Here is a 57671-nt window from a genome sequence, read left to right on the forward strand (position 1 = left end):
CGCCAAACGCCGGTCTCAATTCGTCGAACCAGGTCGCCTGCGGATCGAATCGCGCATAGAAGGTGCGCAACACCCATTGCGGATTGCGGGCCTGGAGGAACTGCAGCACAAAGACCTTTTCCCCGGCCACGGTCTCGATGCCGTTGATCAATACCTTGCCGTAGAAGGTGCTCATGGACGGCCCGCGCACCGTGCGTGCCAGCCCGGACACCGTGCGATAGGCCGCCTGGAAAATCTCGAACGCCCGCGCCAGTGGCATCGCGAAGTAATGGCTGGGTCCCGTATCACGCTCGACGAACATGTAATAAGGCACGGCCCCCAGCCGCACGCCTTCGGTCCAGAGCGCCGCCCAATCTGCAGGGTTCTCATTGATGTGCCGGATCACAGGCGCCTGCATGCGCAGGGTGGCCCCGGTGGAGCGAATGCGTTCGATGGCCTGGCGGGCGATGTCCTGGCGGATTTCCACCGGGTGGTTGTAATGCCCCATGATCGACAGGTTTTTCCCCGCCGCGACGATCCGTTTGAACAGCTCGAGCAGCTCGGGCGCATCTTTGTCGCTGACAAAGCGTTGCGGCCAATAAGCCACGGACTTGGTGCCGATGCGGATACTTTTCAGATTGGGCAATGCCAGCAACGGCTCGATGTAACCGGCCAGCGAGCGGGTATTCATGATCATCGGATCGCCGCCGGTGATCAGCACATCGGTGACCTCGGGGTGCACCCGCAAGTAACTCACCAGCTCCTGGGATTCACGCGCATTGAACTTGAGCTCTTCCTCGCCGATGAACTGCGCCCAGCGGAAACAGAAGGTGCAGTAAGCGTGGCACGTCTGACCGGCACCGGGGAAAAACAGCACGGTCTCGCGGTACTTGTGCTGAATGCCCGGCAGGACTTTGCCGTCGAGGGTCACGCCATTGTGCGTCAGCTGCCCGGCCGGATGAGGGTTCATGCGCTGCCAGATCGCTTCGATCCTGCGCTTGATGGCGCCGGCATCATCCCGTTCGATCAGTTGCTTGAGCGAGGCATACTCGTCCGCCAGCAACATGTCTTTGTGAGGAAAGGTCATGCGAAAAATCGGATCGTCGGGAATGTTGTTCCAGTCGATCAGCGTGCCCAAGACGTATTCATTGGTGCGAAACGGCATGACCCTGGCGACCACGGTCATGGCCTCCTGCAATGCTGGCGTCAGTTTCTGCCAGTACGGCGTCTCGCGGATGGTGCGTGAGTTATAGGGTTTGTATCTTTCCTGCTCCGACAGTCCCTGCATGGCAGCGCTCCTGATGATTGCCTGGCGGTGGCCCTGGATATTTCAGAGTGCGATGGCCGGCGCTGCGCGCTCCATGTCCATCCACGCCCGAACACTGTCGCGATCCCACTGGCGGCGCACATACGCCGCGAGTCGCGCAGGCACCTGATCGCCATTGGCAAGCAGGCGGTTGAGCATGATTGCCAGGTCGGTGTCGGCGATGCTCCAGTCGCCGAACAGATGATCAGCGCCCTCTTCCAGCAACCGGTCAGCCACGAAGAACAATCTGCCGACAGCGGCCAGGGCCTCGTCGGACAGCGGGTTATCTTTTTTGCCGAAGTAGATGAGGTCCGCCGGGCGCTCCTTGCGAATCACCAGCAGATCGCTGCGCAGCCAGGCCTGGAGTTGACGAGCGCGGGCGCGCTGCTTGATGTCTCGCGGGAAGAGTGTTTGATGCCCCGGTGCCACTTCCTCCAGGTATTCGGCAATGGCCGAAGATTCCGACAGGGCAAAACCTTCGTGAACCAGGGTGGGAATCTTGCAGGTCAGCGACACATCACGATAACTCGCTTGATAGTTATCACGCGCCTTTAAATCAAGTGTGACAAGTTCAAATGAAAGTTGTTTTTCTTTTAGCGCCACACATGCCGACATTGCAAAAGCACTGACAAAATCTGCGCCAACATACAATTTAAACCTGGTACTTTCCATAGAACGCTCCCTTGCATTAACCGCATTAATCCGTTGCCTTGGAAGCGATCCTAGTTAGTTGATCGGGCGCTGAACAGATACAGAAATTATCTGTTTGCATCGATACAGACAGTGGAAAAACGCAGCTCGCCAGGAGGGTTAGGGAGGTGGGTCGCAGAAACGAAAAAGGGAGTCAGCGAACGCGGACTCCCTGGTGTACAGCGGGGAAAAATAACGGCGGGCGAGTGATCAGGCCATGGCTGAACCGCAGAGCAGCTCCATTTGCGGCATGTTGCTCATGTTCAGCATGGCCAGCGGTTCGGTGGCGCTGGTGTTGACGAAACCGTGCCGGGTCCAGGCCGGCACCAGCAACACGTCGCCGGGGCTGACGCTGACTTCATCGGCATCTCCCAAGGTCAACGCGCCGCTGCCGGACTGGATGATGAACAGGTGCCACCAGGCATGTACGTGGCCGTTCAGCGCCGTGCCGGGTTTCAACCATTGCATGGACACCGCCATGCCTGGCGTCAACTTGCAACCTTCGATAGTTTTTTCATGGGCCAGCGCGACAATATCGACCTCGCTGGTCTCGAGACGCTGGCGAACGTCTGCAAGTTCACCCGCCGTCCATACCCGAGCACTGAGCGGCCGCGGGTGCAAACTCTGGCGAAAGTCCTTATATGAAAAAAACGCACCTTGAACGTTATTCATCCGTGAGTTCCAACTTATTGGGTCGACTTGAATGGCCGAACCTTAGGCCAACCATTCAGCGCTGTAAAGCCGCATGCCCCATATTTATAACACCGAGGGTCTCAGCGCCGCGATCATGTCCACTTCTACCGCGGCATTTTTTGGCAATTGATAAACACCCACGGTCGTTCGAGTATGTTTACCGGCATCCCCCAGGACATGGCTGAATACATCCGACGCACCGTTGGCCACTTCGCTCAGGTCTACAAAATCCGCGGTGGATTTCACATAGACCGTTATCCGTATCAGCGACTTGATTTTATCCAGCGAACCGATGGCGTCGACGATCAGCGCCAGTCCGCGCATCGCGCTGATACTGGCGGCCGATTGAGCGTCCGTCAGGCTGAGTTCCAGCCCGACTCTGCCGGGATACTGCATTTCTCCGTTCATGCGCGGCACCAGGCCACTGACATACAGCTCGTCATGATGCCGAACCAGCGGCGCATAATGCCCACCGGCGGTATTCTCGCCATAGATGTCGTAGCCGAGTTCTTTTGCCAGGGCGATGAAACGTTCATCACAGCTCATGTGCTCAATCATTGACCCAACCCTCATAACCAATAATGCGAAAAACATTGATGTCGACGGCTTAGCCCACCGCTCTCGACGGTGCAGCCAGACAAGTGATCTCGACGCGCGACTCGATCGCCTCTGCCAGACGCAACAGGTTGGCGCTGAGCTGCCCGTAGTCCTCGCTGAACAACACGATGTGGCCGATAAACGAGGTGTTGTCTTTCACCAGTGCCGTGACCGAGTCACTGAGGCGCATGGTGTACACCGCTTCCACCAGCTCGATGTCGAGTTCCCGGGCCAGGGCCTCGATGTCCGGCACGTAGCGCAACAGGCCGCCGGCCGGTGCTCGCAGCAGACGAATACCGCAATAGCCCCGGGCGACGGGCTCGTGATGGTCGATCTTGCCCTCTACCGCCCATCTGACCCAGCGCTCCCAGGGATCGAAGTCGACGAACGCCAGGCGCGCCAGGTCCCAGATATGCATGCCGCCGGGGCGCATATTGGTTTCCACCGCCGAGGTCAGGCCGTCGCTGCGCAGGAAAACTTCGTTGTGATAGGCACCGTTATCCAGCGAAACCAGGCCGGACATGTGCTGGCCGGCTGACGCCAGGCGCGCCTGCACCTCAGTCGTCAACGGGGCCGGCACCACTTGCTGGATTTCCGCGCGATAGGCGCCTTCGGTGGTGGTTTTCTCAGTGATCCAGGTGCTGCCGGCCACGTAGTCCCAGCTGTATTCCCGAGCGTTCTGGATCAACTCTTCGAGGACGATGCCGCCTTCGCGATACGGCTTGAGTGCCTGCCACGCCTCGTCGCATTCAGACGGATGACGGATGACCCGGCAGCCTCTGCTCGCGCCTTCGCAGGCGGGTTTGATAAAGGCTCTGCCGCCCAGCTCGACCACCCGCTGGCGCAGCTCGCCGAGGCTCTCGATTCGGGCGGAAAACAGCGCACGGTAATGCTCCGGCGCAGTGCTCGCCGCCGCTTCCAGCTTGCGAAAAATCTGTTTGTCCAGCCCCGCCCGTGCCTCGCCCGGAGTGATGCCAGGCAAGCCGTAGTGGGTCGCCAGCGCCGCGCCGAGCAGCACGCCACGGTCGGAAAAGGGCAACACCCCGATCAGTTTCCAGCGGTCGGCACCCAGGCAACCCGCCACCAGTTCCAGGGAGTCCGCCACATCTTCCGGCGCCAGGGACGTGCAGCACACGTGATCCGCCACCTGATCGTCATCGGGCTGAATCTGCTCGACCAGCAAAATCAACCGGGCGTTATAGAGTTTTTTGCAGAGGTCGCGCAGCTTCTGGATATCGTGAACCCGATTGCCGTTGTACCCGACCACTACCACGCAAGACGTCGTATTCATGAAGCACCCGACCTGTGAAGAAACGTACGCAAACGTCGATGACTCAGTCGTGCAGCGACGCGTTGGATTTGCGGTTGAGCCAGTACCAGGCCAGAATCCCGCCCGCGCCGATGGCGGCCAGCACCAGGGCGTTGTACGGCGCTGGCACGACCCGCATGATCAGCACCGTCAGCCCGGCGCCGACGCCCAGGGACACTTCCTTGACGAACATGTTGTTCTGCTTGACCGAGAAGTAATCGAGGTAGCTGAACGCACATTCGGCGATGGACAGCAGCGCCACCCAGATCAGCGCGCCGACCAGGGTTTCGACATGGAAGGCGGCCGGAGACGAGAGCACCGCAAAGCCGCCGATGATGATCCCGATCACCGCGATCACCTTGAAGCGCCCGGTGCGCTCGATCAGCTTCATCACCGGCACCTGGGCGAACACCACCACTGCGCTGTTGAGGATCAGCATCAGGCCATACCAGGCCGGCAATTCACCGGTCTCGAGCAGGATCGCCTGGGGCAGGATCGAGAACACGCCGAACAGCTTGATCCCCATGATGATGCCGGCAATCACCCATGGCAGTTTGTTGCGCCAGCCACTGCCATCGTGGGTAGCTGGCTGGGCAATGACCGGTTGGGTGGTGAAGGTGGCGCCCATGGCGATCGGCAGGCACAGCAGGACGAAACTCGCAGCGCCAAGGAAAAACATCGTCGGGGTCAGCAGCGGCGAAAGCAGGATCAGCCCCGCCACCAGGCTGCCCATGTTCATGGCGACCCGGTTGTAGGCTGCACCTTCCTTGGTCTGGGCCGCTTCGCTCTTGATCAGGTACCCGGCGATGGCGATGCCATAGGCAAACAGCGCCGCGGCGAACATCACCATGCCCTGGTTGCTGGTAACCGCCAGCAACACCAGCCCGAGGGCGGCGCACAACAGGGTGACGCTCAGGGAGCGCCGGCCGAGCACCAGCAATGTCAGAGGCAAGAGCAACAACAAGGCCCGGTAACCGAGGGCGAGAATGCTGTTGGTGGCGGTGTCGAGCCACACGTTGGCCTTGCCCAGCACGGCAAACAGCGACACGGCGGTGATGATCCTGATCGTGAACAGGCGGATGTTGATCACCGGTTTGGCGACGGCGACCGTTGTTTGAACACTCATGCAACACCTCTGAGCCAAGCGATTGCGGGACCGCAGGCGCCGACAACCAGGAAAGTCTGTAAGGTGATGGTAGAGAGGAAGGCTTGTTCTGATCAGAGCAAGTTCGTATAGAATCAAACGAACTTTACTGTCGGAGAGACCAGTAAAATGCAGGTTCAACGCGCAGTCATCGCCGCCATCGAATTCCAGCCCGGCGCGCCGCTGGTGCAGCAGATCGTCGATCAGTTGACCGTTGCGATCAGCCAGGGCGGGCTGCCCCACGGCTCCAGGCTGCCGCCGATTCGCGAACTCTCCGATTTGATGAACGTCGGCAAGTCCACGGTGGTCGATGCCCTGGACCGCCTGCGGGCCAAGGGACTGGTGGTGTCACGCCAGGGTTCGGGACATTTCGTGCACCGTTCCAGCCTCCCGATCCAGACCGATGCCGGCCCGGACCTGCAACCTCAAGACACCCTCAGCGTGGTCCGCCGCGCGGTGTTGCTGGACAATGGCGCGCTGCGCCCTGGCGCCGGTTTCCTGCCGTCCTCGTGGCTGCCGGCTGACGAGCTGCTTAAAGCCGTGCGCGGCACCCTGCGCGCAACTTCCCTGCGCATGGGCGAATACGGCGTTGCCGGCGGTTACCTGCCGCTGCGCGAGGCGTTGCGGGTGAAGCTGTCGACCCACGGCATCGAAGTGCCGGTGGACCAGATCATCACCACGGCCAACACCGTGCAGGCCATCGACATGCTGATGCGCCTGCTGGTCAAACCCGGCGACACCGTGCTGCTCGACGACCCCTGTTACTTCACCATGCACACCAACCTGGCCTTGCATGGTGCCAAGGTCATCACCATCCCCCGGGATTGTGACGGCATGGACCTGGAGGCCTTCGAGCAGTTGCTGATCGCCCATCGTCCCGTTCTCTACATGGCCAACAGCACCCTGCACAACCCGACCGGACACTCGTTCTCCCCCGCGCAGGTTTATCGCTTGCTGGAGTTGAGCCACCGTTATGGTTTCCACATCCTCGAAGACGACTTGTATTGCGACATGCAGCAGCGCATGACGCCACGCCTGGCCGCGGGCGGGCTGGACAACGTCAGTTACGTGTCCGGTTTCTCCAAGACCCTGACGGCCAACAGCCGGGTCAGCTATGCGGTGCTTTCGCCGCAGCTGGCCGCACGGATGATCACCCTGAAAATGACCTGCGGTGGCATGACGTCGGAACTGGCGGAACAGATTATCTGCACGATGCTCAGCGATGGCAGTTATGCCAAACACACCCGGCGCACGGTGGACCGGCTTTACGAGTCGAGCAGTCGGGTGACGCGCTGGCTGCTGGAAGCCGGTTGCTCGGTGTCATCGCTGCCCCATGAAGGGTTGTTCATCTGGACGCGATTGCCCGAAGGGCATCATGCCGAAACCCTGGCGAGGAAAGGCCTGGACATCGACCTGGTGCTGGCGCCGGGCACCCTGCTCAGCAAAGCGCCGGATGCCAGTCACTTTCTGCGTTTCAACGTTGCTCACAGCGATAACGTCCAGGTGCGGGAGCGGTTCTTCCGGTTGCTGGACACACAAAATAAATAACTGCCCGATATCAGTCCTGTGGGAGCGAGACCGGCTTGCCGGCGAAGGCGGCGTATCAGGCAACATCAATGCTGGCTGTAACGGCCTCTTCGCGAGCAAGCTCGCTCCCACAAGGATTGCGGTGATCGCACTGTCGACCGACAGGATCAGACCAAAGCCCTCTAATCGCTCAACGATAACTAGAGCTTTTCTCCACCAGCCAGCCCCAAAAGGCAGTCTAAATCCTGGTCTTCGACTCGATATTGCGAACTGGCTTCGAGAACTGGCGTGTTCTCCACACTACTGCTTCGCAATTTGATCGTTCCTTGGCGCTGAGCAGTCATCTCATCAACACCCTGCATCAACGCTGCAAACAAGTCGCGCTTTGTCATGAGCTACCTCGTGGTTGCGCGCTGCTCAGCCTCGTAATGCCGAGTCTGGAAAGGCATGAGGGTTTGAACCCTCAGACCAAGGCCTTCGCTTAACCCCCAGGACACGGCGAGCTCATCACAGCGTCCGCGAAGCGGTGCGACGGCTTGTGGCGTCATCCCTTGCCTGAAAGTCGAATGCGCAAAAAGCTCGAGCACATTGAGTGTTTCCGATACGCGCAGATCAGAAACGCAGGCAAAGCGAGTAAATCGTTCGAGCAGATAACCTGCGCGTCTAACCTCCACTTCATCGGAGTGGCAGCTCAGAAATGCTGTTACTTCGCTTGCAAGGTTCGAGTTCGAGTACCAAACAGCTTTGGCGGCGCTCACAAGCGCAGCTTCATCTGCCTGATTTAAAGGGTTTTTGACCAGTGTGTCCAAGGCGGTTGAGAGGACGTGGCCGCTAAGGGGCTTCGTCATCTGAGCTCTCCAGATAGTCATGCAAAATATGGGTGAGAACCGAGGTTGGCGGCTCTTTATTGCCAACATATACATCAATCGCCTGCAATGCCAGTCGATGGAACTCGGTGCTCAGTATGAAGCCGCTCCTGAGAAGCGCCATGATATCGTCGATGTCCTGATCGGTAGCTCTACCCAGTTTAGAGATCGCAATGTCGATCGGTGCGGCAACGTGAACATGCAAAGGAGATTCGAGCGGGAATTCTGTAAGGGGAAGGCTCCGCTCCCAGTAATCCTCATGAATTGGACCAAAGCTCGTGTTGTATTGAAGGTCATAGTTTAGCTCCATCAATCGACCGGATCGCTCATCGACAAATTGCTCAGGTATTTCCGCGAGCATGGTTTGTAGGTGAAGAGCTTGCGGGACATTCGCCTCATACACCTCGGCATCAACGTCTGTGGAAACACGATGATTTGTATAAAGGTGAACCGCACAGCCACCAAACACGATAATTTTGACCGCCCCTGGTTCTGCGCTCTCAAGCATCAACTCCGCTTCCACGGATTTGAACATCGAAATCAATGCCTGCCCCAACGCCTTGCTGGTATTAACGCTGGGGGTGATTGCCTCCGGCACGTCCATTATCGAACCTCTAATACTTTTGGGCGTAACGCGGTGTCAAATAATTTCCGCCGCTGAGTTGCTAACGTCCCGAGGTTAGAGAGGTGATTTCTGACCGACAACCTGAAAGCTTCGTGGGAAATTTCTGCTGTTTACCTGACCAATTATTGTTGTCTGTCAGACCGCCATCGCGAGCAAGCTTGCTCCTACAGAGGTTCAGCGTCGTACTCGGAATGCGGCGGCTGAACCCGATCTGCTGTAGGAGCAAGCTTGCTCGCGAAGGCGGCAACACGGTCCACCAGAAAATCCCCAATAAAAAACCCCGCACTTCTCTCGAAGGCGGGGTTTTTCGTTACGGCATCCAGACCTTAAGGCGCGTAAGTCAGCAACAACTCACTCGGCACCTGGAAATCCAGCGACATCATCACGCTCAACGCGGTAATGGTGAAGATCGAGAACACGAACAGCTTGCGTGCCCAGACCGTGTCATCCACTGCCTTGTAGCCGGTCCAGGCCATGTACAGCCAGTACATGCCCATGGCTGCGGCGACGGCGAGGTAGCTCATGCCGGCGTAGCCGCTGAAGGTCAGCATCAAGGTCGCCACGAGGAAGGCCAGGATGTAGAGCAGGATGTGCTTCTTGGCCACTTCAATCCCGCGCTTCACTGGCAGCACCGGGATCGATGCGGCCAGGTAATCGTTGAAGCGGAAGATCGCAATGGCGTAGGAATGCGGCATCTGCCACAGGCTGAACATCACCAGCAGCGTCAGTGCGGCCATGTCAAAGCTGTTGGTCACAGCGACGTAGCCAATCACCGGCGGCATCGCCCCCGACAGACTGCCCACCAGCGTGCCGTGAACCGACTTGCGCTTGAGGTACAGGCTGTAGAAGCCGACGTAGATGACGAAGCCGATCACCGCGAACAAGGCGGCCAACGGGTTGGCCACCTTGTACAACAGGGCAACGCCGAAAACACCCAGGACGGTCGCAAAGGCCAGGGCCAGTTTCAGGGAGATCAAGCCCTGGACCAGCACCCGGTTCTTGGTGCGTTCCATCTTCAGGTCGATGTCGCGGTCGATGCAGTTGTTGAACACGCAACCGGAAGCCACTACCAGGGACGTGCCGATCATCGCAGCCAGGAAGATGGCCAGATCGACATGCCCTTTGGAGGCCAGGAAAAATCCGCCTGCCACTGAAAGCACGTTACCGAAAATGATCCCCGGTTTGGTGATTTGGATAAAGTGCTTCAAGGACATCCGGACTTACCTCAGTGCGCCATCATGTTGGTGTGGATGCTGAACATGATCCACAGCGACAGGCCTACCAGCAGGACGATTACCAATGCTGCGAAAACAAACGCGATCACGTTGTTACGCTGGGCGGCGGAGCGGTCCAGGTGGAGGAAGTACACCAGGTGCACCAGCACCTGGATGACTGCGAAGGCCAGTACGATCCACAGGGTCATGGCTTTTGGCAGCGACGGGTACATCACCAGGCCGAAAGGAATGACGGTCAGGATCACCGACAGGATGAAACCGATGGCGTAGGACTTGACGCTGCCATGGTTCGCATCGTGGGCATCGTGAGAATGAGCGTTAGCCATTTACATAGTCCCCATCAGATAAACAACGGTGAATACGCAGATCCACACCACGTCCAGGAAGTGCCAGAACAGGCTCAGGCAGCTCAGACGGGTCTTGTTGGTCGCCGTCAGGCCGTTTTTCTGCACCTGATACATCATGATCGCCATCCAGATCAGACCGCTGGTCACGTGCAGACCGTGGGTGCCGACCAGGGTGAAGAACCCGGACAGGAAGCCGGAACGGCTAGGGCCGTAGCCTTCGGAAATCAGTACGTGGAACTCGTTGATCTCCATGCCGATGAAGCCGGCACCGAACAGGAAGGTCATGCCCAGCCAGCCCAGCACCTGGCTCTTCTTGCCCTTGAACAACGCCAGCATGGCGAAGCCGTAGGTGATCGAACTGAACAACAGCAGAGCGGTTTCGCCCAGCACGTAAGGCAGTTCAAAAATGTCGGCGCCCGACGGGCCGCCCGCTACGTTGTTAACCAGTACCGCGTACACCGCGAAGATCGACGCAAACAGAATGCAGTCGGTCATCAGGTAGAGCCAGAAACCGAATACGGTCATCTCGCCCGAGTCGTGGTGATGGTCATCGTGCCCATGTCCATCGACATGGGTGTGTCCAGCATTGGTCACTAAGTTCGACATGGTTTAAGCCTGTTCCAACGAGGTTTCAACACGGGTGGCGGTGGCTGGGACTTTCCCGGCCGCTACCAGACGTTTGTGCTGCTCGGCTTCGATGCGCTCGATCACGTCGACCGGCACCATATAGCCCTGGTCGTCACGTGCAGCGTGGATCACGAAGTAGATCACGGTGCCGGCGAGGCCGAAGATGGCCAGCCACCAGATGTGCCAGATCATCGCGAAACCGAACACGGTCAACAGTGCGCCCATGACCACACCGGTCGCGGTGTTGTTGGGCATGTGGATCGGCTCGTACTTGGCCGGAGCCTTGTATGCGGTGCCGTCTTCCTTGGCTTCGGTGAACGGGTCGATGACGTCGGCTTTTGGCAGCACGGCAAAGTTGTAGAACGGTGGTGGCGACGAGGTCGACCATTCCAGGGTATGGGCATTCCACGGGTCACCGTGTTCGCACATGTTTTCCGGCTTGTTACGGTCACGCACACTGACGTACAGCTGGATCAGCTGGCAGGCGATGCCGACAGCGATCATCACCGCACCGAACATGGCGACGTACAGGTACGGCACCCACTCAGGGTTGGTGGTGGCGTTCAGGCGACGGGTCATGCCCATGAAGCCCAGGACATAGAGCGGCATGAACGCGACGAAGAAGCCGGTGATCCAGAACCAGAATGCCGCCTTGCCCCAACCTTCGTGCAGCTTGAAGCCGAACGCTTTCGGGAAGTAGAACGCGAAGCCTGCGATGTAGCCGAATACCGCGCCGCCGATGATCACGTTGTGGAAGTGCGCGATCACGAACAGGCTGTTGTGCAGGACGAAGTCAGCACCCGGGATGGCCAGCAGTACGCCGGTCATGCCGCCGATGGCGAAGGTCACCATGAAGCCCAGGGTCCAGAGCACCTGGCTGGTGAAACGCAGACGGCCCTGGTAAATGGTGAACAGCCAGTTGAATAGCTTCACCCCCGTCGGGATCGAAATCAGCATCGTCGCCAGACCGAAGAAGGCGTTGACGCTGGCACCCGAACCCATGGTGAAGAAGTGGTGCAGCCAGACCATGAAGCCCAGGATCGAGATTGCGCCCGAGGCGTAGACCATCGAGTGGTGGCCGAACAGTTTCTTACCGGTGAAGGTCGAGATGACTTCCGAGAAAATCCCGAACGCCGGCAGGATCAGGATGTACACCTCAGGGTGACCCCAAGCCCAGAACAGGTTGACGTACATCATTGGATTGCCACCAAGTTCATTGGTGAAAATGTGGAAATCCATGTAACGGTCAAGTGTCAGCAGTGCCAGGGTAGCGGTCAGGATCGGGAACGAAGCCACGATCAGGACGTTGGCCCAGGTGCAGGTCCAGGTGAAGATCGGCATGTCCATCAGTTTCATGCCAGGGGTACGCATTTTCAGCACGGTGGCCAGGAAGTTGACCCCCGTCAGCGTCGTACCCAACCCGGATAGCTGGAGCGCCCAGATGTAGTAATCCATCCCCACGCCCGGACTGTATTGCAGGCCCGACAGCGGCGGATAGGCAACCCAGCCGGTCTTGGCGAATTCGCCGACGCCCAGGGACAGGTTGATCAGCACTACGCCCGATACCAGCAGCCAGAAGCTCAGGGAGTTCAGGAACGGGTACGCAACGTCACGCGCGCCGATCTGCAGCGGCACTGCCAGGTTCATCAGGCCGGTGAAGAATGGCATCGCCATGAAGATGATCATGATCACACCGTGAGCGGTGAAGATCTGGTCATAGTGTTCAGGTGGCAGGTAGCCAGGCGAACCCTCGGTGGCCATGGCCAACTGGGTCCGCATCATGATGGCGTCGGCAAAACCGCGCAGCAGCATGACCATGGCAACGATGATGTACATCACGCCGATTTTCTTGTGGTCGACCGACGTCAGCCACTCGGTCCACAGGTAGGTCCACTTCTTGAAGTAGGTGAGTGCAGCGAACAGCGCCAGACCACCGAGTGCGATCATGGCGATGGTTATCATCACGATCGGTTCGTGGAACGGGACCGCTTCCCAACTTAATTTACCAAACATCGTTTACTCCTCTGCCCCGGCAGCTGAATGCGAACTCATGTCCATCCCTTCCATATGGGCCACTTCTTTCTCTTTCTTCTCGTGGTGCATCGGCTTGCCCGGATTCATGCCTTCGTACTTGTCGACGATGATCTGGAACAGGTTCGGCGTGACCGAGGAGTAGAGCTCGACTGGGTTGTTCTGGCTTGGTTTGGAAAGGGCTTCGTATTCAGCTTTTTCCAGCTGTTTAGGTGCCTTTTTGACTTCGCTTACCCAGGCGTCGAAATTTTCCTGAGAAGTTGAGATCGCTTTGAATTTCATGCCGGTGAAACCTGCGCCGCTGTAGTTGGCAGAGATGCCTTCCATTTCAGCGTCACGGTTGGCAATCAGGTGCAACTTGGTCTGCATACCGGCCATCGCGTAGATCTGGCCGCCCAGGCCAGGGATGAAGAACGAGTTCATCACCGAGTCCGACGTCACCTTGAAGTTGACCGGGGTATTCGTCGGGAACACGATCTTGTTGACGGTGGCGATGCCTTGCTCCGGATAGATGAACACCCACTTCCAGTCCAGCGCGACCACTTCGATGGTGATCGGCTTGACGTCGGATTCCAGCGGCTTGTAAGGGTCCAGAGCGTGGGTCGACACGTAGGTGACGTAACCCAGAGCAATGATGATCAGCACTGGAACAGCCCACACCGCGATTTCGATCTTGGTGGAGTGCGACCACTTCGGCGTGTACACGGCGTCAGTGTTGGTCGCGCGGTATTTCCAGGCGAACAGGAAGGTCATGACGATGACCGGGACCACGACCAACAGCATCAGCAACGTTGCGGTGATGATCAGGTTGCGCTGCTCCAGGCCAACCTGGCCCGTTGGATTGAGCAAGGTCATGTTGCAGCCTGACAGCAGCAACGTGCCGATCAGCGGCAATAAGCCTAGTAGTCTGGGGTACCTGTTTTTACTCATCTCACGACCTCTAAAGCAGCTTGCGCAATGCAGTTGGGTTTTGATCGCCAACACTTCACCCTGCCAAGGGTTGGCATTTTTCTTGGATTGAATAAGGGCTGCCCGTCGCGCGTCAGACGCTGTTCGACAAATCCTGGGACAGCGGTGAGTTCTTATTCGAATTCGTGGTCAAAGGCCTTGTTACAGACCAATTCCATTTGGTGCGGATAGTGGAAGGCACCGACACCTGGGAGTCGCATGAAGCCATCCAGCCTCTCGACGCCCTATTCCTGCTCGTGCACCTGTGTAAGGGTGAGCAGTGCCGGGAATTCAGTGCGGGCGATTGTAGTGACGTAGCGATTCATAAACCATGTCTCATCCCGAAATAATTTTTATCCATTTCAGCAACAATCATTCACGAATTTCGCAAAAGTCCGGCATGTTATCGAAATTAATTCTCAACAAAAACACCAAAAATAGTAGGTCTACCGCGCTCAGTTCAGACAGCATCGAAGGCTCTACGTCCTCCTTCGACCCGGCCCTAACCCCTATGCGACAAGGGCTCCGGCAATTCGCCAAGCCCTGTTAAAACTGCCTGTTCGGGCGTTTCAAGGTCGCAGCCGCCTGCTGTTGAAAAACTGGCTTTTTGTTGCGTAGACTGGCGCGAATTCACGGTCTCGAAATGCCCTGCGACACTTGCGCTGTGACAACATGTCGCACACATGCCGCCCCCCGACTTGTCGCGCATCAAGGTCTTTTTACCTGCCCTCTGCCATGCAAAACGCCCCGGCGCTCTCAACGAGGACCGGGGCGTTTTTTGCTTTTACGCAGAATGCGCAGTACGGGCTTAGCGCAACCCTCTGCGGTTACGCGACGTGAGCAGCGGCACAAGAATGACCACCAGTACAAAGGCGACCAGCGCCCATTGAGCCAGGGACAGGCCGAGAATCGGCGGGTACGGCGTCGAGCAGAAGCCATCGACCTGGAAGCCCAGCGGGAAGAGCTTCGCCAGCGGCAAACCGTCGACAATCGGTTGCAGCACATCGATGCCACAGCTGACGGTCGGATAGAACTGGGTGTAGACGTGATGCCCGGCCACCCCGACGCCTGCCAGGGCGCAGATCACCACCAGGGTTTCGAACACCGTGATGCTGCGGCGGGTGCTCATGGCCGCGCCGATGAAGGCGAAGATCGCAATCAGCAGCAAGGCGTAGCGTTGCAGGATGCACAGCGGGCACGGCGCCTCGCCCAGGACGATTTGCATGTACAGCGCGCCGCCGATCAGCGCCAGGCAGATGGCGCCCAGTAACACCAGATAGCGCCGTTCCCGGCTCAACCGCATTGTTTCCTCGCTCATTGCGTTTCCCTTCTGAATATCGATTGCCCAAAGTCTACACGCTGGCCCCGACCTTTGAGAGCCTGGCGCGCACGGGTGGGTATCGGGGAATAGACGACAGGCCGGTTAAGAAGGGATTAAATTTCGGCGATTGGGTTGGATTTTGACCAGGCCGATGGCGTCTGCGTCGGAACGCCGCACCCCTGTAGGAGCTGGCTTGCCAGCGAAAGCGGTCTATCAGTCACCACTTCTATTGACTGTGCCGCCGTCTTCGCCAGCAAGCCGGCTCCTACACGGAATCCGCGTCGTTCACCCACTTCGCGTTCACTGAAGATCCCCTGTAGGAGCTGGCTTGCCAGCGAAGGCATTCGATCAGTCGCCGTAGATATCAGACTTGAAGTACTTCTCGGAAATCTTCTGGTATTCGCCACTGGCGCGAATCCCGTCGATGGCCGTGTTCAGCTGGGTGACCAGCTCGGTGTTGCCCTTGCGCACCGCAATCCCGGCGCCCTCACCCACGTATTTCGGATCCTTGAGCTCCGGCCCGACAAACGCATAGCCCTGGCCACGGGGCATCGTCAGGAAGTCATTCAGCGGAATGGTGTCGGCAAAAATCGCGTCGAGGCGACCGGCCGCCAGGTCCATGTAGATCTCTTCGTTGTTGCTGTAACGCTTGACGTTGACGCCTTTGGGTTCAAACACCTCGGTGGCGTAACGATCGGTGGTGGTTGCACGTTGCACGCCGATTGTCTTGCCTTTAAGGCTGGCGTACTGGTCATCCACCACCGCGCCTTCCTTCATCACCAGCCGCGATGAGGTGAAGTAGTACTTGTGGGTGAAATCCACTGACTTCTTGCGGTCTTCGTTGATGGTCATGGACGACAGCGCCATGTCGATTTTCTTCACCTTCAGGGAGGGAATCAGACCGTCGAACTCACCTTCGACCCACTGGCACTTGACCTGCATCTGCGCGCACAGGGCATTGCCGATGTCGTAGTCGAAACCGACGATCTTGCCGTCCGAGCTTTTCGAGGCGAAGGGTGGGTAGGCCGCCTCGATACCGATGCGCAGGGTTTTCTCGGCGGCGAACAACGTGCTGCACGCCAACAGGCTCAGGGCCAGACCGGTGATGAGGGGGAATTTCTTCATGTTCGTTCTCTCGCGGGTTGTTGTTGGTTTGGCAAGACAGAAGAAAGAGCTGAAACGGGGGAGAAGCCTTTTTTGTACTTATAAATCCATACTGGACTTTTATGTATAAGTCGTCAATTGGGGAAAATGAAGAGGTGCCGGCCGGCGGTCGGGAGGTGGGTCAGATGGGTATCCGGGGTTGCGGATGGCCTCTTCGCGGGCAAGCCCGCTCCCACAGGTTTTTACGTTGTTCACATAGTGTGTGCACGACACAAAAACCTGTGGGAGCGTGGCTTGCCCGCGATGGCGTACTTGCGGACACAGCAGAACTTACTGCTTCCAGCGATCCGCCGCCGCATGATCACTGTCGCGCCCTTCCACCCAGCGCGCCCCGTCACGGGTGTGTTCTTTCTTCCAGAACGGCGCCCGGGTTTTCAGGTAGTCCATGACAAAAGCGCAGGCGTCGAATGCCGCCTGGCGGTGGGCGCTGGCGGCGCCGACGAAGACGATCGGCTCGCCCGGTTCCAGGGCACCGATACGATGCAGCACTTCCAGCTTGAGCAACGGCCAGCGCTGCTGCGCCTCAACCGCGATCTTGCCGAGGGCTTTTTCGGTCATGCCCGGGTAGTGTTCCAGAAACATCCCGGCCACCTCCAGCCCATCGTTGAAGTCGCGCACGTAGCCGACAAAACTCACCACCGCACCGACGCCGACATTGGCGGCGTGCATGGCGTTGACTTCAGCACCCGGATCGAACGCCGTGGACTGCACGCGAATCGCCATGGCTCAGCCCCCGGTCACGGTCGGAAAAAAGGCGACTTCATCGCCATCGCTCACCGGCTCGTGGAGCTGGCACAGGTCTTCGTTGCGCGCGCACATCAGGTTCTGCTCGCTCAGTACCTCGGCGCCGTCACGCTGGGCCAGCAGTGCGCGCACGTCGTCAACGGTGGCGAAGTCGCCTTCAACCCTCACCGAGTCGACGCCCAGTGCTTCTCTATAACGAGCGAAAAACTTCACGGTGACGTTCATGGCTGATCCGCCTGGAAATGGCCGCTCTTGCCGCCGAGCTTCTCCAGCAAACGCACGCTTTCGATGGTCATGCCGCGATCCACGGCCTTGCACATGTCATAGATCGTCAGCGCCGCCACGCTCGCGGCGGTCAGGGCTTCCATTTCGACGCCGGTCTGCCCGGACAACTTGCAGCGCGCGACGATGCGCACGGTATCGTCGCCTTCGGCACTGAGTTCGACCTTGACGCCGGTGAGCAGCAACGGATGACACAGGGGGATCAGATCGCTGGTTTTCTTCGCCGCCTGAATGCCGGCGATGCGCGCCACGGCAAACACATCACCCTTGGGATGACCGCCGCTGACGATCATTTGCAGGGTGTCGGGCAGCATGCGCACCAGCGCCTGGGCCGTCGCTTCGCGGAAGGTCACGGCTTTTTCGGTGACGTCGACCATGTTGGCGCGACCTTGGGAATCGAGATGAGTCAGCACAGGGTTACTCCTGATCAAGAGCCTCGATTGTAAACCTGTGGGTCAGATTTCCGCACCTTGGATTATCGGGTCACTGCAACCTTGTGGGAGCGTGGCTTGCCCGCGATGCAGGCGATGCGGTTCAACAGGTAAACCGAGGTGATGCCATCGCGGGCAAGCCCGCTCCCACAGGGTTATTCGCCGGGCAAAAAAAATGGGCGGCCTGTGAGGCCGCCCGGTTCTGGTGAGGTGGTTACAAATGCGACTCTGCGTATTCAGCCAGAATCGACCGTGGCACCCCTTGCAGGGTGATGTGCACACCATTGGGGAAGTCTTTGAAGCGTTCGGTCAGGTAGGTCAGCCCGGAGCTGGTCGCGGACAGGTAAGGGGTGTCGATCTGCGCCAGGTTGCCCAGGCACACCACTTTGGAACCGGCACCGGCACGGGTGATGATGGTTTTCATCTGGTGCGGCGTGAGGTTCTGGCATTCATCGATCAGGATCAGGCTCTGCTGGAAGCTGCGACCCCGAATGTAGTTGAGGGATTTGAACTGCAGCGGCACCTTGCTGAGGATGTAGTCGACGCTGCCATGGGTGTTTTCGTCATCCATGTGCAACGCTTCGAGGTTATCGGTGATGGCGCCCAGCCAGGGCTCCATTTTTTCCGCTTCGGTGCCGGGCAGGAAACCGATCTCCTGGTCCAGGCCCTGCACGCTGCGAGTCGCGATGATCCGCCGGTAGCGCTTGCTGACCATGGTCTGCTCGATTGCCGCCGCCAGGGCCAGGATGGTTTTACCCGAGCCGGCGGCCCCGGTCAGGTTGACCAGGTGGATATCCGGATCGAGCAAGGCGTACAGCGCCAGGCTTTGATAGATGTCACGCGGTTTCAGGCCCCAGGCTTCCTGGTGCAACAGGGGTTCCTGGTGCAGGTCGAGAATCAGCAGCCGGTCTTCCTCGATCTCCTTGATCCAGCCGACAAAGCCCTGTTCGTCGATGATGAACTCATTGATGTGCACCGCCGGCAGGTTGTCGATCAACTGCACCTGGTGCCAGGTGCGACCGTGGTCCTGACGGGTTTCGACATTCTTCACGCGGTCCCAGAACGAGCCGTCCATGTTGTGATAACCATTAGGCAGCAGCGAGACGTCGTCAACCAGTTGGTCGGTGCTGTAGTCCTCGGCCGCGATCCCGCACGCCCGGGCCTTGAGGCGCATGTTGATGTCTTTGGTGACCAGCACCACGGGCAGCTTGGGCTCGCGCGCGTGCAGGTCGATCAACTGGTTGATGATGATGTTGTCGTTCAGGTGCTCAGGCAGAATGATGTTCGGTTCGGCGCGCTTGCTCATCAGGATCGACAGCAAACCCTTGGGTCCGCTTTTGCCCCGCTGGATCGGCACACCGAGCTCGACGTCTTCAGGGCTGGCGTCGCCCAGGGTCTTGTCGATCAGGCGAATGGCCTGGCGGCATTCCGCGGCCACGCTGTGATGCCCGCTCTTGAGCTTGTCCAGCTCTTCAAGCACGGTCATGGGGATGGCAACGTGGTGTTCTTCGAAATTAAGCAGGGCGTTTGGATCGTGGATCAATACGTTGGTATCGAGTACATAAAGGATTGGCTGGTTGGAGGAAAAACTACGTCCGTGATCATCCATACTCGGTCACCTTTGTGGGAGCCAGTCGACGCAATACCGTGACAGTGCTGCGCCTCGAAGTGGCCACCGAATTCACCTGCGAGGGTTCAAGTGAACTGCGAACAAGCTGGGTCTTGGAAGACGCCACCTGTGTTGCAGGTTTCGGCGGTCTGTCTTCGTAATACTCCAAAACCTGTGACAGTAAAAAGTACTTTGACGCTTTTTTGAAGTTTATTTTTCAGAGTGACGAATAGCCCTTGGCGTGCAGGCAATGTGCCGTTAAAGTCGGAAGTCCGCCTGCACCGAATTCTCTCCTGAAATCGCCCTTCGCCCAATGTTTACGGGCTTTGGCCATTTTCAGCGAAACCCGTCCTGACAGTCTTCCCAACCGATCCCGCTTTGCGCCGTTTGCGTGACGAGCCAGGGCATCGCCGTTTTCACGCCATCTTGCTTGACGTTGAAATTGATCACGCCGTGGCGCCACAACAGCATCAAGGTCAACACCCGTTGCGCGCTCTGGTCGGGCTTGAGTTTGCCCGCGCCGTCCTGGGCATCGATGTCCCACAGCGCCACTTGCAGGCCCTGGGCGTTGAAGAAGCCTTCGGCGTCCGCACGACGCTGACCGTCAGGCGGGCGGAACAGCGGCACATAATTCTCCGGCAGCTTGCCTTTGACCAGCTCGACGCTGCGTCGTACCGAGTCCTGCCAGTCCTGCCAGTGGCTGTGGGAACGGAACTCCCAGCCTTGCACGCCGATGCATTGCATTGAATAAGTCGCTTGCAGGCTGGCGACCGCACGCTCGGCCAGGCGCGCCTGGATGTCCTTGCCGAGGACGAAGAAGGTGCCGCTCATGTTCGACTTGCGCAGGTACTCGGTGACCCAGGCGGTGTTGTCCGGCGTGGCATTGGCGGCGCTGTCGAAGGTCAGCAGGAACAGCCGGTCATTCATCTGCTCGCCGTTGCGCTCATGGTCGCCAAAGCGCTCGACTTCGCTGCTGGTGTGTGGAAACAGCGCAGCCTTGCGCAATTGCTCGTCCAGATACCGGGCATGAAACTGCCGACTCGGCGCGGCCCACTTGATGTAGTAGCTGTCGTCACTGACCTGAAACTTGGCCGCCTGCTGGCGCAAGGTGTCCAGGTCCTCGACCAGGAAACAGAAGGAGGCGTCCTGGTCGCAGCTTTGCTGGGCGAAGTTGTAGTTGTCCAGCAGGCGTTGCCACAGGCGCTGACGCAGGTGGTTGACTGACGCCAGGTTGATCGTGCGCAGGCCCAGACGCTGGGCCAGGCTCGGTTCATCCAGGGATTCGCTGGCCAGCAGGACGTTGGCGAACATCAGAATCTCGGCGCGCGAGGCGACGTCGAACAGGGTCGGGTTGTTGAGCTGTTCGGGCCAGGTAGTGCGATCCAGCGTCGCCGCCTCGCCCGGTGCCGCCAGGGCACTGAAGCTCAAGAGCCAGGCCGAGAATAGAAAAGCGATGCGCAATGGGATGTCTCCATAACAAAACCCGGGCGGCACTATAGCTGATGCGGCCATGATTCCTGTAGGAGCGAGGCTTGCCCGCGAAAGCGCTGTATCAGGCAGATTGATGCAGGATGCGCCGCCTTCGCGGGCAAGCCTCGCTCCTACGGGTTTTGTGGATATCCACCGATCATCACCTATGAACGCGATAGCTGGAGTCAACGCAGACAACCCCCTAGAATCGCCCCCACGATTAAAGGAGACGACTTCATGCTGATGGTGATTTCCCCCGCCAAGACCCTCGACTACGAAACACCGCCGGCGACCCAGCGCTTCACCCAGCCGCAATACCTCGACCATTCCCAGGAGCTGATCCTGCAATTGCGCGAGCTGAGCCCGATGCAGATCAGCGAGTTGATGCATGTCTCCGACAAGATCGGCGGGCTCAACGCCGCGCGTTTTGGCAGCTGGACGCCGGCCTTTACCCCCGCCAACGCCAAACAGGCACTGCTGGCGTTCAAGGGTGACGTGTACACCGGGCTGAACGCGCAAACCTTCAGCGAAGCCGATTTCGATTACGCCCAGCAGCACTTGCGCATGTTGTCGGGCCTCTACGGCCTGTTGCGTCCACTCGACCTGATGCAGCCGTATCGGCTGGAAATGGGCACCCGACTGGCCAATGCCCGCGGCAAGGACCTGTATGCCTTCTGGGGGACCCGGATCAGCGAATGGTTGAACGAAGCCCTGGCCGATCAAGGCGATGACGTGCTGCTGAACCTGGCCTCCAACGAGTATTTCAGCGCGGTCAAGCGCAACGCGCTGAACGCGCGCATCATCAATACCGAGTTCAAGGACCTGAAGAACGGCCAGTACAAGATCATCAGCTTCTACGCAAAAAAAGCTCGCGGAATGATGAGTCGGTTTGTCATTGAAGAGCGGGTCAACGACCCGGATGCCCTCAAACAGTTCGACGTGCAGGGCTATCGCTACAGCGCCGAGCAGTCCTCACCGGACACGCTGGTCTTTCTGCGCGATCACGCGCCAGAGTAGTCACCCGGTCGGCGCACGACACTTCATGATCCGTCCTGCGCAGACGTCTGATCGTCCGACAATCCCTCGCCTTGTTCGCCGTTTTATTGGCGCCAAAAATTCAGCACCCAAATCCCTAACTTTAGTTTCACTCGACACTGCTGATTTTTTTCCGTAGTGGCACCGAAAATTTTCAGCGGTAGTGGCACATTCCTATCTATTGCGCTCATAGCCCTATGTATCAAGGGTGAAACAGACGGTGCTATCAATTTGAAAGCAGTGCCATCTTTGTCAATATTTCAAGAAATTTCAGAATTCGCGATGAGCGGGCCGGAACTATGTCCAGATGCGTAGTTCATACCACCGGTAACGATTCTCACGGTGCATGTACGAGATAACTTACGCAGAACAGTGATTCACGCAGCGAAGTTGTCACATCAACTTCCGCTACTGATCCCTGATTTGGGCAACACCTGAAGGACAGGAGATAACGCATCAACACTATCCCCTACCAGGCCAAGGCCGCGCCCCTATAAACGTGCTCGCCTGAGCACCCAACCGCTTGATTTACGGGCTAATTGCCTGGCATTGAGCGCGCAAGACCTTTGCACCCGTGACTTCTGCAGAGAAGCTCGGCTGCATGACAGGGCACATCATAATAATAAGGCCTAGTTCGCACATCCTGAGTGCACTTATTTAGACACTCGGAACTTATTATGCCTGCGCGCTGCATTATGGCGCCGATAAGGCCGCACTTGCGAGTGCACTATGACCGCTTAACACCATTAATTCCGGCCATGTAATGGCTTGGTGAAACAGACTTGATTAACTGAGAGGTAAATGCGATGCGCATCAGCATATTTGGTTTGGGTTACGTCGGTGCAGTCTGTGCCGGTTGCCTGTCTGCACGGGGCCATGACGTCATTGGCGTCGATGTCGCCAAAGACAAGATCGATATGATCAATGCCGGCAAATCGCCGATCGTTGAACCGGGTCTGGGCGAATTGCTGCAGAAGGGTATCGAGACGGGCCGCCTGCGCGGCACGACCAACTTCGCCGAAGCGATTCGCGATACCGACCTGTCGATGATCTGCGTCGGCACGCCGAGCAAGAAGAACGGCGACCTGGAACTGAACTACATCGAAGCCGTGTGCCGTGAGATCGGTTTTGTCCTGCGTGACAAGACCACCCGCCACACCATCGTGGTTCGCAGCACCGTACTGCCAGGCACTGTGGCCAACGTAGTGATCCCGATCCTCGAAGACTGCTCCGGCAAGAAAGCAGGCGTCGATTTCGGCGTAGCAGTGAACCCTGAGTTCCTGCGTGAAAGCACCGCGATCGCCGATTACGATCTGCCGCCAATGACCGTCATCGGCGAGTTCGACAAAGCGTCGGGCGACGTCCTGCAATCGCTGTACGAAGAACTCGACGCACCGATCATCCGCAAGGACATCGCTGTCGCCGAGATGATCAAGTACACCTGCAACGTGTGGCACGCCACCAAGGTGACCTTCGCCAACGAAATCGGCAACATCGCCAAGGCTGTCGGCGTCGATGGTCGTGAAGTGATGGAAGTGGTCTGCCAGGACAAGACGCTGAACCTGTCCCAGTACTACATGCGCCCTGGTTTCGCGTTCGGCGGCTCTTGCCTGCCGAAAGACGTGCGCGCCCTGACCTACCGCGCCGGTTCCCTGGACGTGGAAGCGCCGCTGCTCAACTCGCTGATGCGCAGCAACGTGTCCCAGGTGCAGAACGCCTTCGACATCGTCTCCAGCCACGGCAAACGCAAAGTCGCCCTGCTGGGCCTGAGCTTCAAGGCCGGCACCGACGACCTGCGCGAAAGCCCGCTGGTTGACCTGGCGGAAATGCTGATCGGCAAGGGCTACGACCTGAGCATCTACGACAGCAACGTCGAATACGCCCGTGTTCACGGTGCGAACAAGGATTACATCGAGTCGAAGATCCCTCACGTCTCGTCCTTGCTCAACGCCGACTTCGACAACGTGATCGACAACTGCGACGTGATCATCCTCGGCAACCGTGACGAGAAATTCCGTGCGCTGGCGCAACAAGCGCCGCAGGGCAAGCAAGTGATCGACCTGGTCGGCTTCATGTCCCAAGCCACCAGTGTAGCTGGCCGCACCGAAGGCATCTGCTGGTAACACACCTTCCCCGTAGGAGCCAGGCTTGCCGGCGAACCAGACGACGTGATGTGTCAGGTACGCCGCCTTCGCTCCTGTAGGAGCCAGGCTTGCCGGCGAACCAGGCAACGCGGTGTGTCAGGCACGCAGCCTTCGCTCCTGTAGGAGCCAGGCTTGCCGGCGAACCAGGCAACGCGGTGTGTCAGGCACGCAGCCTTCGCTCCTGTAGGAGCCAGGCTTGCCGGCGAACCAGGCAACGCGGTGTGTCAGGCACGCAGCCTTCGCGGGCAGCCTCGCTCCTACGGTTTTTACGCCTGCCTTAACCCCATCGGGCCACCCCACAGGCTCGCCCGAGATCGAGACGGATGCAGATTATGCACAGGCTAAAGCACGGCCTACTTCAGGCCGCCGGTTGGCTGTTTTACCTAAGTTTATTGATGGGCATCGCCATGGCGTTGCCTGCGTCCACGTTCGACTCCGAGTCGAGGGACTTTATCTTCCTGATCGGTATCGTCGGTATCTGGCGCTACTCGATGGGTGCCACGCACTTTCTGCGCGGCATGCTGTTTCTGTACGTGGTCTACCCGCACCTGCGGCGCAAAGTGCGCAAGCTGGGTAAAGCGGCAGACCCGTCCCATGTGTTCCTGATGGTCACCAGTTTTCGAATCGACGCGCTGACCACCGCCCAGGTCTACGCCTCGGTGATTCGCGAAGCGATCGACTGCGGCCTGCCGACCACCATGGTCTGCTCCATCGTGGAAATGTCCGATGAGAAGCTGGTGAAAAGCCTGTGGTCGCGGATGAACCCACCGGACCGCGTCAAGCTCGACTTCGTGCGCATTCCCGGCACCGGCAAGCGCGATGGCCTGGCCTACGGTTTCCGCGCCATCTCCCGCCACTTGCCGGACGACCGCGCCGTGGTTGCAGTGATCGATGGCGACACCGTGCTGGCCGAAGGCGTCGTGCTCAAGACCGTGCCGTGGTTCCAGCTGTTCGGCAATGTCGGCGGCCTGACCACCAACGAGTTCTGCGAAGTGCGCGGCGGCTACATCATGAGCGAATGGCACAAACTGCGGTTCGCCCAGCGCCACATCAACATGTGCTCGATGGCCTTGTCCAAGCGCGTACTGACCATGACCGGCCGGATGTCGGTATTCCGCGCCTCCGTGGTCACCAACCCGGACTTCATCGCCGACGTCGAAAGCGATTCGCTGCAACACTGGCGCCTGGGTCGCTTCAAGTTCCTCACCGGTGATGACAAGTCGAGCTGGTTCAGCCTGATGCGCCTGGGCTACGACACGTTCTACGTGCCGGATGCCGCGATCCACACCGTGGAACACCCGCCGGAAAAAAGCTTCATCAAGGCCAGCCGCAAACTGATGTTCCGCTGGTACGGCAACAACCTGCGCCAGAACTCCCGCGCCCTGGGCCTGGGGATGAAACGCCTCGGCCTGTTCACGTCGGTGGTGCTGTTCGACCAGCGGGTGTCGATGTGGACGTCGCTGCTGGGCCTGACGGTCGCGCTCATCGCCACCTTCAAGTACGGCGCCGCGTTCATCCTGGTTTACCTGCTGTGGATCGGCATTACCCGCCTGATCCTGACCGTGCTGCTGTCGTTGTCCGGTCACAAGATCGGCCCGGCCTACCCGGCGATTCTCTATTACAACCAGATCGTCGGCGCGCTGGTGAAGATCTACGTGTTCTTCCGCCTCGACAAACAGTCCTGGACTCGCCAACCCACTTCTCTGACCCGTGATCTCGCCAGCTTTCAACGTTGGTTCAACACTTGGTCGTCTCGGACCATGACCTTCTCCGCCGGCAGCATTTTTGTTGCCGTGCTGCTGATGATGGTCTGACCGAACTCGCCTGAATTAACTAGGAAATCGTCTATATGAATACCGCCGTCAACGCCAACGTAGTGCATGAATCAGAAGCCCAGCGCCAACACGCCAGAGTGAAAATCCCGGCCAAGCTGCGTTTCTTCGGTCCTGACCGGACCCCGTTCGAAGCACGGGTCATCGACCTCTCCGCTGGCGGCCTGGCCTTCAACGCCGGTCAGTTGCCACTGAAGGTGGGCGAGGTGTACAAGGCTCGCCTGCAATTCGTCATCGACAACCTCGGCCTGGCCATGGACGTCGAGCTGCAAGTACGCTCCTTCGATCGCGAGACCGGCCGCGTCGGTTGCCAGTTCCAGAACCTGGAGCCGCGGGACATTTCCACCCTGCGCCACCTGATCACCTCACACCTGGCCGGCGACATCGTCAGCGTCGGCGAGATGCTGGCGACCCTGCAGCGCGACAACTTCACCAAGGCGCGCAAGGTCAAGGATGGCGGGCACGGCATGACCCCGTTCGGCCGTCTGCGCGCAGTGACCTTCAGCCTGGCGATTTTCCTCGTCGGCCTCACGGCCTTCGGTTTCATCTTCAAGTCGGTGTACGGCATGTACTTCGTCAGCCACGCCCAGGCTGGCCTGGTCAGCGTACCGGCGATGAACATCACCATGCCGCGCGACGGCACCGTGCAGAGCCTGATCAAAGCCGACGGCGTGGCTGCAAAAGGCGCCCCGCTGGCGACCTTCAGCACCAGCATGCTTGACGTGCTCAAGGGTCACCTTGACGAAGATCAACTGCAACCGGCCAAGGTTGAAGAACTGTTCGGCAAGCAGATGACCGGCACCTTGACCTCGCCATGCGATTGCACCGTGGCCCAGCAACTGGTTGCCGACGGTCAGTACGCCAGCAAAGGCGACGTGATCTTCCAACTGGTGCCGCGTAACAGCGAAGCCAACGTCGAAGCGCGCTTCTCCTATCGCCAGTTCGGCGACGTGTTGCCAGGCAGCACGGTCAGCTTCCAGATCGCCGGCGAAGACAAAACCCGCAGCGGCACGATCGTCAGCAGCACCAGCCTGAAAAGCGCCGACCTGTCGTCCGACATCCGCGTACAGATCAAGCCTGACGAGCCACTGGACAGCAAGTTCGCCGGTCGCCCGGTTGAAGTGAACAGCACCCGTGGTCCGAACCTGAACTGGCTGATCGACAAAGCCATGGCCGCCGGTATTTAAGCAGAGGACATGCCCGTGATGATCATCAATCTCCTCAAAACACCGCGATCCCTGTGGGAGCGGGCTTGCCCGCGATTGGATCACTGCGGTGTCTCTGACGAACCGCGTCAAGCGAATCGCGGGCAAGCCCGCTCCCACAGGGGGCTTATGGTGTGCTCACTGGCTTTGGCCGTGAGCCTGGCCGGTTGCGCCGGCCTGCCCGACCAGCGCCTGGCCAACGAAGCCCTCAAGCGCGGCGATACCGCGCTGGCGGCGCAGAACTACAAGCAACTGGCAGACCTGGGCTACAGCGAAGCCCAGGTCGGCCTGGCTGATATCCAGGTCGACAGCCATGACCCGGCGCAGATGAAACAGGCCGAGGCGACTTACCGCGCCGCGGCCAGCGTCTCGCCGCGGGCCCAGGCGCGCCTGGGTCGTCTGTTGGTGGCCAAACCCGGTGCCACCGAAGCCGAACAGCAGGAAGCCGAAGGCCTGTTGAAAAAAGCGTCCGCCGCCGGTGAAGGCAATACCCTGATCCCGTTGGCGATGCTGTACCTGCAATTCCCCCACAGTTTCCCCAACGTCAACGCACAGCAGCAGATCAGCCAGTGGCGCGCCGAAGGCAAGCCGGAAGCGGGCCTGGCCCAGGTGCTGCTGTATCGCACCCAAGGCACTTACGACCAGCATCTGGACGAAGTGGAAAGCATCTGCAAGGCCGCGTTGGCCACCACCGACATCTGCTACGTCGAACTGGCCACGGTTTATCAGAAGAAAGCGGCGCCTGAGCAACAGGCCGAGCTGATCAAGCAGATGCAAGCCGCCCAGGCGCGCGGCACGGTTTCGGCTCAGCGCGTGGACAGCGTCGCTCGCGTACTGGGTGATGCAACCCTGGGCACGACCGATGAAAAAACCGCGCAGTCGCTGCTTGAAGGCATCGCACCCGGCTACCCCGCTTCCTGGGTCAGCCTGGCGCAATTGCTCTACGACTTCCCGGAACTCGGCGATGTCGACACCATGATGAAGTACCTGGACAACGGCCGCGCCGCCGACCAGCCCCGCGCCGAACTGTTGCTGGGCAAGCTCTACTACGAAGGCAAGATGGTCCCGGCCGACGCCAAGGTCGCCGAAGAACACTTCCAGAAAGCCGTCGGCCGGGAAGTGGCCGCCGACTACTACCTCGGCCAGATCTACCGCCGTGGCTACCTGGGCAAGGTCTACTCGCAAAAAGCCCTGGACCACCTGCTGACCGCTGCGCGCAACGGCCAGAACAGCGCCGACTTCGCCATCGCCCAATTGTTCTCCCAAGGCAAGGGCACCAAGCCCGACCCGCTCAACGCTTACGTCTTCAGCCAATTGGCCAAGGCCCAGAACACCCCGCAAGCCACCGAGCTTGCGCAAACACTCGAAGCCCAGCTGCCGCCTGCCCAGCTTGCCGAGGCCCAACGCCTGTTGAAACAAGAACAGGCCGTTCGTGGTGCCTTGAGCCAGAACACGCTGGAACTGCATGCCCTGGAAGAAGAAGACGGCGAGGAATCCCTATGAAGTTGAATCCATTCGTTAAGGCCGGCATCGGCCTGTCGTTCGCCCTGTTGTGGTCGTGCCCGACCCTGGCAGCCTTGACCGAAAGCAAGAACTACGGCCTTGACGTAAAAGTCACCGCCCAGTCCGAAGACGATACCGACCTGGGTACGGCGAGCGGCGGCGACGTCAATGGCGTCGGCCTCGACCTGCGTCCATGGATCTATGGCGAAAGCGGCGCGTGGAGCGGCTACGCCATGGGCCAGGCCGTGACGTCCACCGACATCATCGAGACTGACACCCTGCAGCAGTCCGACAGCGACGGCACCCAGGCCACCGACAACGGTGATCGCAAGAGCAAGAAAAACTACCTGGCGATGCGCGAGTTCTGGGTCGGCTACAGCGGTCTGACGCCCTACCCCGGCGAGATCCTCAAGCTCGGCCGTCAACGCCTGCGCAATGACGATGGCCAATGGCGCGACACCAACATCGAAGCCCTGAACTGGACCTTCGACACCACCCTGTTGCGCGCCAACGCCGGTGTGGCCGAACGCTTCAGCGAATACCGCACCGACCTCACCGAACTCGCGCCCAAGGACAAGGATCGCCTGCACGCTTACGCCGATGCGGCGTATCAGTGGAACCCGGGCAACTGGGTCGGCATTCGCGGGCATCACACCCACGATGACGGCAAGCTGGACTACCCGGAGCCGGGTGTGGCCGCCGATTCCCTGGACAAGAAAGAGAACGGCGACATCAGCTGGATCGGCCTCACCGCGGACAGCGATGCCTACAACTGGCGCAACACCAACACCGTCAATTACTGGGGCAGCATCACTGGCATGAGCGGCGACCGCGACACGGTCAACCCGCTGAACGCCGACGGCACCGCACCGGCACAAGCCAAGACCAGCGGCAACGTCGATGGCTGGGCCACCGACCTGGGTGTGCGTCTGCGCCTCGATCCGCAATGGCAAGTCGGTGCAGCCTATGCCCGCGCCAGCGCCGATTACGAACAGAACGGCCTGGAAAGCAACCGCTCGAACTACACCGGTACTCGCTCGCGGGTGCACCGTTTCGGTGAAGCCTTCCGTGGCGAAATGAACAACATGCAGACCGCCACGCTGTTCGGTTCGTGGATGCTCAACGACGAATACGACGCCAGCGTGATCTACCACAAATTCTGGCGCGTCGACGGCAACAAGCCGGTCGGCAGCAACGGCATCAACGCCGTGCAGAACGACACCGATGACGTGACCGGCGCCGTGCTCTCCAGCACCTCGCTGCCGCTGGAAGATGGCAACAAGGACCTCGGACAGGAAATGGACGTGGTCGTCACCAAGTACTTCAAGCAGGGCCTGCTGCCCGCCTCCCTGAGCCAATCGATCGATGAGCCGTCGGCCCTGGTGCGTTTGCGTGGCGGTGTGTTCAAGCCGGGCGATGCCTACGGCAAAGGCGTCGACTCGTACATGCACCGTGCATTCATCGACGTGATCTGGCGCTTCTGATGCGAACAGCGAAGGGAGTTCCTTACATGAACAGTCCGAAGAGAGGCTCGATCACCTTGCTGGCCGGCGCGATGCTGCTGGCAAGCTCGGCGGCCTTCGCCAGTGTGGAACCGGCAACCCCTCAACAGGGGAAGCCGGCCACCGTGGCCAAGGAACTGCAACAGGCCAAGACCTATACCGTCAGCAGCGCACCGACCGCGCCGCTGGAGTTGGAAAAGCCGAAACTGCCGGACACCTCCGGCTACACCGCCGAAGCCATCGCCGCGAAAATCGTGCGCACCAAGCCCGGCAAAATCAGCGTGCGCCGGATGATGCAGGAAGACGCCCTGAAGGACTTCATCGGCGGTGACAACAAGATGGCCGAATGGGTGGTGCGTCAGCACGGCATCCCGCAGGCGATCTTCATCGACGACGGCTACATGAACCTCAAGGAACTGGTCAAGAAGGTGCCCAAGCAGTACTTCAGCGAAACCTCGCCGGGCGTGTTCCTGGCGAAGTTGCCGATCGTGGTCGGGCACAAGGGCATCCTGGAAATCGACAAGCAGACCCAGGAATTGCGCCTGTCCCAGGAGGCCGGTTCGTTCCTGGTCAACGACGGCCAGCTGTTTGTGCGCGATACCAAAATCACCGGCTGGCGCGAGAAGGAAAACGGCCCGGCGACCTTCAAGTCGCCCAAAGAATTCCGTCCGTTCCTGCTGTCCTGGGGCGGTACCGAGACCTATATCGCCAACAGCAAGATCGCCAGTTTCGGCTATGCCAACAGTAAGTCCTACGGCGTGAGTATTTCCCAGTACACGCCGAACATGGCCAAGGTGCTCAAGCGCGCTGAACCGACCGGCTGGATCGTCGGTTCCGAGTTCTCGGACATGTGGTACGGCTTCTACTGCTACGAAGCCGAAGACTTCGTAGTCAAGGGCAACACCTACAAAGACAACATCGTCTATGGCATCGACCCCCATGACCGTTCCCACGGTCTGATCATTGCCGACAACACGGTGTTCGGGACCAAGAAGAAGCACGGGATCATCATTTCCCGTGAGGTCAACGACAGCTTCATCTTCAACAACCGCAGCTACGACAACAAGCTCTCGGGCCTGGTGATCGACCGTAACAGCGTGAACAACCTGGTCGCCTACAACGAGATCTACCAGAACCACACCGACGGCATCACCCTCTACGAGAGTGGCAACAACCTGCTGTGGGGCAACAAGGTGATCAGCAACCGGCGCCACGGCATCCGGATTCGTAACAGCGTGAACATCCGCTTGTACGAAAACCTGGCCATGGCCAACGGCCTGACCGGTGTCTACGGCCACATCAAGGACCTGACCGACACCGACCGGGACATCGACCTCGATCCGTTCGACGCCCAGGTGTCCCTGATCATCGTCGGTGGCGAACTGGCCGGCAACGGCAGCGGACCGCTGTCCATCGACTCGCCGCTGAGCGTCGAGTTGTATCGCGTGTCCATGCTCGCGCCCACCAAATCCAGCGGCATCAGCTTCAACGGGATTCTTGGCGAGCGCCAGGATGAAATTCTCGACCTGCTGGTGCGCCAGCAGAAAGCCGTGCTGATCGACCCTGTCGAACGCCAGACCGAAATGCAGGACTGAGGATAATTTTATGCGCCCACACTTGATCAAATTACTCAGCCTGTCGGCCCTGGCCGCCGGCATTTTCGCGGCCAGCGGCGGTGCGCGGGCCGATGAAGCCAAAGCACCCAGCTTCAGCGCCGAACCGTGCTGCAACCTGTGCCCGGAAGCCCACGACGCCAAGAACTACACCACGCGCTACCAGCAGAACTTCACCACGCTGGTACAGGCCCAGGGTGACTGGCTGTTCCGGACCCAGGAAGACTTGCGCACCGAATTCGATACCACCCCCGCCGGCTACAAACGCATGAAAGAGCTGCACGATGCGTTCAAGAGCAAAGGCGTGGAGCTCGTTGTTGTTTATCAACCGACTCGTGGCCTGGTAAACCGCAACAAGCTGAACCCGGAAGAGAAAGCCCAATTCGATTTCGACAAGGCGCTGAAGAACTACAAGACCATGCTCGGCCGTTTCGCGCAGATGGGCTATGTGGTACCGGACCTGTCGCCACTGACCAACGAATCGCTGCCCGACACCCTGCCGGCCCACGACTTCTACTTCCGCGGCGACCAGCACTGGACCCCATACGGCGCCCAGCGCACGGCGAAGATCGTGGCCGAGAAGGTCAAGCAGATTCCAGGTTTCGCCGACATTCCCAAGCGTGAATTCGAGACCCATAAGTCGGGTCGCATGGGCAAGACCGGAACATTACACAATATGGCCGGTCAACTCTGTGGCACCAGCTACGCGATCCAGTACATGGATCAGTTCACCACCGAGCCTAAAGGCGAAGCCGGCGATGGCGATCTGTTCAGTGACTCCGGCAATCCGGAGATCACCCTGGTCGGCACCAGCCACAGTGGCAAGAACTACAACTTCGCCGGTTTCCTCCAGGAGGCCATCGGCGCCGACATCCTCAACGTGGCGTTCCCCGGCGGTGGCCTGGAAGGTTCGATGCTGCAGTACCTGGGCAGCGAAGAGTTCCAGACCAAGCCGCCGAAGATTCTGATCTGGGAATTCTCGCCGCTCTACCGCCTCGACCAGGAAACCACCTACCGCCAGATGATGGCGCTGCTGGACAACGGTTGCGAAGGAAAGGATGCACAGATGACCGGCAGCACCACGTTGAAACCGGGCAAGAACGAATTGATGGTCAACAGCAAGAACCTGAACCTGCAAAACAGCAGCCACCAGGTTGATATCCGCTTCGCCGATCCGTCGGTGAAAACCCTGCAAGCCACCCTCTGGTACATGAACGGTCGCCACGAGGACATCAAGATCGAAAAACCGGAAACCTCCGACACCGACGGGCGTTTCGCCTTTGAGTTGCGCACGGACGAAGACTGGGGCTCGCAGAATCTGCTGGCCGTCGAAGTCCAGGGCCCTGAAGCAGGTGCCGCGCCGCAGAAAGTCGAAGCGAAGATCTGCAAACGCAACGTGTTCCCTGGCTTGGGGCAGCGTACCGCTCAAGCCGGGCAATGAGGCAACCTCTTATGACATGCATGCAAACCCGAACTTTGAAAAGATTGATCGCACCGTCCCTGTTGACCCTGGCCATGTTTGCCGGGGCGACTCAGGCCGCCGCGCCCCTGCGTCCACCCCAGGGTTATTTCGCGCCGATTGAAAAAGTCAAAACCGGCGACAAGAGCGAAGGCTGTGATGCAATGCCGACGCCCTACACCGGCTCGCTGCAATTTCGCAGCAAGTACGAAGGTTCCGACAAGGCCCGTTCGACCCTGAACGAGGCCTCGGAAAAAGCCTTTCGCGACACCACCGCCGACATCACCAAGATCGAGCGCGCCACCAGCAAGCACGTGATGCAGTACATGCGTGACGGTCGCCCGGAACAGCTGGAATGCACCCTGAACTGGTTGACTGCCTGGGCCAAGGCCGATGCGTTGATGTCCAAGGATTTCAACCACACCGGCAAGTCCATGCGCAAATGGGCGCTGGGCAGCATGGCATCGTCCTATGTCCGCCTGAAGTTCTCCGACTCCCATCCGCTGGCGAACCATCAGCAGGAGTCGCAACTGATCGAAGCCTGGTTCAGCAAGATGGCTGATCAAGTGGTCAGCGATTGGGACAACCTGCCGCTGGAAAAAACCAACAACCACTCGTACTGGTCCGCCTGGTCGGTGATGGCAACCTCCATCGCCACCAACCGCCGCGACCTGTTCGACTGGTCGGTGAAGGAATTCAAGGTCGGCGCCAATCAAATCGACGCCCAGGGTTACCTGCCCAACGAGCTCAAGCGCAAGCAACGCGCCCTCGCCTATCACAACTATGCCCTGCCGCCGCTGGCGATGATCGCCAGTTTCGCCCAGGTCAACGGTGTGGACTTGCGTCAGGAAAACAACGGCGCGTTGAAACGTTTGGGTGACCGCGTGCTCGCCGGCGTTGAAGACCAGGACGAGTTCGAGGAAAAAAGCGGCAAGGAACAGGACATGACCGACCTCAAGGTCGACTCGAAATTCGCCTGGCTCGAACCGTTCTGCACGCTCTACACCTGCTCGCCGGATGTGCTGGAGAAAAAACACGAGATGCAGCCGTTCAAGACCTTCCGCCTCGGGGGTGACCTGACCAAGGTCTACGACCCTGCTTACGAGAAAGGCAAAGGTTCCTAGAGCAAACACAAAACCTGTAGGAGCGAGGCTTGCCCGCGAAGAACGATGACACGGTTCATCAGTTCAACCGCGTAACGGCCTTCGCGGGCAAGCCACGCTCCTACAGGGTCAGTGCAAGATTTGAGTTGAGTGATATTCCCCCGTTTTTGGGTGGGGGGTTTGGGGGGGCCGTTGGCCTCTGACTGTTGGTTAAACACGGAGAGATCGGGATGGTATTTTCGTCCAATGTATTCCTGTTTTTGTTCTTGCCGATCTTTCTCGGCATGTACTATCTGAGCGGAATACGCTATCGCAACCTGCTGCTGCTGCTCGCCAGCTATGTGTTCTATGCCTGGTGGCGTGTGGACTTTCTTGCGCTGTTCGCAGCCGTCACGCTGTGGAACTACTGGATCGGCCTCAAAGTCGGGGCCGCAGGCGTCAGGACCAAACCGGCACAGCGCTGGTTGCTCCTGGGCGTGGGCGTCGACCTGTGCATCCTCGGCTACTTCAAGTACGCCAACTTCGGCGTCGACAGCATCAACGCGATGATGACGTCGGTCGGTCTGTCGCCGTTCATCCTGACCCACGTGCTGTTGCCGATCGGGATCTCGTTCTACATCTTCGAGTCCATCAGCTACATCATCGACGTCTACCGTGGCGACACCCCGGCGACCCGCAACCTGATCGACTTTGCTGCGTTCGTGGCGATCTTCCCGCACCTGATCGCCGGCCCGGTGTTGCGTTTTCGCGACCTGGCCGACCAGTTCAACAACCGCACCCACACCCTCGACAAGTTCTCCGAGGGCTGCACGCGGTTCATGCAGGGTTTCATCAAGAAAGTCTTCATTGCCGACACCCTGGCGGTGGTGGCTGACCATTGCTTCGCCCTGCAGAACCCGACCACGGGCGATGCCTGGCTCGGCGCCCTGGCTTACACCGCGCAACTGTATTTCGACTTCTCCGGCTACAGCGACATGGCCATCGGCCTGGGCTTGATGATGGGTTTCCGCTTCATGGAAAACTTCAAACAGCCGTACATCAGTCAGTCGATCACCGAGTTCTGGCGGCGCTGGCACATCAGCCTCTCCACCTGGCTGCGTGACTACCTGTACATCACCCTCGGCGGTAACCGTAAAGGCACGCTGATGACCTATCGCAACCTGTTCCTGACCATGCTGCTCGGCGGTCTGTGGCACGGTGCGAACATCACCTACATCGTGTGGGGTGCCTGGCACGGCATGTGGCTGGCGATCGAAAAGGCCCTGGGCCTGAACACCTCGCCGCGCAGCATCAACCCGATCCGCTGGGCGCTGACCTTCCTGCTGGTGGTCATGGGCTGGGTGATCTTCCGCTCGGAAAACCTGCACGTCGCCGGCCGTATGTACGGCGCGATGTTCAGCTTCGGCGAATGGTCATTGTCGGAACTCAACGCGGCCAGCCTCACCGGCCTGCAAGTGGCGACCCTGGTGGTGGCGTACGCAACCCTGGCGTTCTTCGGCATCCGGGATTTCTACAGCAACCTGCCACCGGAAAAAACCAAGCCTGCGGTCAACGTCGAGGCCAATGGCCCGGCCACTGCACAGCCAGGAATGATCAAGGCCGTACCGGGCGACAACCCGGCCAGCATCCACGAGCCGGGTTACACCGTCGGCGTTGAAGCGACCGTGCAACCGGCCTACTGGACCGCTGACTGGTCGCGCTATGTGATGCGCGCCCTGGTGCTGCTGTTGTTCATCGCCTCGATTCTCAAACTCTCGGCGCAAAGCTTCTCGCCGTTCCTTTACTTCCAGTTCTGAGGGATCTGACCATGACCCGCTCATTACGCATCTTCTACATCGCTCTGTTCATGCTGACGCTGTTGGCCCTGGGCGTGTGGTCCACGCGCAGCTTCCTGGGCTTCAGCACCAACGCCGAGGCGACGGTGCTCAACGGCCGCTGGTCCAAAGCCGTGGAGACCCATTACGACGAAGAGTTTCCGATCAAGCGCCTGGGCACCAACCTCTGGGCCGCGCTGGATTTCAAACTGTTCAACGAAGGTCGTCCGGGCGTCGTGCTCGGTCGCGACCAGTGGTTGTACAGCGATGAGGAATTCAACCCGATCGTCAACGAAGAGCTGAATCTGCAAGGCAACTACGCACTGGTCGAAGGCGTGCGCCAGACCCTGAAAGAGAAAGGCGTGAAACTGGTGATGGCGATCGTGCCGGCCAAGACTCGCCTGTACCCGGAGCACCTGGGTGACGTGAAGCCTTCGAGCATCCACGCCAACCTCTATCAGGATTTCCATGCCCGTGTCGCGGCCAACAAGGTAATTGCCCCCGACCTGCTCGGCCCGTTGTTGAAGGGCAAGCTGGACGGTCAGCAAGTATTCCTGCGCACCGACACCCACTGGACTCCGGAAGGCGCGCAAATCGCTGCCCAGACCCTGGCCAAAACCATTGCCGACAAGACGCCGCTGAGCGGTGAGCCGCAACGCTTCGTGACCGAACCTGCGGAGAAGGTCACGCACAAGGGCGACCTGCGTCTGTTCCTGCCGCTGGATCCGCTGTTCGAAAACCTGATGCCGGCCACCGAGCCCTTGCAGAAGCGCAACACCGTGGTGGCTGATGATCAGGCTGGCGGTGATGACGCCCTGTTCGCCAACACCGAAGTACCGGTGGCCCTGATCGGCACCAGCTACAGCGCCAACCCTAACTGGAACTTCGTCGGTGCGCTCAAAGAAGCGCTGAAGAGCGACGTGGTCAATTACGCCGAAGACGGCCACGGCCCGATTCTGCCAATGCTCAGCTATCTGCAAAGCGATGCTTTCAAGAACAGCCCGCCACAGGTGCTGATCTGGGAGTTTCCTGAACGTTATCTGCCTGTGAACAACGAAATCGGTGACGCCGACCCGCAGTGGGTCGCAGAGCTCAAAGAAGCTGGCGTTCGCCAACAAAACGTAGCCGCAAACACTAAATCCGAGACGCCCGACCGGGCGCAAAACTGAAAGAGAGGTACACCATGACTTTCACTACTACTCCTCGCCGTCTCGCTAAGACTTTGGCTCTTGTCGCTGGCATGAGCGTCCTGTCCATGCAGGCTTTCGCCGGTGACGCCGCGCTCTACGGCCCGACCGCTCCAAAAGGCTCGAGCTTCGTGCGTGTCTACAACGCCGGCAACGCTGAAGTCAGCGCCACCGTCGGCAGCACCAACCTGGCCGAAGTCGCGCCGCTGTCCAGCACTGACTTCAGCTTCATGCCCGGTGGCGACTACAGCGCCAAGGTCGGCAGCCAGTCCCTGCCGGTGAAACTGGCCGGTGACCACTATTACACCCTGGTCAACAACGCCAGCGGCGCGCCGCAACTGATCGAAGAGCCGCCGTTCAAGAACAAGCAGAAATCCCTGGTTCGCGTACAGAACCTGAGCGACAAGGCCCTGACCCTGAAAACCGCCGACGGCAAGACCGAAGTGGTGCCGAACGTGGCCGCCAAGGGCCGTGGCGAGCGTGAAATCAACCCGGTCAAAGTCAGCCTGGCGCTATACGATGGCGACAAGAAAGTCGGCGACGTGAAACCGGTTGCCCTGGAACGCGGTGAAGCCGCCGTGCTGTACGTCACCGGCAACGGCAGCAGCCTGTCGCCAGTGTGGGTAAAACGCCCGGTTTCGACGCGCTAAAACATTTGCCCGGTTGACCCATTTTCCTGTGGGAGCCGGGCTTGCCCGCGATGCAGGCGACTCGGTGCTACAGATGCACCGAGTTGATGCCATCGCAGGCAAGCCAGCTCCCACAAGGATCGAGGCGTCAATCAGGACACGAAACAAGAAAAAGAGTGAAACGACAGAACGCAGTAGCTCTGACCCAAACGATTTTCAAGGAGTAACAACATGATTCCGGTGATTTTGTCAGGTGGTAGCGGCTCACGTCTTTGGCCGCTTTCGCGTAAGCAATTCCCCAAGCAATTCCTCGCCCTGACCGGCGAACACACGCTGTTCCAACAAACCCTGGAACGCCTGGTGTTCGAAGGCATGGACACCCCGATCGTGGTCTGCAACAAGGACCATCGCTTTATCGTCAACGAGCAGTTGCTGGCCCGTAACCTGGACACCCAGCGCATCCTGATGGAGCCTTTCGGTCGCAACACTGCGCCGGCGGTGGCCCTGACCGCGATGATGCTGGTCAATGAAGGTCGCGATGAATTGATGCTGGTCCTGCCGGCCGACCACGTCCTCGAAGACCAGAAAGCCCTGCAACGCGCCCTGGCCCTGGCCACCGTCGCTGCCGAAAACGGCGAAATGGTGCTGTTCGGCGTACCGGCCACCAAACCGGAAACCGGCTACGGCTACATCAAGTCGACCAACGACTCGCTGCTGCCCGAAGGCGTCAGCCGTGTGTCGCAGTTCGTCGAAAAACCGGACGTCAAACGCGCCACCGAGTTCGTCCAGTCCGGCGGTTACTTCTGGAACAGCGGCATGTTCCTGTTCCGCGCCAGCCGCTTCCTCGAAGAGCTGAAAAAACACGATCCGGACATCTACGACACCTGCGTCCTGACCCTGGAACGCAGCGAACAGGATGCCGACACCGTCGACATCGATTCCGCGACCTTCGCCTGCTGCCCGGACAACTCCATCGACTATTCGGTCATGGAAAAAACCCAGCGCGCCTGCGTCGTGCCACTGACTGCGGGCTGGAGCGATGTCGGCTGCTGGTCGTCGTTGTGGGAAGTGAACAAGAAAGATGCCAACGGCAACGTCACCAAAGGCGACGTGGTCATCCAGGACAGCAAGAACTGCATGATCCACGGCAATGGCAAGCTGGTGTCGGTGATCGGCCTGGAAAACATCGTGGTCGTCGAAACCAAGGACGCCATGATGATCGCCCACAAGGACAAGGTCCAAGGCGTGAAACAGATGGTCAACACCCTCAACGCGCAAGGCCGCAGCGAAACCCAGACCCACTGCGAAGTCTATCGTCCGTGGGGCTCCTACGACTCGGTGGACATGGGCGGCCGCTTCCAGGTCAAGCGCATCTCGGTCAAGCCGGGCGCCTGCCTGTCGCTGCAAATGCACCACCACCGCGCCGAACACTGGATCGTGGTCAGCGGCACCGCCGAAGTGACCTGCGACGAAAACGTGTTTCTGCTGACGGAAAACCAGTCGACCTATATTCCGATCGCTTCGGTCCACCGTTTGCGCAATCCGGGCAAGATTTCACTCGAGATCATCGAAGTGCAATCGGGCAGCTACCTGGGCGAAGACGATATCGAGCGGTTTGAAGATATCTATGGTCGCTCCAACCCGATTGAGCGTGGCGTGTCGGTGAAAACCATCGCGCAGTAAACGTTCGGTAATACAAAAGCCCCCATGCTACTCACTGCGTCCGCAGTGGGTTGGATGGGGGCTTTTTTTCGCCTGTTTTTTTATTGCCCCGGCTGGCCCCTTCGCGAGCAAGCTCGCTCCCACAGGGGATGGGTGTTGCCACATGATTTATGATCGACGCAAATCCCTGTGAGAGCGAACTTGCTCGCGAAGAGGCCAGATAACCCACCGCCGAAATCATTCCCATCGCCAATCCCCCCTACGCTTAGGTACGATGACCCTCTCTATCCCCGAGGTTTCGCGTCATGTTCATCGGCGTCCTGCTGGTCATCACCTGGCTGATCCTGTTGCTGCGCTATCCAGCCAAGGCCTTGCCTGTCTCTGTAGCCGCTGCCATCGGATTGGGCGTGGTAGCCACCTGGGTGATCTGGATGGACAACCGCGAGGTCAAGCAACTGGCGCGCCTGGAGCTGCGCATCACCTATGCGCCTGAACACTGCCCGGCGGATCGTCCGCTGAAATTGACCATGAACAATGGCAACGACGTGCCGCTGACCGAGTTGCGCTGGCGTGTCGCGGCGTACGCACCGGGCGATACGGTGAACCTGGCCGACAATCAATACGCCGCGCCCCGCTATCGCGGCCCGGGCGAACTGCAGCCGGGTGCGAACTGGGACGACTGTTTACCGATACCGCCGTTGCGCCCCGGTTATCGCCCGCAAACCCTGGAGTTTCGCGCCGAGCGCTTGCAGGGTAGTTTTTCTGACTGACCGCGTTATCGTTCATCGCGAGGTCGGATCGCCGCACCGCTCGCGCCAACACACCACACCTTTCCATTGCACAAGGACCGCGCCATGCCCGTTGCGTTGATTACCGGTTGTTCCAGCGGCATTGGCCGCGCCCTGGCCGACACCTTTAAAAATGCCGGTTACGACGTCTGGGCCAGCGCCCGCAGGACCGAAGACGTAGCGACGCTGGCGGCTGCCGGGTTCACCGCCGTACAACTGGACGTCAACGATGGCGTGGCACTCGAGCAGTTGAGCAAGCGAATCGACCAGCAACAGGGCGGTCTCGACGTGCTGATCAACAACGCCGGTTATGGCGCGATGGGCCCGCTGCTCGATGGGGGTGTGCCAGCCATGCAGCGCCAGTTCGAAACCAATGTGTTCGCCATCGTTGGCGTGACCCGGGCCCTGTTCCCGGCGTTGCGCCGGGCCAAGGGTCTGGTGGTGAACATCGGCAGTGTGTCCGGGGTGTTGGTCACGCCGTTCGCCGGCGCCTACTGCGCCTCGAAAGCGGCGGTGCATGCCTTGAGCGATGCATTACGCATGGAACTGGCGCCCTTCGGTATTCGCGTCATGGAAGTGCAGCCGGGGGCTATCGCCTCCAGTTTCGCCAGGAATGCCGGGCATGAGGCGGAGCAGTTGATCAGCGAACAATCGCCGTGGTGGCCACTGCGTGAAGGCATTCGGGCGCGGGCCAAGGCGTCCCAGGACAACCCGACCCCGGCCGCTGAATTTGCCGCCGGTTTGCTCAAGGCGGTACAACAGGGCAAACCGCCAAGGCTGGTGCGCCTGGGCAATGGCAGCCGGGCGTTGCCGTTGTTGGCGGGGTTGTTGCCCAAGGGGTTGTTGGAGGCGGGGTTGATGAAGCGGTTCGGGTTGAGGGGGCAACTCTGAGACCGAGTCGACCCCATCGCGGGCAAGCCCGCTCCCACAAGGTCTGCTGGATGGCACAGATAGCATTAACACCAAAGATCCCTGTGGGAGCGGGCTTGCCCGCGATGGGCGCGACTCGGTCTACCGGTTATGCACCATCACCTTGTTTCACCACCACGGTGCAGGTAATCCCCGCCGCCAACAGCACCCCCTCCGGCACTTCGTCGATGTGAATCCGCACCGGCACTCGCTGCGCCAGGCGCACCCAGTTGAAGGTCGGGTTCACATCCGCGATCAATTCACGGCTTTCAGGGTTATCCCGGTCATAGATCCCGCGAGAAATGCTTTCCACATGCCCCTTGAGCACTTCACCGCTCATCAACTGCATATCGGCCTTATCGCCCACCCGCACGTGAGGCAGTTTGGTTTCTTCGAAGAAGCCGTAAACCCAGAACGAGTTCATATCGACCACGGCCATTTTCGCTTCGCCGATGCGCGCGTAGTCGCCGCGATGCACGTTGAGGTTGGTCACGTAGCCGTCCACCGCTGACCGCACTTCGGTGCGTTTGAGGTTCAGTTGGGCGGCTTCGAGTTGGGCCTGGGCATGCTGGTAATCGGCCAGGGCCGAGTCGGCGATGTTGCTGGCGTCGTCGCGGTTTTCCCTGGAGATCACCAGGTTGTCCATGTCGGCGCGGCGATGGGCGTTGACCTTGCGCATCTCCCATGTCGACTTGCGCGAGGCGACCAGGGACTGCGCCTGTTTGACTGCTATGCGGTAGTGTTCGGGGTCGATGCGCATCAGCAGATCACCCTTTTTCACCAATTGGTTATCGCGCACCGGCACGTCCACCACTTCCCCGGTGACGTCGGCAGCGACGTTGATGATATCCGCGCGCACCCGGCCATCGCGGGTCCACGGCGTGTCCATGTAATGCGCCCACAGGGTCCGTCCGATCCATAGCGCGAGGGCCAGTACCAGCAGGGTGGCGAGCAGGCTGAAAAGCTTTTTCATCAGGGCCTTCTTCAGAGATAGAGAGTCAGTGATACAGAGTCAACGGTAGACAGTCAGCGCCAGGGCGCCGAACAGACAGGTAAACAGACTCAGGCGCAGCAATGCCGGGTGCCAGAAGAAGCGGTACAGGTCGAACCCGGACAGAAATCGGTCCAGTGCCCAGGCCAGCGCCGCGGCGATGAAAAACATCAGCGTCATGGTCGGCATGTACACGCCGTGGAAGGCGATTTCACGAGGCATGTTCAAGTCCTTGGGGCGGGGTGTTCACGTACGCGGCGAGCGGTGATTGCGGATCGAGCAACGAGGTGCGGATGAAGTGCAGGTAGCTCTTCACCCGGCGCAATGCCGAGGTGTCGAAGTGCGGGGCGAAGGGTTCATCGGTGGCTTGCACGCGACTGATGGCGTGATCCACGGCGATCAACCCACGCTGCAGATTGCTCTGGCTCGGCTGCAGGAACAGCCGCACCAGCGAGCGGCCCATCACCCGGATCGCCTGGCGCCACGGCTGCGATTCGGCGTAGGCCGGATGCACCGGCAGGATCGCCTGTTCCTTGCGCAACTCGATGATCGCGTGGCCGACTTCCAGCACCACGAACATCCAGCGCAGCAGGTCCCGCTGCACCTGCGGCTGGCCCGCGGCGAGGCCGTAGGCCTGGTGCAGCAAATCCCGGGTACGGCTTTCGAAACTCGACGCCAGGCCTTTGAGTTTGCCGCTGATGGCGTAGACCACCTGACCACGCAAGTCCTGCTCCAGCCGACGCCATAACCAGCGGCTGTTGGGCGGCAGGATGATCGCCCCGGCCGCCGCGCACACCAGCATGCCGAACACCATGGCGATGTAATCGTTGATGAAGGCGTAGGGGTTGTAGACAGTGAGGTTGTCCGGCACCGAACCGGTGCTGAAGAAAATCAGCAAGCCGAGGCCGACGCCGGCGTATTGCGGGCGTGAGCTGAGGAACGAGCCGAGCACGATCACCGGCGCGAGCATCACGCAGAGCAATGGAAAACCATCGATCCAGGGGAAGATGAAAAACATCTCGACGAAGCCGATCAACGCCCCGAGCAGGGTGCCGCAGGCCATCTGGAACGCCATGCGTTTGGGGTTCGGCGTTGCGGCTGAAAGGCCCACGGTGGCAGCGGCAATCAGGGTCATGGTCGCCCCGCTCGGCCATGCCGTGGCGACCCAATAGCTGCCCAGCGCCAGCAGAATGAACGCGGCACGAATTCCCGAGGCGGCTGATGCCAGCCAGTTGGTTTGCGGGGTGAACGGCTCGTCCCAGCGTTCCCGCTCGTGGCTGTGATCGGCCAGGGAGGCATGGGTCTGTGCATAACTGTGCAAGTCGTCGACGAAGCGATAAAGCAATTCGTAGGCGGTGTGGAAATCCAGCTGTTCGGCGTCGCTCGGATCGCTCGCTTGAAACGTCGCCCGCAGGTGGCGGACTGTCGCCGGCAAGTTGGCCTTGTAACGCGTCAATGCAGCTGTCAGCCGTGCAGCGTCGGGACTGGTCAGGGCGCGAGCGCTGAAACCGTCGAGCAATTCGGCGAGGTCCTGCAGGCCCGGCTTGATCGCCGCGACCACGTGATCAGTGCCATGGCTGCGCAAGCGTTCGAGCAATTGGTGCAAGGCGTTGAACCGCGTGGTGATGCCCATGAACTCGCTGTTCAAGCGACTGAGCCGACCGTTGCGCCGGCGCATGTGCGGGTCTTCGAACACCGTGACGCTGCGCAAGCCTTCCAGCCCCACGGCTTCAGCGATAAAGCGCACGTTGCTCGCTTCGAACGCATCGCGTTTGCTGCGGCCGCGCAAGCCATCGGTGACAAACAACGCGAATACGCCGAAGCGCTGATACAGGGCGTTGCGCATCGCGGCGCTGGCGGTTTGCGGCAGGATCGCGGCGCTGACCACGGTGGCGCAAAGAATCCCCAAAGAGATTTCCAGCACACGCCACACCGCGGCCATGAATGCGCCGTCCGGGTGAGCCAGTGCAGGCAAGCCGACCATCGCGGCGGTGTACCCGGCGAGCACAAAACCATAGGCGCGAAAGTTGCGATAACGCGCCGCGCCGGCCGAGCAAATGCCCACCCAGATCGCCAGCGAGCCGAGGAACAGTTCGGTGTTCTGCGCGAACAAGGCAATCAGCGCAACCATCACCGCCGACCCGGCCAGGGTGCCGAGGAAGCGATAGAAACTCTTGGCGAACACCTGGCCGCTTTGCGGCTGCATGACGATGAACACGGTGATCATCGCCGTGCGCGGTTGCGGCAATTCCAGGCGCATCGCCAGCCACAAGGTCAGGAACGCAGCGAACAGCACTTTGAAAATGTAGACCCAGGTCACGCCGTCGCTGCGTGCCCAGTCGAAAAAACCCCGGCGCCATTCCAGGGAATACAGCCAGCGCAAAGGTGCGGGCAAGGGAGTCATGAATTCCTGCTCAATGATATTCAGTTAAAACACAGGACCTGTGGGAGCGGGGTTGCCCGCGATAGCGGTGGGTCAGGCAATAAAATGACGACTGACACACCGCCTTCGCGGGCAAGCCCGCTCCCACAGGGTCCTTGTTCAATTCAGGATGCTCGTCAACGTAGGCGGGGGTTTCGGTGCAGCGGTCTGGCTGGGTTTTGGCACGTCGTCGCCCGCACCCAGTCCGCCGCCCAATGCCGTCACCAGTTCAGCGTGAGCACTGAGCCGCGCCGCCTGCACCTGTTGCTGCACTTGCTGCTGCTTGAACAACAGGGTCTGGGCGTTGAGCACGTTGAGGTAGTCGGTGAGCCCGCGCTGGTAGGCGATCATCGCGATGTCGTAGGTCTTCTGCGCGGTGGCGACGGACTCGGCGGCGAAGGCTTGCTGCTTGTCCATGGACTCGCGACGGATCAACTGGTCGGAGATGTTCTTCAGCGCATTGACCAGCGTCTGGTTGTACCTGGCCACGGCCATGTCATAACCGGCCGAGGCCTCGCCCAGCTCCGAACGCAAGCGACCGCCGTCGAAGATCGGCAACGAGATCGCCGGGCCGACGTTGTAGTTGAGTTTCTTGCCGGTCAAAAACTCCAGCGCACCGCCGCCGGTGGCCATGTAGCCGAGGCTGCCGACCAGATCGACGTTGGGATAGAAGCCCGCGTGGGCGACATCGATTCCCCGCGCCAGCGCCGCCACTTGCCAGCGGCTGGCGACCACGTCCGGGCGTTGACCGAGCAGTTGCGCCGGCAGCGACGACGGCAATTTCAGCGCCGCGCCCAACGACAACGTCGGCCGTTGCAGCTGCGCGCCCTCGCCCGGCCCCTTGCCGGCCAGCGCGGCGAGCTGGTTGCGACTCAGCGCGATCTCCTCGTCCAGCGCATCGATCTGCCGATGGGTTTCGGGCAAGGGCGTCTCGGCCTGGCTGACTTCGAAATGCGTGCCGATTCCGCCGTCGAGGCGCTTTTGCGCCAGGTCGAGGATTTGCTGTTGCTGCGTCAGGGTCGCGGCGACGATGTCCCGTTGCGCGTAGTGCAACGAGAGTTCGATGTAGGCGCGCACCACGTTGTTCTGCAATTCGAGCTGGGCCAAGCGTGCTTCGACGGCGCTCATGTGGGCCAGGTCCACGGCACGTTCGGTGCTGTTGCTTTCGCGGCCCCAGAGGTCGAGGGCGTAGCTGAAGCCCAGCGCCGCATTGTTGTCCCAGGTGGTGGTGTTGGCCAGATCGCCGGGGCCGTAAAACTGATCGGTGGGCCAGTTGTGGCGCTTGAGCGTGGACTCGGCATTGATCTGCAGTGACTCGGCGGATTGCGCGATGCCCGCCATGGATCTGGCCTGACGCACCCGGGCGGCAGCCATGGCGATGCTCGGGCTGCCTTGCACGGCGAGGTCGATCCAGCGGTTCAGTTGCGGGTCGCCATACGCCTGCCACCATTGCGCGGCGGGCCAGTGAGCGTCCTGCGCAGCGCTTTGGATGGCTTCGTCGGTGGCCAGTGAATCGGCCTCCAGTGCCTTGCCCTGTGGGGCAATGCCTGCGGTGCCGATGCAGCCGTTGATTGCCAGGGTTAAAACCAAAACACTGAGCGTCTTTAGCGCTCTGTTGATGCGACGCGGCACTGCTGAAAATTCCTGAGGTAGAGAAATGTCCCCGGTAGGGCTGTAGGAGCCGGTTGCTGGCGATGGCATCACCGCGGTGTATCTGAAAGACCGCGGTGATGCCATCGCCAGCAAGCCGGCTCCTACAGGGGCGCAATTCTAGGGGGCGGCTGGTAGGGCGATAAGCTGGGATTCCTGTGAATCTTTGTTACCGTTAACGCGATAATCCCTTGGTCCACCTTTAGTCGCCTGTAAAAAATCGGCAACTTCGTGTCACAATTTGCCATTCGCCCAGAGAGCACCCCATGGACACCTTGCAAAACATGCGCGCCTTCAGTTACGTGGCCGAGGCCGGCAGCTTCACCGCCGCCGCCGTGCAACTCGACACCACCACGGCCAACGTCTCGCGCGCGGTCTCCAACCTGGAAGCCCACCTGCAAACCCGCCTGCTCAACCGCACCACCCGCCGCATCGCCCTGACCGAGGCCGGCAAGCGCTACCTGTTGCGCTGCGAGCAGATCCTGGCCTATGTCGAAGAAGCCGAAGCCGAAGCCAGCGACGCCCACGCGCGCCCGGCCGGGCAACTCAAGGTGCACACCATGACCGGCATCGGTCAGCACTTCGTGATCGACGCCATCGCCCGCTACCGCAGGACCCACCCCGACGTCACCTTCGACCTGACCTTGGCCAACCGCGTACCGGACCTGCTGGACGAGGGCTACGACGTGTCCATCGTCCTTGCCAGCGAACTGCCGGATTCGGGCTTCGTCTCCCAGCGCCTGGGCATCACCTACAGCATCGTTTGCGCCTCGCCGGCCTATGTAAAAGCCAACGGCTGCGCCCATAAACCCAGCGACCTGCTCAATCACGCCTGTCTGCGCCTGGTAAGCCCGGTGATCCCCCTGGAAAAATGGACCTTCGACGGCCCGGATGGCCAGGAAATGGTCACCATCAACAGCTCACCGTTCCTGGTGAACTCCGCCGACGCGATGACCACCGCGATCATCAGCGGCATGGGGGTTGGCGTGTTGCCGGTGTATGCGGCCATCGAAGCCCTGCGCAATGGCACGCTGGTGCGGGTGATGCCGAACTACCGCTCCCAGGAATTGAACCTGTACGCGATCTACCCGTCGCGACAGTACCTGGATGCGAAGATCAAGACCTGGGTCGAATACTTGCGCGGTTCGCTGCCGGAGATATTGGCGGCGCATCAGGCGGAACTGGCGGCGTATGAGTTGAGTGGCAGTCTGGGCGGGGTTCGGTTGGCGAATTGACCACCGACTATTGGCCTGCCGACACCGATTACTGTAGGAGCGAGCTTGCTCGCGAAGGCGGTGTGTCAGTCAATATTTGAGCTGAATGACACACCGCCTTCGCTGGCAAGCCAGCTCCTACAAAGGGTGTGGTGTCCTAGGATGTTTCCCACACGTTCTGTCGGTTGTCGTGTGGGAAGCGAAATAGGTAGGCTTTGGGGGTCGCTGACGAATCAGCGATCAGGCCTGGAAAACCTGACCACTACCACAGCTCATGGCATACTGCGGCGCTTTTTTATGCTCGCAATGTTATGGCGGCTGTGCGCGGGAGACCTTCGGGTCTGCCGGCTTTGGTCCGTGGTCCGGTTTTTCCAGTCCGCGCACAGCTGCCACCCTATCGTCTGGAAAACGAAAGGTGGCGGTCCTGACATACAGACCATAGAGATACGCCCTCATGTTCAAACCAACCCCTAACCCCCCTGAAGCTGACTGCATTTCCTCACCAAAACCACTCACCTTCAAAGCCTCCATCCCGCCCCACACCCCCAGCCATCTATTCGTCGTCGCCCCCAACATCAAAACCGAAACCCTGCTCGTCCACGCCAGCGAATCCCTCGCCTCGGCCAGTGTCATGGCCAGTGACCTCGCCGGATTTCTCGAAGGCCCGCATCGCAACACCATGCTGGGCATCCAGCAGGTCATCATGCTGGGCGAACTGGCCGTGAATCGGGCTCTGGATAACGTCGATCCGCAGGATTAAAAATCCGCGCCTGCCCTGTAGGAGCCGGCTAGCTGGCGATCGCTGCAACACGGTGTACCTGACACACCGCTTTCGCTGGCAAGCCAGCTCCTACAGGGGACTGCGTACATCCGACGCATTCAGGTACTCGCACAACCTCCGGGAAGAATGTTAGCGTGCTTGGCATTCACCCAAGCCCGACGAGCCCTCCTCCCATGAAAAAGACCGTCCTCGCCTTCAGCCGCGTCACCCCCGAGATGATCGAACGCCTCAAGCAAGACTTCGACGTCATCGTGCCCAATCCGAAAAACGGCGACATCAACGCCCAGTTCAACGAAGCCCTGCCCCACGCCCACGGCCTGATCGGTGTCGGTCGCAAACTCGGTCGCGCGCAGCTGGAAAACGCCGCCAAACTGGAAGTCGTGTCCAGCGTCTCGGTCGGCTACGACAACTACGACGTCGGCTACTTCAATGAACGCGGGATCATGCTCACCAATACCCCCGACGTCCTCACCGAAAGCACCGCCGACCTGGCCTTCGCCTTGCTCATGAGCAGTGCCCGGCGCGTTGCGGAACTGGACGCCTGGACCAAGGCTGGCCAATGGCAAGCCACCGTCGGCGCGCCGTTGTTTGGCTGCGATGTACACGGCAAGACCCTGGGCATCGTCGGCATGGGCAACATTGGCGCCGCCATTGCCCGTCGCGGGCGCCTGGGCTTCAACATGCCGATCATCTACAGCGGTAACAGCCGCAAGACCGAACTGGAACACGAACTTGGCGCACAGTTGCGCAGCCTGGACCAATTGCTGGCCGAAGCCGACTTCGTCTGCCTGGTGGTGCCGCTCAGCGAAAAGACCCGACACCTGATCAGCCACCGCGAACTGGCGCTGATGAAACCGAGCGCCATTCTGGTGAACATCGCTCGCGGTCCGGTCGTCGACGAGCCGGCCTTGATCGAAGCTCTGCAGAACAACCGTATTCGCGGCGCCGGGCTGGATGTCTATGAGAAAGAACCGCTGGCCGAATCGCCGCTGTTCCAGTTGAAAAACGCTGTCACATTGCCGCACGTCGGCTCGGCGACCCATGAAACCCGCGAAGCGATGGCCAATCGGGCCTTGAGCAATCTGCGCAGCGCCCTGCTGGGTGAGCGACCGCAGGACCTGGTCAACCCACAGGTCTGGCAGCGCTGAGTGACCCACGGCACGTCCGGTGGACGTGCCGTGGCCCTGGCGGCTGCATCGATAGTCGGCAACCGATAACACCCATCCTTTACTGCGCTACTTAGCCTGATTCACCCTGAATGACATAACTTGCAACTCAGTTGCTCGTCGGGCTTATTCACAAACGTTATAAACTTCAAAAAACCTGGAGGCAGTACCAAACGGATTTTGGAGAACACTTAGATGAATCAACTCACCACCGTCTGCGCAATCAGGCGGAGCAAAGTAGTGATTGTCTTGATGGCGACACTCTTCGGCATAGCCACCCTGATCAATAACTTTACCGATTACACGGCATACACCGAGTATATCGGGCGAATCATCAGTATGAGCCATACCGAAGGTAACGATTCCCGACGCTACCGGGCGGTCACCTCGAGCCTGTTCCACCACCGGTTTTACTGGGCGATCATCACGCTCGAGATCATCTACACCTTCAGTTGCCTGTACGGGGCTTTTCAGCTATTTCGCAATCTCAATAAGTCACGCAACGATTTTCACGAGGCCAAGAAGTTCGCCATAGTCGGTTTGACCACCGCTATTTTTGTTTACTACGTCCTGTACGTCGTCGTACTGAATGAATGGTTCGACATGGAGTATTCCGCTCAGCACAATGCCTTTTACTGGGCACGAAGTAATATTGAATACATGTTCTTCGCGCTGATATACCTGGTACTGGCGTACGACAAATGAACAACCCGTTCATGCCAACTTGCCCGCCACCGGTTTGATCCCGGCGCCGGGTTTGCGAAACACCAGCACATTACCCAGCATGACCATCACCAGGCCTGCCAGCGCCGGGGCAGTCCACTGATAACCCTCGACAAAGGCCGACACGTTGAGCGCCACCACCGGGAACAACACCGTGCAATAGGCGGCCCGCTCCGGCCCCATGCGCCCGACCAGCGTCAGGTAGGCAGTAAACCCGATGACTGAACCGGGGATCACCAGATACATCAACGAGCCGATGTAGCGGGCATTCCACTCCATGTCGAACGGAATGCCTTTGACCAGGCACCAGGCTGCGAGCATCGCCGCACCATAGGCCATGCCCCAGGCGTTGGTGGTCAGTGGCTTGAGGCCGGCCTTCTGCTGCAGGCTCGACAGCATGTTGCCGGCCGAAAAGCACAGGGTGCCGAGCAGGGCCAGCCCCAGCCCGAGCAAGGTTTCCGGGCTGGCGGTATGACCGGCGAGTTCGGGCCAGAACAACAGGCCGAGCCCGAGCAATCCGAGCGCACCGCCCATCAGCACATTGCGCGCGATTTTCTGGCCGAAGAACACCCGCGCATTGAAGGCGTTCCACAGCGTGGCGGTGGAAAACACCACCGCCACCAGGCCGCTGGGGATCCACTGGCTGGCGGTGAGGAAGCACATGAAATTGATGCAGAACAGGCACAGCCCCTGCGCCACGCAGATCAGATGCCCGCGACGGTTCATCACTTGCAGCTTGCGGCTGAGCAGCAACATCACGAACAGCATCAGCGCGGCGAGGCCGAAGCGATAGACAATCGACACGGGGATGGCCACCACACCCAGTTGCCATTTCAGGGCAATCCAGGTGGTGCCCCAGATCAGCACGGTCAGCAAGTACAACGAAAGGTTCATGGCAAAGACTCCGGGATGGGGCAACGCTGTTCGCTTCTGTGGTGAGCGAGCTTGGTTCCGGGCGGCGATCCGACGTTGGGCTGCGCAGCGGACCGTTTTGTGAGTGCTGCGCACTCAAGCGGGAGCAAGCTCCCTCGCCACAGGACATTGTCTGGTCAGGTGCTCAGTGTCCCGCTCCAAGCCTTGGCGCACTTGCATAAACTTGCGCTTTTGTCGGCCGCCGGGCTGGCAGGCCAACGTCTACGGAGTAGGATGCAAGGCGTTGGAGAGAACCGATCATGCCCGCACTGGAAAGCCTGCAAGTGTTTCAAGCCCTCAACCGCTCGCCCAATGCTCGCCTCGAGCACAGCGCCGAGCTCGGTGACGGTATGGCTGCAGCCTTGTGGAGCAACCATCACGACGCCCAGGATTACGAAGCCCCGAGCCACCACACATTGTCCTGCTACATCGCCGGCGGCACCGGCACTTTTCGCCGCGACCGGCCCGGCACCAAGGGCGGCCCGGACAAGCTGTGCATCCTGCCGGCCGACCACCGATCAGCCTGGGTGATCAACGGCGACATTCGCCTCGCCCATGTTTATTTCAGCCCCGAACAGTTTGCCCTCGGCTGCGTCACGCTGCTGGACCGGGAACCGCGCGAACTTCAATTACGTGAAAGCACCTTCCTCGATGACCCGCAGCAAGCCCGACGCTTTCGGCAGTTGATCACGCTCAATTGGCAGGAGCCCGGCGAACGCCTGCTCACCAGCAGCCTGGCGCATGAAATGCTCAGTCACGTGCTGCTCGGCCAGGTCGGAATGCGCGAGGGCTTGCGGCTCAAGGGTGGATTGGCGGCGCATCAGCGGCGGCAGTTGGTCGAGTTCGTCGACAGCCAGTTGGCCGAAGCCATCAGCCTGGGGCAATTGGCGGGGTTGTGTGCGCTGTCGGAGTATCACTTTGCGCGGATGTTTCGGGAGAGCTTTGGCTTGCCGCCGCATCAGTATGTGCTGGCGCGGCGCTTGAGCCGGGCGCGGGACCTATTGCGCACGACGCTGCAGCCGTTGGGGGAGATTGCCTTGGCGTGCGGGTTTGCCAGTGCCAGTCACTTTACCAACCGGTTTCGTCAGGCGCTGGGGGGGACGCCTGGGGAGTATCGGCAGGCATTCTTGCGCTAGGCCCGAGATTTTCGGCGCCTGTCAGGCCGCCATCGTCGGAATGCCGCCCAGACCAAGCTCGCTCCCACAGTGGGTCGCATTTCTTCCAAACAACTCGGGCGACTGTGGGAGGTCTTCGGTGACTGTGAGGCCGCCATCGCGGGCAAGCCCGCTCCCACAGGAATCGTGTCGACCGCCAAAATCGGGCCCAACCCAATCCCTGTGTGCGGGGCACGTCCGCGAAAATCAGGCTCGACCCAAATCCTGTGGGAGCGGGCTTGCCCGCGATGAACGATGACGCGGTCTCGGATCAGAATTCCAAGGTGCTGGACAGCGTCACCTGCCGCGAATCCCCCATCGACACAAAAAACCGGCTCGCCGCCGAGGTGTAGTAAGTACGGTCGAACAGGTTCTTCACATTCAGCTGAAACTTGACCTTCTGCCCTTCAACCCGGGTCTCGTAGCTGGCGAATGCATCGGCCACGGTGTAGCTCGGCAGGTCGAAATCGTTCACCGCGTTACCCGCCCGCTCCCCCACGTACCGCGCACCCGCGCCCACCCGCAGCTGGTCACCGCCGACGAGGGTGCCGAAGTCGTAGACCGCCGACAGCGAGCCGCTGTTTTTGGCGACGTTCTGCAGTTTTTTGCCTTTGTAGATCGGGTCTTCAGTGACCTCGGCATCGGTGTAGGCATAGCTGCCGATCATGCTCCAGCGGTCGCTCAGCTGGCCGGTCAAATCCACTTCCAGGCCACGGGAACGCACCTCACCGGCCGCGCTGTAGAGCGTCACCGGGCCTTCGGAGTTGGCCACCAGCACGTTGCGCTTCCTGATGTCGAACAGCGCGACGTTACCGGTCACGCGGCCAGGGATATCGAGCTTGGCCCCCACTTCCCAGGACTTGGCCTCTTCCGGGGCGATGCTGCCGTCGAGCACGGTACTGCTGCCACTCAGCGGGGCGATGGTCGAGTTGGGTTTGAACGATTCGGTGTAGCTGCCGTAAAACGACAACGCATCGGTGTAGCGATAGACCAGGCCGGCGCGCGGTACCCATTTCTGCCCGTTGCTGTCGGTGTTGGCCCGGAACGGCACGCCTTTGCCGGCGTACTGGTCGTACTCCTGGAAGCGTGCGCCAGCCACCAGGATCCACTGGTCGGTGAGGTGGATCGAGTCCTGCACAAACACCGAATCGCTGCGCAGTTTATCGGTCTGCGCGCTGTCGGCCGGGCTGACGGTGGTGCCGGCGACTTCGCGGCCGTAAACCGGGTTGGTGTAACTGAAGGTGCTCAGGCTTTTCTGGCGGATCAGGTCTTCGCGGTAGATCTTGCGGTACTCGTCATCGATACCGAACACCAGGTCATGCTGCATGCCCCAGGCATTGACCTTGCCTTCGAGGCTGGCGGTGGTGAAGCGGTCGGTGCTGATGGCGTTCTGCGTGCCATCCATGCTCCGGGTCAGCGTGCCTGCGTTGGTGTCGATGGCCGTGATGCGCACCTGGCTGGCATCGTAGGTTTCGCGGTTCCAGCTGTAGCCGAAGTGCGCGTTCCAGTCGTCGTTGAGCGCGTGGTCGGCCTCGAAGCGATACAGGTCCGAGCGCCCTTCCATGTTGTTGAACGGCTCATCCAGGCGACGATCACGGGGGATGTCCAGTGGATGATTGTCACGCGGATCGATGATCGTGCCACGGTCGAAGGGGGTCAGGAACTCGCGGTGTTCATAGGCAAACAACAGCGTGGTGCTTTCACCGAACCAGGCCAGGGACGGCGCCACCAGGGTCTCGCGATGGGTGCCGAAATTGCGCCAGTAATCTTCGTCTTCGTGGTCCAGGACCATGCGATACGCCAGCCCGGAATCGCCCAGGGCACCGGTACTGTCAAGACCGCCACCGCTGCCGTTTTTGCCCTCACCATAGGTCGAGCCACGCACGGTCACTGCGTTGTATTGCTCAAGCTCGGGCTTCTTGCTGACCATGTTCACCACACCGCCCGGGTCCTGGATGCCGTAGAGCAAGGAGGCCGGGCCCTTGAGCACTTCAATGCGGTCGACGCTGGCATTGAGGCCACGGCCCTGTATCACCGGCATGCCGTCGCGCATGATCGAGCCGTTGCGGTTGTCGCCAAAGCCGCGGGTCATCACCGAATCCTGGGTGCTGCCCAAGGTATTGCCCTGGGTGATGCCGCTGACGTTGGCCAGCGCATCGTCCAGGTTGCGCGGTGCCTGATCGCGAATGACCTGGGCCGGGATCACGTTGACGGTCTGGGGGATTTCCTGGAGCAAGGCCGAGGAGCGCATCACCGAACTGGTGGGCGGCGGCTGGTAGCTCGTGGCTTGATCCATCACCGAGGTGATGGTGGTCGCGCCCAGGTTCAAAGTGCCTTCGCTGGGCAACGGCTCCAGGACCAGGGTGTGGCCGTCGGTGCGACGGAAGGTGAAACCCGAGCCGCTGAGCAAACGCTGCAGCGCCTGCTCGGCACTCATCTGCCCGCTGACGGCCGGGGCAGTGATGCCGTAGGGCGCCTCATCGGTGTAGACCACGCTGATGCCGGTGATCCGGCTGAAATCGCTCAAGGCCTGGGGCAATGGTTTGGCGGCCAGCGCAAAGCTGAATTGCGCACGCTGCTGGGCAGTGCCAGCCTCAGCCGCCAGCGCTACGCTCAATGGCAGCAACGCCAACGCCGAAAAGCTCAAGGCAGACACCCGCAACCATTGTTTGACCGAACCCGATTTTGCCCTGGACTTCATTGCTCATGACCTGTGTAGAACCGCAGCGGATGCGAATGACTCGCAGTTTCAGTCACTACACGGATGGCGTTTGGGTTTACCTCACCAGAAAGTTGAAAATATTTTTATCGGGAGTGATGGGGTGTTTGATCTGACGCCTTCGCCGGCAAGCCAGCTCCTACATTTTGGAATGCATTCCCCTGTAGGAGCTGGCTTGCCAGCGAAGGGGCCGGCCGCCTCACCGCAAAATAATCAGCTGCCCCAAAACGCGATGCTGCTCAAACCCCAACACCCCCTGCAACGCACTCAACACCGCCTGCGGATCCTTGCTCGGAAAACTGCCACTGATCCGCCGCGCCGCCAGCTCATCGTTGAGCAGCATGATCCGCCCCGGGTAATACCGCCCCAGGTCCTGCACCACCTCGGCCAGTGTCGCCTTGTAATAATTGAGCCAACCCTGACGCCAGGCCAACTGTGCTTCGCTGTCGACACTGTGGAGTTTTTCCGCCAGGCCATCGCCATAAGCCACTTGCTGGCCGGCCGTGAGAATCTGTTGCTCGGACTGTCTATCCGCCGCGACACCGACCCGTCCGGACAACACCGTGACCTGCGCGCCACGAGGTTGCAGACGGACTTCGAACTGCGTGCCCAGCACCCGCGCCTGACCCTTTTCAGCCTCGACCACAAACGGCTCGCCAGTATGGGTCACGCGGAAAAAGCCGGCACCGCGACGCAACTGCACATGCCGCTCGCCGCGACTGAAATCCACGGCAATCGCGCTGTCGGCATCCAGGGTGACTTGCGACTGATCCGCCAGGGTCACGGTGCGGATTTCCCCCGGTGCCGAGACATAGTCCGCCCCCAGATCATCCACCCAGCGCGACGGCTGCCAGCCTGCGCCGAGGCTGATCATCAGCACCAGGCACGCCGCCATTGCCAACGCACCGCCCCAACGCCGCACGCTGGGCCGGCGCGAGCGGTTCATGGTGTTCAGGTATCCCTGCAGGGCCAGGGCTTCTTCATCGGCCAAGGTTCGCGCCGGTGCTTCGGTCAACTCCCACACCACTTGCGCCCGGGCATACGCCTCGGCGTGGGCGGGGTCCGCCTGCAACCAATGGCTGAAGATCGCCTGATCGCCGCTGCCGGGCTGGTCATGCAACAGACTCAGCCAGGCCAATGCCGCCTGCTCCTGAGCCGGCGTCGGGGTGACGCGTTCGGTGGTGTTCACGGTGCTTTCCCTGGCGTGCGCGGTTGGGGTTCGCGAAGGCTGGCCTTGCAGGCTTCGAGGGCGCGCATCATATGTTTTTCCACGGCGCTTTGGGACAAACCCATGGCCTTGGCGATTTCGGCGTATTTGCGCCCGTGGATGCGGTTGAGCAAAAAGATCTGCCGCGTACGTTCGGGCAATGCGCGCAACGCGGCTTCGACGTGGCGCAAATCGTTGCCCGCCTCGAGTGCCGCTTGCGGTTCACTGCCGTGACTGTCCGGCGCATCCGGCATCCAGCCTTCGTTGACCCGTACCCGCGTGCCTTCACTGCGCAAATGGTCGATGGCGATATTGCCGGCGCATCGCAACAGGTAGGTGCTGAGTTCTTCGACCTGCACCAGCGGCCGGCGCCAGAAGCGCAGGAACAAGTCCTGCACCAGGTCCGCCGCTGTCGCCCGACAACCGACGCGCCGACTCACCAGCGCTTCCATTTGCGGACGCTGGGAAAGAAACACCTGGAGGAAATGCGCACGGGCGCCCCGATGCTCCTCATCGCGGGGTTCCGGAGGGCGGGTGATCATGCGGTCAGCACTGCGCAAACGCGGCAACGGGGCTGGCGAGCAGGCTCACCCCGGCCAACGACAGCGCCAGGCGCGGGCGATACGGCAGCAACAGCACCAGCAACAAGGCACTGAGCATCAACACCGCAAACCATTGCACCAGCCCCAGTCCCCAACCCGCCACCGACACCGCCGCCCACAAGGACAAGGCCAACAGCAGCCAGCCACCGATGCGCATGCCTTGACGGCGCCGGGCCGAGGGCTTGCGACCCAGCAGTTCGGCATGATGCCGATCCATCGACAAGCAGAGCGCGGTGAACCCGCCATAGCAAAACAAAAAGCCAAGCAACATCAGTGCGCCCCTCGCTCAAGGACGCTCGATTGCCCACGCGATGTTCGGGTAACGCTTCGAGCGTGCGCCGAGCGCTGCATTTTCCACGCCGCCCAAGCGAGAAACACACCGCTGCCCAGGCACGTCAGATCAAAGCCGGCCATGGCCCAGTCACCCTGCGCCAAGGTGACACCCAGGTGATAGGGCGTGGTCATGGCGTTCAACAGCGGCACCGCGCAAAACAGCAACGCTGCCAGCGCCAATTGATCGACCCACGCCGCGCGACCACGGCGGAGCATGGCATGCAGCACGCTCAAGCCCCAGACGCTGAAGAAACTGTACACCTCCCAATCCGCGCGCCCGGCCATCTCGACCGGCAACAAGCGATTGGCCCAGAAGTACGCCGCTACCGCGACCATCAACCCCGACATGCTGGCGATGTTCAGCACTTGCACCAGCCGCAACTCGAACGGCATCGCCGCGCTTTTCACATGTTTGAGCTGACGCTTGCCAAGCCAGATCACCAGCCCGGTGCCGATCATTGCCGTGC

At 60.2% G+C, this 57671-nt stretch carries 52 protein-coding genes (2 of these 52 only partly in view); 21 read left to right on the plus strand and 31 right to left on the minus strand.

Features of this window, described 5'->3' with window-relative positions; all coding sequences use genetic code 11:
- The 6 genes from ACA062_RS27725 to ACA062_RS27750 all read right to left on the minus strand — a co-directional run.
- Window positions 1-1267, minus strand: partial view of a KamA family radical SAM protein gene (locus tag ACA062_RS27725; RefSeq protein ID WP_497453884.1) — the 5' portion only. Its footprint begins 74 nt before the window's first position; the window shows 1267 of its 1341 coding nt (coding positions 1-1267); its start codon is at window positions 1265-1267; its stop codon lies beyond the left edge, outside the window.
- A 42-nt stretch (window positions 1268-1309) separates the two neighbouring features.
- Window positions 1310-1957 (minus strand): glutathione transferase, encoded by a 648-nt coding sequence (gene yfcF, locus ACA062_RS27730; RefSeq protein WP_497453885.1) that lies wholly within the window; start codon window positions 1955-1957, stop codon window positions 1310-1312.
- A gap of 228 nt (window positions 1958-2185) precedes the next feature.
- Window positions 2186-2647, minus strand: coding sequence for a cupin domain-containing protein (locus ACA062_RS27735; protein WP_497453886.1), 462 nt, complete (start codon window positions 2645-2647; stop codon window positions 2186-2188).
- A gap of 84 nt (window positions 2648-2731) precedes the next feature.
- Window positions 2732-3226: a RidA family protein gene (locus ACA062_RS27740; protein ID WP_497453887.1), complete on the minus strand. Its 495-nt coding sequence runs from the start codon at window positions 3224-3226 to the stop codon at window positions 2732-2734.
- A 49-nt stretch (window positions 3227-3275) separates the two neighbouring features.
- Entirely contained in the window at window positions 3276-4556 is a 1281-nt protein-coding gene (locus tag ACA062_RS27745; RefSeq protein WP_497453888.1) for a biotin carboxylase, read from the minus strand.
- Window positions 4557-4599: 43 nt separating this feature from the next.
- A complete protein-coding gene (locus tag ACA062_RS27750) occupies window positions 4600-5700 on the minus strand; it encodes an MFS transporter (protein WP_497453889.1) in 1101 nt (366 codons plus the stop codon).
- A gap of 147 nt (window positions 5701-5847) precedes the next feature.
- Between ACA062_RS27750 and ACA062_RS27755 the strand changes: the two genes are divergently transcribed.
- A complete protein-coding gene (locus ACA062_RS27755) occupies window positions 5848-7266 on the plus strand; it encodes an aminotransferase-like domain-containing protein (RefSeq protein WP_497453890.1) in 1419 nt (472 codons plus the stop codon).
- A 179-nt stretch (window positions 7267-7445) separates the two neighbouring features.
- Here the strand turns inward: ACA062_RS27755 and ACA062_RS27760 are convergent, their stop codons facing one another.
- The 15 genes from ACA062_RS27760 to ACA062_RS27830 all read right to left on the minus strand — a co-directional run bounded on the left by ACA062_RS27760 (window position 7446) and on the right by ACA062_RS27830 (window position 20936).
- Window positions 7446-7637, minus strand: a complete 192-nt coding sequence (locus ACA062_RS27760; RefSeq protein ID WP_497453891.1) for a hypothetical protein — start codon at window positions 7635-7637, stop codon at window positions 7446-7448.
- Window positions 7638-7640: 3 nt separating this feature from the next.
- The gene (locus ACA062_RS27765) at window positions 7641-8093 is read right to left on the minus strand and encodes a hypothetical protein (protein WP_497453892.1); all 453 of its coding nucleotides are present in this window, start codon (window positions 8091-8093) and stop codon (window positions 7641-7643) included.
- Window positions 8077-8715 carry a DUF6036 family nucleotidyltransferase gene (locus ACA062_RS27770; RefSeq protein ID WP_497453893.1) on the minus strand — a complete coding sequence of 213 codons (639 nt, stop codon included), beginning with the start codon at window positions 8713-8715 and terminating at the stop codon, window positions 8077-8079. Before ACA062_RS27770 ends, ACA062_RS27765 begins: the two co-directional genes overlap by 17 nt.
- A gap of 347 nt (window positions 8716-9062) precedes the next feature.
- The gene (gene cyoE, locus ACA062_RS27775) at window positions 9063-9950 is read right to left on the minus strand and encodes a heme o synthase (protein ID WP_497440063.1); all 888 of its coding nucleotides are present in this window, start codon (window positions 9948-9950) and stop codon (window positions 9063-9065) included.
- 11 nt (window positions 9951-9961) lie between these two features.
- Window positions 9962-10297, minus strand: a complete 336-nt coding sequence (cyoD, locus tag ACA062_RS27780) for a cytochrome o ubiquinol oxidase subunit IV (RefSeq protein ID WP_497453894.1) — start codon at window positions 10295-10297, stop codon at window positions 9962-9964.
- Complete coding sequence (locus tag ACA062_RS27785) at window positions 10298-10924, minus strand: cytochrome o ubiquinol oxidase subunit III (RefSeq protein ID WP_497453895.1); 627 nt, start codon at window positions 10922-10924, stop codon at window positions 10298-10300.
- A gap of 3 nt (window positions 10925-10927) precedes the next feature.
- Window positions 10928-12958 (minus strand): cytochrome o ubiquinol oxidase subunit I, encoded by a 2031-nt coding sequence (gene cyoB / locus ACA062_RS27790; RefSeq protein ID WP_497453896.1) that lies wholly within the window; start codon window positions 12956-12958, stop codon window positions 10928-10930.
- A 3-nt stretch (window positions 12959-12961) separates the two neighbouring features.
- Window positions 12962-13906, minus strand: coding sequence for a ubiquinol oxidase subunit II (gene cyoA, locus ACA062_RS27795; protein ID WP_497453897.1), 945 nt, complete (start codon window positions 13904-13906; stop codon window positions 12962-12964).
- Between the two features lie 826 nt (window positions 13907-14732).
- Window positions 14733-15242 carry a disulfide bond formation protein B gene (locus ACA062_RS27800; protein ID WP_497453898.1) on the minus strand — a complete coding sequence of 170 codons (510 nt, stop codon included), beginning with the start codon at window positions 15240-15242 and terminating at the stop codon, window positions 14733-14735.
- A 351-nt stretch (window positions 15243-15593) separates the two neighbouring features.
- Window positions 15594-16370 (minus strand): ABC transporter substrate-binding protein, encoded by a 777-nt coding sequence (locus ACA062_RS27805; RefSeq protein WP_497453899.1) that lies wholly within the window; start codon window positions 16368-16370, stop codon window positions 15594-15596.
- A 309-nt stretch (window positions 16371-16679) separates the two neighbouring features.
- Window positions 16680-17132: a molybdopterin synthase catalytic subunit MoaE gene (gene moaE, locus ACA062_RS27810; protein WP_497453900.1), complete on the minus strand. Its 453-nt coding sequence runs from the start codon at window positions 17130-17132 to the stop codon at window positions 16680-16682.
- A gap of 3 nt (window positions 17133-17135) precedes the next feature.
- The gene (moaD, locus tag ACA062_RS27815) at window positions 17136-17378 is read right to left on the minus strand and encodes a molybdopterin converting factor subunit 1 (protein ID WP_497453901.1); all 243 of its coding nucleotides are present in this window, start codon (window positions 17376-17378) and stop codon (window positions 17136-17138) included.
- Complete coding sequence (gene moaC / locus ACA062_RS27820; protein WP_064679623.1) at window positions 17375-17848, minus strand: cyclic pyranopterin monophosphate synthase MoaC; 474 nt, start codon at window positions 17846-17848, stop codon at window positions 17375-17377. The genes moaD and moaC overlap by 4 nt, the downstream gene beginning before the upstream one ends.
- A gap of 232 nt (window positions 17849-18080) precedes the next feature.
- The gene (locus tag ACA062_RS27825) at window positions 18081-19475 is read right to left on the minus strand and encodes a PhoH family protein (RefSeq protein ID WP_128870169.1); all 1395 of its coding nucleotides are present in this window, start codon (window positions 19473-19475) and stop codon (window positions 18081-18083) included.
- 336 nt (window positions 19476-19811) lie between these two features.
- Entirely contained in the window at window positions 19812-20936 is a 1125-nt protein-coding gene (locus ACA062_RS27830) for a polysaccharide deacetylase family protein (protein ID WP_497453902.1), read from the minus strand.
- A gap of 246 nt (window positions 20937-21182) precedes the next feature.
- On the opposite strand from ACA062_RS27830, the gene yaaA reads away from it, so the two are divergent.
- The 15 genes from yaaA (at window position 21183) to ACA062_RS27905 (ending at window position 41312) form a co-directional block, all read left to right on the plus strand.
- Complete coding sequence (gene yaaA / locus ACA062_RS27835; RefSeq protein WP_497453903.1) at window positions 21183-21962, plus strand: peroxide stress protein YaaA; 780 nt, start codon at window positions 21183-21185, stop codon at window positions 21960-21962.
- An 824-nt stretch (window positions 21963-22786) separates the two neighbouring features.
- On the plus strand, window positions 22787-24103 hold the full coding sequence (locus tag ACA062_RS27840; protein WP_497453904.1) for a nucleotide sugar dehydrogenase: 1317 nt from the start codon (window positions 22787-22789) through the stop codon (window positions 24101-24103).
- A 353-nt stretch (window positions 24104-24456) separates the two neighbouring features.
- On the plus strand, window positions 24457-25938 hold the full coding sequence (alg8, locus tag ACA062_RS27845) for a mannuronan synthase (protein WP_497453905.1): 1482 nt from the start codon (window positions 24457-24459) through the stop codon (window positions 25936-25938).
- Between the two features lie 35 nt (window positions 25939-25973).
- Window positions 25974-27143 carry a PilZ domain-containing protein gene (locus ACA062_RS27850; RefSeq protein ID WP_497453906.1) on the plus strand — a complete coding sequence of 390 codons (1170 nt, stop codon included), beginning with the start codon at window positions 25974-25976 and terminating at the stop codon, window positions 27141-27143.
- Window positions 27144-27161: 18 nt separating this feature from the next.
- Window positions 27162-28664: an alginate biosynthesis TPR repeat lipoprotein AlgK gene (gene algK, locus ACA062_RS27855; RefSeq protein ID WP_497453907.1), complete on the plus strand. Its 1503-nt coding sequence runs from the start codon at window positions 27162-27164 to the stop codon at window positions 28662-28664.
- Entirely contained in the window at window positions 28661-30148 is a 1488-nt protein-coding gene (locus ACA062_RS27860; protein ID WP_497453908.1) for an alginate export family protein, read from the plus strand. Before algK ends, ACA062_RS27860 begins: the two co-directional genes overlap by 4 nt.
- 26 nt (window positions 30149-30174) lie before the next feature.
- A complete protein-coding gene (algG, locus tag ACA062_RS27865) occupies window positions 30175-31761 on the plus strand; it encodes a mannuronan 5-epimerase AlgG (RefSeq protein WP_497453909.1) in 1587 nt (528 codons plus the stop codon).
- Window positions 31762-31771: 10 nt separating this feature from the next.
- Complete coding sequence (locus tag ACA062_RS27870; RefSeq protein ID WP_497453910.1) at window positions 31772-33220, plus strand: alginate O-acetyltransferase; 1449 nt, start codon at window positions 31772-31774, stop codon at window positions 33218-33220.
- A gap of 11 nt (window positions 33221-33231) precedes the next feature.
- Window positions 33232-34362, plus strand: a complete 1131-nt coding sequence (locus ACA062_RS27875; RefSeq protein ID WP_497453911.1) for a mannuronate-specific alginate lyase — start codon at window positions 33232-33234, stop codon at window positions 34360-34362.
- A gap of 209 nt (window positions 34363-34571) precedes the next feature.
- On the plus strand, window positions 34572-36137 hold the full coding sequence (locus tag ACA062_RS27880; RefSeq protein WP_497453912.1) for an MBOAT family O-acyltransferase: 1566 nt from the start codon (window positions 34572-34574) through the stop codon (window positions 36135-36137).
- 11 nt (window positions 36138-36148) lie between these two features.
- A complete protein-coding gene (locus tag ACA062_RS27885; protein ID WP_497453913.1) occupies window positions 36149-37324 on the plus strand; it encodes an alginate O-acetyltransferase in 1176 nt (391 codons plus the stop codon).
- Between the two features lie 14 nt (window positions 37325-37338).
- Window positions 37339-37992 carry an alginate O-acetyltransferase AlgF gene (locus ACA062_RS27890; RefSeq protein ID WP_497453914.1) on the plus strand — a complete coding sequence of 218 codons (654 nt, stop codon included), beginning with the start codon at window positions 37339-37341 and terminating at the stop codon, window positions 37990-37992.
- A gap of 210 nt (window positions 37993-38202) precedes the next feature.
- Window positions 38203-39654 carry a mannose-1-phosphate guanylyltransferase/mannose-6-phosphate isomerase gene (locus tag ACA062_RS27895; RefSeq protein WP_497453915.1) on the plus strand — a complete coding sequence of 484 codons (1452 nt, stop codon included), beginning with the start codon at window positions 38203-38205 and terminating at the stop codon, window positions 39652-39654.
- A gap of 284 nt (window positions 39655-39938) precedes the next feature.
- Entirely contained in the window at window positions 39939-40403 is a 465-nt protein-coding gene (locus tag ACA062_RS27900; protein WP_497453916.1) for a multidrug transporter, read from the plus strand.
- 84 nt (window positions 40404-40487) lie between these two features.
- Window positions 40488-41312 (plus strand): SDR family oxidoreductase, encoded by an 825-nt coding sequence (locus tag ACA062_RS27905; RefSeq protein ID WP_497453917.1) that lies wholly within the window; start codon window positions 40488-40490, stop codon window positions 41310-41312.
- Window positions 41313-41439: 127 nt separating this feature from the next.
- Here the strand turns inward: ACA062_RS27905 and ACA062_RS27910 are convergent, their stop codons facing one another.
- The 4 genes from ACA062_RS27910 to ACA062_RS27925 form a co-directional block, all read right to left on the minus strand.
- Window positions 41440-42303, minus strand: coding sequence for an efflux RND transporter periplasmic adaptor subunit (locus ACA062_RS27910; RefSeq protein ID WP_497453918.1), 864 nt, complete (start codon window positions 42301-42303; stop codon window positions 41440-41442).
- A gap of 39 nt (window positions 42304-42342) precedes the next feature.
- Window positions 42343-42543, minus strand: coding sequence for a DUF1656 domain-containing protein (locus ACA062_RS27915; protein WP_007896379.1), 201 nt, complete (start codon window positions 42541-42543; stop codon window positions 42343-42345).
- The gene (locus ACA062_RS27920) at window positions 42533-44725 is read right to left on the minus strand and encodes an FUSC family protein (RefSeq protein ID WP_497453919.1); all 2193 of its coding nucleotides are present in this window, start codon (window positions 44723-44725) and stop codon (window positions 42533-42535) included. The genes ACA062_RS27915 and ACA062_RS27920 overlap by 11 nt, the downstream gene beginning before the upstream one ends.
- A 138-nt stretch (window positions 44726-44863) precedes the next feature.
- On the minus strand, window positions 44864-46375 hold the full coding sequence (locus ACA062_RS27925; protein WP_497453920.1) for an efflux transporter outer membrane subunit: 1512 nt from the start codon (window positions 46373-46375) through the stop codon (window positions 44864-44866).
- A 284-nt stretch (window positions 46376-46659) separates the two neighbouring features.
- Between ACA062_RS27925 and ACA062_RS27930 the strand changes: the two genes are divergently transcribed.
- The 4 genes from ACA062_RS27930 to ACA062_RS27945 all read left to right on the plus strand — a co-directional run bounded on the left by ACA062_RS27930 (window position 46660) and on the right by ACA062_RS27945 (window position 50259).
- Window positions 46660-47628 carry a LysR family transcriptional regulator gene (locus tag ACA062_RS27930; RefSeq protein ID WP_497453921.1) on the plus strand — a complete coding sequence of 323 codons (969 nt, stop codon included), beginning with the start codon at window positions 46660-46662 and terminating at the stop codon, window positions 47626-47628.
- A gap of 433 nt (window positions 47629-48061) precedes the next feature.
- Entirely contained in the window at window positions 48062-48367 is a 306-nt protein-coding gene (locus ACA062_RS27935; RefSeq protein ID WP_497453922.1) for a DUF6124 family protein, read from the plus strand.
- A 194-nt stretch (window positions 48368-48561) separates the two neighbouring features.
- A complete protein-coding gene (locus ACA062_RS27940; RefSeq protein WP_497453923.1) occupies window positions 48562-49536 on the plus strand; it encodes a 2-hydroxyacid dehydrogenase in 975 nt (324 codons plus the stop codon).
- 213 nt (window positions 49537-49749) lie between these two features.
- Window positions 49750-50259, plus strand: coding sequence for a DUF2165 family protein (locus tag ACA062_RS27945; protein ID WP_497453924.1), 510 nt, complete (start codon window positions 49750-49752; stop codon window positions 50257-50259).
- Window positions 50260-50268: 9 nt separating this feature from the next.
- Here the strand turns inward: ACA062_RS27945 and ACA062_RS27950 are convergent, their stop codons facing one another.
- A complete protein-coding gene (locus ACA062_RS27950) occupies window positions 50269-51171 on the minus strand; it encodes a DMT family transporter (RefSeq protein WP_497453925.1) in 903 nt (300 codons plus the stop codon).
- A 278-nt stretch (window positions 51172-51449) separates the two neighbouring features.
- On the opposite strand from ACA062_RS27950, the gene ACA062_RS27955 reads away from it, so the two are divergent.
- Complete coding sequence (locus ACA062_RS27955) at window positions 51450-52325, plus strand: helix-turn-helix domain-containing protein (protein WP_497453926.1); 876 nt, start codon at window positions 51450-51452, stop codon at window positions 52323-52325.
- Window positions 52326-52614: 289 nt separating this feature from the next.
- Here ACA062_RS27955 and ACA062_RS27960 read toward each other — a convergent pair whose 3' ends face one another.
- The 5 genes from ACA062_RS27960 to ACA062_RS27980 form a co-directional block, all read right to left on the minus strand.
- Entirely contained in the window at window positions 52615-55044 is a 2430-nt protein-coding gene (locus ACA062_RS27960) for a TonB-dependent siderophore receptor (protein ID WP_497453927.1), read from the minus strand.
- 217 nt (window positions 55045-55261) lie between these two features.
- A complete protein-coding gene (locus ACA062_RS27965) occupies window positions 55262-56251 on the minus strand; it encodes a FecR family protein (RefSeq protein WP_497453928.1) in 990 nt (329 codons plus the stop codon).
- Window positions 56248-56811, minus strand: coding sequence for an RNA polymerase sigma factor (locus tag ACA062_RS27970; protein WP_497453929.1), 564 nt, complete (start codon window positions 56809-56811; stop codon window positions 56248-56250). The genes ACA062_RS27965 and ACA062_RS27970 overlap by 4 nt, the downstream gene beginning before the upstream one ends.
- Window positions 56812-56815: 4 nt before the next feature.
- Window positions 56816-57142 (minus strand): DUF3325 domain-containing protein, encoded by a 327-nt coding sequence (locus ACA062_RS27975; RefSeq protein WP_497453930.1) that lies wholly within the window; start codon window positions 57140-57142, stop codon window positions 56816-56818.
- A protein-coding gene (locus ACA062_RS27980) for a PepSY-associated TM helix domain-containing protein (RefSeq protein WP_497453931.1) crosses the window boundary here: on the minus strand, window positions 57142-57671 show its end. The gene runs 1054 nt beyond the window's last position; 530 of the gene's 1584 nt are visible here — the last part of the coding sequence; the start codon falls outside the window, past its right edge; it ends in the stop codon at window positions 57142-57144. Before ACA062_RS27980 ends, ACA062_RS27975 begins: the two co-directional genes overlap by 1 nt.

It is taken from the genome of Pseudomonas sp. LBUM1679 (assembly GCF_059695565.1).

What these genes read in the sequence shown, in the direction of transcription:
- ACA062_RS27960 (WP_497453927.1), bottom strand. Translation starts at nt 55,044, where the DNA reads ATGAAGTCCAGGGCAAAATCGGGTTCGGTCAAACAATGGTTGCGGGTG.
- ACA062_RS27740 (WP_497453887.1), bottom strand. Translation starts at nt 3,226, where the DNA reads ATGATTGAGCACATGAGCTGTGATGAACGTTTCATCGCCCTGGCAAAA.
- ACA062_RS27805 (WP_497453899.1), bottom strand. Translation starts at nt 16,370, where the DNA reads ATGAAGAAATTCCCCCTCATCACCGGTCTGGCCCTGAGCCTGTTGGCG.
- ACA062_RS27970 (WP_497453929.1), bottom strand. Translation starts at nt 56,811, where the DNA reads ATGATCACCCGCCCTCCGGAACCCCGCGATGAGGAGCATCGGGGCGCC.
- ACA062_RS27765 (WP_497453892.1), bottom strand. Translation starts at nt 8,093, where the DNA reads ATGACGAAGCCCCTTAGCGGCCACGTCCTCTCAACCGCCTTGGACACA.
- ACA062_RS27910 (WP_497453918.1), bottom strand. Translation starts at nt 42,303, where the DNA reads ATGAAAAAGCTTTTCAGCCTGCTCGCCACCCTGCTGGTACTGGCCCTC.
- moaD (WP_497453901.1), bottom strand. Translation starts at nt 17,378, where the DNA reads ATGAACGTCACCGTGAAGTTTTTCGCTCGTTATAGAGAAGCACTGGGC.
- ACA062_RS27750 (WP_497453889.1), bottom strand. Translation starts at nt 5,700, where the DNA reads ATGAGTGTTCAAACAACGGTCGCCGTCGCCAAACCGGTGATCAACATC.
- ACA062_RS27935 (WP_497453922.1), top strand. Translation starts at nt 48,062, where the DNA reads ATGTTCAAACCAACCCCTAACCCCCCTGAAGCTGACTGCATTTCCTCA.
- ACA062_RS27745 (WP_497453888.1), bottom strand. Translation starts at nt 4,556, where the DNA reads ATGAATACGACGTCTTGCGTGGTAGTGGTCGGGTACAACGGCAATCGG.
- ACA062_RS27955 (WP_497453926.1), top strand. Translation starts at nt 51,450, where the DNA reads ATGCCCGCACTGGAAAGCCTGCAAGTGTTTCAAGCCCTCAACCGCTCG.
- yaaA (WP_497453903.1), top strand. Translation starts at nt 21,183, where the DNA reads ATGCTGATGGTGATTTCCCCCGCCAAGACCCTCGACTACGAAACACCG.
- cyoB (WP_497453896.1), bottom strand. Translation starts at nt 12,958, where the DNA reads ATGTTTGGTAAATTAAGTTGGGAAGCGGTCCCGTTCCACGAACCGATC.
- ACA062_RS27850 (WP_497453906.1), top strand. Translation starts at nt 25,974, where the DNA reads ATGAATACCGCCGTCAACGCCAACGTAGTGCATGAATCAGAAGCCCAG.
- ACA062_RS27770 (WP_497453893.1), bottom strand. Translation starts at nt 8,715, where the DNA reads ATGGACGTGCCGGAGGCAATCACCCCCAGCGTTAATACCAGCAAGGCG.
- moaE (WP_497453900.1), bottom strand. Translation starts at nt 17,132, where the DNA reads ATGGCGATTCGCGTGCAGTCCACGGCGTTCGATCCGGGTGCTGAAGTC.
- ACA062_RS27975 (WP_497453930.1), bottom strand. Translation starts at nt 57,142, where the DNA reads ATGTTGCTTGGCTTTTTGTTTTGCTATGGCGGGTTCACCGCGCTCTGC.
- ACA062_RS27755 (WP_497453890.1), top strand. Translation starts at nt 5,848, where the DNA reads ATGCAGGTTCAACGCGCAGTCATCGCCGCCATCGAATTCCAGCCCGGC.
- ACA062_RS27760 (WP_497453891.1), bottom strand. Translation starts at nt 7,637, where the DNA reads ATGACAAAGCGCGACTTGTTTGCAGCGTTGATGCAGGGTGTTGATGAG.
- ACA062_RS27950 (WP_497453925.1), bottom strand. Translation starts at nt 51,171, where the DNA reads ATGAACCTTTCGTTGTACTTGCTGACCGTGCTGATCTGGGGCACCACC.
- ACA062_RS27785 (WP_497453895.1), bottom strand. Translation starts at nt 10,924, where the DNA reads ATGTCGAACTTAGTGACCAATGCTGGACACACCCATGTCGATGGACAT.
- ACA062_RS27885 (WP_497453913.1), top strand. Translation starts at nt 36,149, where the DNA reads ATGACCCGCTCATTACGCATCTTCTACATCGCTCTGTTCATGCTGACG.
- alg8 (WP_497453905.1), top strand. Translation starts at nt 24,457, where the DNA reads ATGCACAGGCTAAAGCACGGCCTACTTCAGGCCGCCGGTTGGCTGTTT.
- ACA062_RS27875 (WP_497453911.1), top strand. Translation starts at nt 33,232, where the DNA reads ATGACATGCATGCAAACCCGAACTTTGAAAAGATTGATCGCACCGTCC.
- ACA062_RS27825 (WP_128870169.1), bottom strand. Translation starts at nt 19,475, where the DNA reads ATGGATGATCACGGACGTAGTTTTTCCTCCAACCAGCCAATCCTTTAT.
- ACA062_RS27800 (WP_497453898.1), bottom strand. Translation starts at nt 15,242, where the DNA reads ATGAGCGAGGAAACAATGCGGTTGAGCCGGGAACGGCGCTATCTGGTG.
- ACA062_RS27840 (WP_497453904.1), top strand. Translation starts at nt 22,787, where the DNA reads ATGCGCATCAGCATATTTGGTTTGGGTTACGTCGGTGCAGTCTGTGCC.
- ACA062_RS27870 (WP_497453910.1), top strand. Translation starts at nt 31,772, where the DNA reads ATGCGCCCACACTTGATCAAATTACTCAGCCTGTCGGCCCTGGCCGCC.
- ACA062_RS27860 (WP_497453908.1), top strand. Translation starts at nt 28,661, where the DNA reads ATGAAGTTGAATCCATTCGTTAAGGCCGGCATCGGCCTGTCGTTCGCC.
- ACA062_RS27940 (WP_497453923.1), top strand. Translation starts at nt 48,562, where the DNA reads ATGAAAAAGACCGTCCTCGCCTTCAGCCGCGTCACCCCCGAGATGATC.
- ACA062_RS27900 (WP_497453916.1), top strand. Translation starts at nt 39,939, where the DNA reads ATGTTCATCGGCGTCCTGCTGGTCATCACCTGGCTGATCCTGTTGCTG.
- cyoE (WP_497440063.1), bottom strand. Translation starts at nt 9,950, where the DNA reads ATGTCCTTGAAGCACTTTATCCAAATCACCAAACCGGGGATCATTTTC.
- ACA062_RS27895 (WP_497453915.1), top strand. Translation starts at nt 38,203, where the DNA reads ATGATTCCGGTGATTTTGTCAGGTGGTAGCGGCTCACGTCTTTGGCCG.
- yfcF (WP_497453885.1), bottom strand. Translation starts at nt 1,957, where the DNA reads ATGGAAAGTACCAGGTTTAAATTGTATGTTGGCGCAGATTTTGTCAGT.
- algG (WP_497453909.1), top strand. Translation starts at nt 30,175, where the DNA reads ATGAACAGTCCGAAGAGAGGCTCGATCACCTTGCTGGCCGGCGCGATG.
- cyoD (WP_497453894.1), bottom strand. Translation starts at nt 10,297, where the DNA reads ATGGCTAACGCTCATTCTCACGATGCCCACGATGCGAACCATGGCAGC.
- ACA062_RS27920 (WP_497453919.1), bottom strand. Translation starts at nt 44,725, where the DNA reads ATGACTCCCTTGCCCGCACCTTTGCGCTGGCTGTATTCCCTGGAATGG.
- ACA062_RS27735 (WP_497453886.1), bottom strand. Translation starts at nt 2,647, where the DNA reads ATGAATAACGTTCAAGGTGCGTTTTTTTCATATAAGGACTTTCGCCAG.
- ACA062_RS27930 (WP_497453921.1), top strand. Translation starts at nt 46,660, where the DNA reads ATGGACACCTTGCAAAACATGCGCGCCTTCAGTTACGTGGCCGAGGCC.
- algK (WP_497453907.1), top strand. Translation starts at nt 27,162, where the DNA reads ATGATCATCAATCTCCTCAAAACACCGCGATCCCTGTGGGAGCGGGCT.
- ACA062_RS27880 (WP_497453912.1), top strand. Translation starts at nt 34,572, where the DNA reads ATGGTATTTTCGTCCAATGTATTCCTGTTTTTGTTCTTGCCGATCTTT.
- ACA062_RS27915 (WP_007896379.1), bottom strand. Translation starts at nt 42,543, where the DNA reads ATGCCTCGTGAAATCGCCTTCCACGGCGTGTACATGCCGACCATGACG.
- cyoA (WP_497453897.1), bottom strand. Translation starts at nt 13,906, where the DNA reads ATGAGTAAAAACAGGTACCCCAGACTACTAGGCTTATTGCCGCTGATC.
- ACA062_RS27945 (WP_497453924.1), top strand. Translation starts at nt 49,750, where the DNA reads ATGAATCAACTCACCACCGTCTGCGCAATCAGGCGGAGCAAAGTAGTG.
- ACA062_RS27890 (WP_497453914.1), top strand. Translation starts at nt 37,339, where the DNA reads ATGACTTTCACTACTACTCCTCGCCGTCTCGCTAAGACTTTGGCTCTT.
- ACA062_RS27905 (WP_497453917.1), top strand. Translation starts at nt 40,488, where the DNA reads ATGCCCGTTGCGTTGATTACCGGTTGTTCCAGCGGCATTGGCCGCGCC.